Here is a 57,067-nt window from a genome sequence, read left to right on the forward strand (position 1 = left end):
AAACAAACTGGCATAAAACCAATTCATGATAAAGCTCGACACACTGTTGAGTTCTCAAAAGACACCCGCACACCATCGGCTACCGCTAGGCAGCTATCCGGGGCCTGTGCCAACCACTGTACACCTCCCGATCCGAGTGGATCCGGGGGCCCCAGTGAGGCGATCAGCTAACCCTGTTGACCTCAGCCCCGAGGGGCTTCGTTCTGTCCGGTGTCTCGCTGACAAAGAGAAAGTTACGCCAGGGGTTGACAGGACGTCAAATCGGCCCCCCTAAACGGCGCTGACCAGCGCAAACGACCTGATTCCTGTCACTCACCGTCGTTGCCGGCCGGTTGCGGCGCGACGAACGGTCAGCGTCGCCTGTCCACTTCGGCGGCGTTCCCGTCCTCGATGGATGAGCCCTGACCTGCGGCGATGCCCTCAGGAGTGGGACCACCCTGGTCGTCGGAGGGCTCTTCCACGTCGTTCGCGTCCACTTTCGTGTGACCTGGGGAACATTCTGATTCGTCGCTCTGCGCGACCAACGGTGCGGTTCCCGTCGCCAGGCGGCTGAGCATCGCGTTGTACGCCTTCAGCTCCGCATCCCCATCCACCTCTGCCCGACGATCGGCGCTTCTGGCCGACCGTTCGTCCTGGCGCGACCATTGGATGAGCAGGACGACGACAACGAGCAGCAGCGGAATCTCCCCCGATGCCCACGCGAGGCCGCCGCCGAGGCGCTGGTCGTCGAGCGGATTGGGCACCCACGGCAGGCCGAGCGACCGGTAGTACTCCCCGCCGATCACCGAGTTGTAGCTCATCAGCGCCACCCCGAAGAAGGCGTGGAACGGCACGGACGCGAAGACCACGCCCAGCCGCGCGGCGGGTGGCAGCCGGCGGGGCGCCGGGTCGATGCCGACGATCGGCCAGAAGAACAGCGAGCCGACCAGCAGGAAGTGCAGGTTCATGACGACGTGCGCCCAGTGCTCCGGCAGCGCGGCGGCGAACAGCCCCGAGAAGTACAGGAGGTAGTAGCTCCCGACGAACAACGGCAACGTGACGAGCGGGTGGGTCAGCAGGCGCGCAACCGGCGAGTGGACGCCGGCCAGCAGCCACTCCCGTGGTCCCGGCGGACCCGTGCGCCCCGCGGGCGGCAACGCCCGCAGCGCGAGCGTGACCGGCCCACCGAGCACCAGCAGGATCGGCACGAGCATCGACAGGATCATGTGCTCGGCCATGTGCACGCTGAACATGGCGTGCCCGTACGGTCCGATCCCCGAGCTCGTCGCGATGAGCAGCGCGGCGCACCCCGCCAGCCACGCGATCGTCCGGCCGACCGGCCACGCGTCACCTCTCCTGCGCAACCGGAGCACGCCGAGCACGTAGCAGAGCGCCATCGCGAGCGCGGCCGTGCCGAAGATCAGGTCGAACCGCCACCCGAACGCGAGCGCGGCCGGCGTCGGCGGCCCGAAGAGGTCGTAGCCGAGCACCACCTCGAGCCGCGACGGGGCGCCTTCCCCGGTGTCGGGTGTCGCACTGCGCCCCAACGCCACGGCCAGCCCGATGGTGGCGGCCATCAGCACCACCTCGGCCCCGCCCAGCCGTAGCAGTGCGCCGGGTCTCCCCTGCGCCGCGGCGTCGACCGAGCTGCGCCGGTGCGCGGCTCCCATTGCGCCCAGCACGATCAGCGCGGCCGTCTTGAGCAGGATGAGCAGCCCGTACGTCGAGCCGAACAGCGCCGCGATCGGGATGCGCACCAGCGCGTTGACCACACCGGTGACGGCCAGCGCCGTCCAGCACACCAGCGCCAACCGGGAGAAGCGTGGGACCGCCGTGGCCAGGCCGGTGAGCCGGTCGGGTGCCCTGCCTGCGGCGAGCACCAGCACCGCGACGAGTCCGCCGACCCACAGCGATGCCGCAAGCACGTGCAGCACGAGGCTGTTGGTGGCGATGTCGTGCGAGCCGCCCGACGCCGAGTGCCCCGTGAGCGTCACCGGGAGCGGGCCGAGCAGCGCCACCCCGAACAGGACGACGCTCCAGCCCCACGTCAGCACCGTGCGGCAACCCACCACGACCACCAGCGCGATCAGCGCGGTGAAGCCCCACGACGTCGACGCGGACAGGCGGGGCACCAGATCGACGAGCAGCCGCAGATCGAGCACGTCGGAGACGGGGCGGCCCAGCGCATCGGCGACCGTCAACGGGATCAGCAAGGCTGCCGCGACCGTCCAGCCGACGGCGGTCCACGACGCGATCCGCAGCGCCCGGTACCCGGAGACGTCCAGGTACCCGGAGCGTTGGGGTGGCACGAGGAACGCCGCCAGCAGCGTGCCGCCGAGCGTCAGGACCATGAAGGTCTCCGCCGCCGCGCGCACCGCGGGGAGGCCGATCGTCGTCAACGTCCCCGGGTCGGGAAGGCCGAGCGACGCCAGCGGACGGGCACCCGACATCGCGGTGATGCCACCCGCGATCAGCACGGCGATCAGGACGCCGAGCCCGATCAGCATCGGCATCCCGTCGGGTTGGCGGTTCCGCGGAGTCGGTGCGGCTGGCTCGACGGTCGCTTGCGCCATGCCCCTCAGGCTATGCCCGTGTCGTGCGACGCCAGGCGGGCGGCGGCGCGCGGTGGGGGTGCGACACTGCCGGCGTGGTCGACGGCGACGAGGCGGAGCGTGTGCTGCACGCGCTCACCGACCGGTTCGGACGGGGGCCGCTGGAGTGGGCGGCGGCCCCGCTCACGAAGGCCGAGCGGGTGCTCGACCTGTGTTGCGGGACGGGCGCCCTCGCCGATGCGTTGCCCGGCAGCTGGGTCGGCGTCGATGCGGCGGCGGGGCCGCGGCGCCCCCGGATCCGTGGTCTGGCCACCGCGCTCCCGCTGCGGACGAGCTCGGTCGACGGGATCTGCATGCTGCTCGTCCTGCCCCGGCTCGGTGCGGTGGACGCCGTCTTCGCCGAGCTGCGACGGGTGCTGCGACCTGCGGGGACGCTCGTGCTGCTGGTCCCCTCGGCGGCGCCGCGGTCGCTGGCCGAGCTGGGCCTGCTGCGCAAGGTGCACCGCAGCGGCTGGACGAACCGCTCCGCATTGGACGGTGCGGGCTGGCTGCTGACGGCAGCGGACTTCGCGCTGCTCTCCGACGACCGGGAGCTCTTCCGCTATCGGCCGGGGCCGGAGCACGACCCGGTCGCCGACACGATGGCGCTGGCCACGGCCGGGGTGTGGCCGCCATCGCCGGCCGCTGATGTGCCGGTGCTCCTCGCCCGGCGCGCCGGCCAGCCGATCCCGGTGCCTATGCGCAGGATCGTCGCGCGCCGCTGAGCCCGGCTCTGCGGTGGCGACCCATCGGCTCGGGTCAGCCCAGCTCGCGTTCGGCTGCGGCGCCCACGACGAGCGGCGTGTCGTCGGCGATCATCGGCTCGTCCACGAGGTCGGCGACGATGACGGTGATGTTGTCGGGGCCGCCGCCCGCGTTCGCGCTCTCGATCAGCCTCGCCACCGCGCCGGCCCGTTCCGGCTCGTTCGTCAGGATCTCCCGCACGCCGTCGTCGTCGAGCACGGCGGTGAGGCCGTCGGAGCAGATCAGGTAGCGGTCGCCGACCCGGCCTTCGTAGAGGAAGAGGTCGGGCTCGGCCGCCGCGCCGTCCTGGAGCGTGCGGATGAGCCATGACCTGCGCGGATGGTCGACGGCCTCCTCCGCGGAGATCCGGCCCTCGTCGACGAGCGCCTGCACGAGGGTGTGGTCGCGGGTGAGGCGCAGCAGCTCGCCGTCGCGCAGGAGATAGGCGCGCGAATCGCCGATGTGCGACACGCCGATGCGGTCGCCGTCGACGAGGAACGCGACGACGGTGGTGCCGGTGCCGCGCAGCTCGGCGTTGTCGTGCGCGAGGGCGGTGAGGCGGCCTGCGGCGTCGTCGAGCGCGGCGCTCAACGTGCCGAGCAGGTCCACGTCGCGCAGGTTGGCCCCGCGAAGTTGGGAGTCCATGTCGAGCAGCGCCGATATCGCGACGGAGCTGGCCACTTCGCCGTGGGCGTGCCCGCCCATACCGTCGGCGACGGCGAGCAGTCGCGGACTTGTGGCAGCCGAATCCTGGTTCATCGGCCTGCGTCGGCCGGTGTCGGAGCCGGCCGCGGAGCGCAGCGTCGGAGCCATGGCGTCAGACTCTCATGCTGTGAACATGCTTCACAAGCAGGGTTACTGTGAACTAGCGTCACTACGTGGCTGGTGACACGACCGTCAGCACGGGCGAGATCGCCCGGCTCGGCGGTGTGGGCCGGGCCGCGGTGAGCAACTGGCGTCGACGCCACAAGGACTTCCCCACGCCGGTCGCCGGCACAGCGGCGAACCCGCGGTTCGCGCTGGTCGACGTCGAGGCATGGCTCCGTCGTAACGGGAGACCGTACCGGCTGTCCCCCGCGGACCGCGCATGGCAACACCTTCGCCCCGAAGGCGACGACCTCCACGTCGCCAGCAGGCTTGCCGCAGCGGGTGAGTTCCTGCTCGCCGACTACGACCCAGCGCTGCTCGAACGCCTTCCCGGGCGGCCCACCCAGCTGCGGATCGACCGCCCGCTGCGGCAGGCGCTGAGCGAGATGACCGCGTCCATGGGCGCGGGTGCGGCGTTCGAGGAGATCTGCGGGCGACACCGCCGCCGGCAGGATCCGACCGACGAGCTCGCGGCCGCCATGGCCCAGATCGCGATGCCGACGGCCGGCACGTTGCTCGACCCGGCATGCGGCACGGGCGCGCTGCTGCTCGCGGCGGCTCCACGGCTCGCGCTGGGGCAGGCGGGCGACCCGGTCGTCGCCCGGATCGCCGCGACGCGGCTCCTGCTCGCGGGGATCGAGTGTGAGCTGCTCGCGTCCGATGCGCTGCTCGCGCCGGGCTTCCCCGGCGAGCCGGTCGACGCCGTGGTGTGCAACGCGCCTGGTGACAAGGCCCGCGGGCATGCCGCGCTGGCCGGCGATCCGCGTTTCGTCCACGGGCTGCCGCCGCGCAACGAGCCCGAGCTCGCGTGGCTGCAGCACAGCCTCAGCAGGGTCCGTCCCGACGGCATGGTGGTGGTGCGGATGCCACACGCCGCCGCATCGCGACGGTCGGGGCGCCGGATCCGCGCGAGCCTGCTGCGCAGCGGCGCCCTCCGGGCCGTCATTACGGTGCCGGAAGGAGATCTGTGGGTGCTGCGCGCCGCGGCCGACGACACGGGCCCGGCGCGGGCGCTGCTGCTCGGACGGGTGCCGCCGGAGCGGGCCGCCCCGCTCTGGGAGGAGTTCGGCGCGGGCGCGGCGACCCCCCGGGGCGGTGTTGTCGTCCCGGTGGTCGACCTGCTCGACGACGACGTCGACCTCAGCCCCGACCGGCACCTGCCGCGCGCGGACGGGACGGATCCGGGACACGCCTTCGCAACGCTGCTCGGCTCCGGCGCCGAGGACGTCCCCGCGCTCGAGGCGCTGCCGGAGCGGCGGGCGCTGCCCACCGCAACCGTCACGGAGCTGACGAGGGCAGGCGCGCTGCGGCTGCGGCACGCGCCGTCGCGGCTCGCGCTCGGCAGCGGCTCGGTCGCCGTGCTCACCGCGGCCGACCTCGCCGTCGGCACCACTCCGACGGCGCGCACGACGTCGGGCCCCGCGCTGGTCAGGATCCGGCCGGGAGACGTCGTCGCGGCGGCGATGGGCCGGGTCCGTGTGGCGTCGGCGAAAGCCGTGCTCGGGCCGGGTCTGACGGTGTACCGCGTCGACCCCGAGCAGCTCGATCCCGAGTTCCTGGCCGGCGTGCTGCGGGCCGCACCCGCGGTCGGGAACGGCTCGTCGCGCTACGGGCGGGTGCGGGTGCCGCTGATGGAGCTCGCCGAGCAACGCGCGTACGGCGCGGCCTTCCGCGAGCTGCTGGAGACCGCCGACGTCGCGCGCGCCGCGGCGACGCGGGCGGAGCAGCTGCAGCAGCTCGGCGAGGAAGGGCTGGTCACCGGGTGGTTGCGGCCCAGGCCGTGTTGAGGAAGTCAGGGTCGATGCTCTTCGTGATCCAGATCGCCGCTGGCAAGGCGCCGCCACGAGCCGTCGTACTTGACGTACCCGGTCGTGGCGGCAACGCCGCCAGCGGCGATCTGGGCGCGAAGAGCGCGATCAGGACTTTCTCAACACGGCCTGGTTAGGGTCCGAGAGGTGTGGGACACCTCGGGGCGGCTGCTGCGGGTGCTCGAGCTGCTCCAGCAACGCCACGAGTGGAGTGCGACGGAGCTGGCCGAACGCCTGGACGTCTCGACGCGGACGATCCGCCGCGACGTCGATCGGCTCCGCGCGATCGGCTACCCGGTCGAGGCCAAGCTCGGCGTCGACGGCGGCTACCACCTGGAGCCGGGCGCGACGCTCCCGCCGCTGATGTTCGACGCCGACGAGGCCGTCGCGACCGTCCTCGCGTTGCAGGCGTTCAGCTCCTCGCCGATCGGGCCCGCCGACGGCAGCGCGTTGCGTGCGCTCGTGAAGCTGGTGCGCGTGATGCCGCGGCGCCTGCGCGGCCGGATCGACGCGGTGGTGAGCGGGGTGCGCCAGACCGACGTGGGGACGATCCGCGGCCAGGACGCGCCGCTCATGTCGATGGAGGCGCTCGTGGACGTCGCTGCGGCGTGCCGCGACCGGCGGCGGGCCACCGCCGTGAACGCGACCGACGGCGAGCTGCTCATCGACCCGCTGAGCGTCGTCCGGGCGGGGCAGCGCTGGTTCCTGGTGGCGTGGGACGTCGTCGCCGGTGAGTGGCGCACTCTGCGCGTCGATCACCTGACGTCGTTCGAGGCGACCGACCGGCCCGCGATGCCGCGGGAGCCACCGAGCGCCGACCTGGAGAGCTACGTCGTCCAGCACCTCGGACGGCAGATCCAGCAGGTGCGGGCGACGGTCCGGGTCGAGGCGCCGGCGGAGCGGGTGGTGCCGTGGATCGACCCGGCGTTCGGCACGGTGGAGCCGGCCGGTGCGCAGGCATGCGTCGTCCGCTGCGGGGCGGACACCTACGCGGCCATCGCACGCTGGATCCTGCTGCTCGACGCCGAGGTCACCGTCGTCGAGCCGGCCGAGCTCGCCGCGGAGTACGCGACGATCGCCGAGCGGGCGGCCGACATCGCCCGCCGCTACCGGTCCGCCGGCTGAGGGTTTCAGGAGCTGCTGGCCGCGCTCGCGCTGACCGCGGCGGACACCGCGATCGCCACGCTGGTCTGCACGGCCTGCACGGCCTTGCGCACCGCGGCGCCGGCCCACTCGCCGCTGGTGATCTCACGTGCGCGGGCCCGGACCTCCCGCCGCGGGCCGTCGACGATCTTGTGCTCGGCCTTCACGGCGTGCAGGAGCGACACGAGGCAGGCGGTGTGCTCGTCGGGCCGGCCGCCTTTCAGCAGCACGTCGCCGAGGCGGGACCGCAGTGCCTCTCGCGGTGCGGGGTCGATCGCGGGCCAGGCCGTCGCCGGGAACAGCCCGAGCCGCCGTTCGGAGCGGCGATCGAGCACCCCGCGCTCGACGAGCCGCTCCAGCACCGGGACACGGGTCTTCGACGCGAGCCGCTCGACGGCGCGCTGGGCGCGGACCGGACTTCCACCCAGCTTGGCGAGCGCGGCGTCGAGGATGTTGTTGCCGGTCGACGAGGGGTCGGCGACGGTCAGCCGGGCCTTCGCACCCTCGCCGGCGGCGGTGACCCGGCCCGAGAGCGAGAGGTCCAGCAGCAGCGCACCGCCGATCGCCCGGTCCAGCGAGGTTCCGTCGACGATCGACCGTCCGGTCGTGGGATCGAACAGCAACAGGGCGAGGTCCTCAGCAACGCTTGCCATGCGGTTCTCCTTTCACCCTGCCCGCAGCGCGAGCAGAACTGCCGTCTGAAGTTCCGTTGCGGCGGCGTCGAGGTCGAACGTGGGGTCGGCGATCCACTCGGCCACCACCCCGTCGAGCGCACCACCGATCGCCAGCGCCATCACGCGGGAGTCGACGTCGCGGAACCTGCCCGCTTCCTTGCCGAGGTCGATCATGCTCGCGACGGCCTGCCACCGCTGGGTGGCACCTGTGGTGCCCGGTGCGGCCGCCCCTGTGTTCGCCAGCACCTCGACGATGACGCGGACGTGCGTCGGGTGCTCGCCGAGGTGGCGCATCGCCGCCCCGATGTAGGCGACGATCATGCCCTCGGCGTCGGGCGCGGCCTCCACCTGCTGCGACACCGCTGCCACGTAGGCATCCAGCACGTGCGCGAGCGCCGCCTCGATCACCTTGTCCTTGGACGTGAAGTGGTAGAGCACCGCGGCCTTGGAGATCCCAGCCGCCGCCGCGATGGCCGAGAGGGACGTGCCGGCGTGGCCGCGCTCGGACATCAGCCCGATCGTGCAGTCGACGATCTGCCGGCGCCGCGCCTCCTCGGTGAAGGTGAGCCGCCGGTTCTCCGTCATGTCCTGCCTCCGGTCACACGTCGCGCGAGCGGACGCTCCAGAGTGCGAGCGCCCCGGCGAGCATCGTCCACCCGACGAGTGACAGCGCAGCGGGCCCCGCGGCCAGGTACTCGGCGGTGCCGGGGTCGGCGGCGCCCGAGATCCCGTGCAGCGCAGCGGCGGGCAGCAGCACGACCAGCCCACCGATACCGGGGATCCACCCGACGATCGCCGGCAGCACCAGCAGCACGAGCGCCATGACGACGCCGCCGCCGGAGCTGCGGAATGCGAGCGCGCCCGCCATCGCGACCAGCGCGTAGAAGACGGGCCCGAGCGCCGAGCCGAGCGCGAGCCGAACGAGCGGGCCGTCGACCGGGACGCCCGGCACCCCGGACACGAGCAGCGCCAGCTCACCGACGAGCACGCACAGCACGGCCGTCACCACTGCCACACCGAGCGCCACAGCCGCGACGACCGTCGCCTTCGCGATCACGACCCGGCCGCGACGCGGCGTGAGCACGAACGTCGGCTGCACCGTGCCCGTCGAGTACTCGGACCCGGCGAACGACGCTCCGAGCACGATCAGGACGATCGCCGCGACGTCGATGCCGACGAGCGCGGCGCCGATCACGTCGGACGGCGCAACGTCGCCGATGCTGCGGCCCTGCGTGATGGGCAGGCTGACGATGAACAGCAGCGCCATCAGCGTCGATGCCGCGACGGCGACGGCCGTGAGCCACGGCAGGGACCGGATGGTCGAGAACTTGGTGCGTTCCGCGCGGAACGCGGCGACGACGGTCATGACCGTCCTCCAGGTGCTCCGGGTGAGGTGAGGGCGAGGAACGACTCCTCGAGCCCGCTGGCGTGCAGCGAGAGCTCGCGCAACGCGACGCCGCTCTGCAGCGCCAGCCGGCCGATCGCGTCGGGTGTGGTGCCGCGGACGTCGATCGCGTCGGCGTCAGCGCCGTCGGTCACGGACGCGCCGGACCGGCGCAACGCTTCGGCGAGAAGCGGCAGCCCCTCGGGATCGGCCGCGGCGACCCGCACGGCGGCCGCGCGCCCGCGCAGCTCCGCGACGTCGACGGCGTCGATGAGCCGACCGTGCCCGATCACGACGACCCGCTCGGCCGTCTGCTCCATCTCGTTCATGAGGTGACTGGAGACGAAGACCGTACGACCTTCCGCCGCAAGGTCCTTGAGCAGGGACCGGACCCAGCGGATGCCCTCCGGGTCGAGCCCGTTGAGCGGCTCGTCGAGGATGAGGACGGCCGGGTCGCCGAGGAGCGCACCGGCGATCCCGACGCGCTGCCGCATGCCCAGCGAGAACTCCCCCACCCGCCGGTCCGCCGCGTGCGCGACACCGACCTGGTCGAGCACCTCGTCGACCCGCGCCCGCGAGATGCCGGCGGCGTCGGCCATCCAGCGCAGGTGGTTGCGCGCCGAGCGGCCGGGGTGGATGCAGCCCGGGTCGAGCAACGCACCGACCTGCCGGGCGGGCGCGTCGAGGTCGCGGTAGGCGCGCCCGGCGACCGTGACGCTGCCCGACGTGGGGGTGTCGAGGCCGAGCACCATCCGCATCGTCGTCGACTTGCCTGCGCCGTTGGCGCCGAGGAACCCGGTGACGGCGCCCGGCCGGACGTCGAACGACAGGTCGTCGACGGCCAGCACGTCGCCGTACCGCTTCGTGAGACCACGTGCGCTGATCATGCCGCCTCCTCTGACTGAACGAATGGTAGAGTATCTAACCGATCGGTCAGTCCGCAACGTCCCCACCGTTTTGCCAACTTGCAGACCCGTTCGGGTGTGCAGGTCGGCAAAACGGTGGGGAAGTCGAGGCGCCGGGGAAGATGACCATCGGCGTGCAGCGCTGAAGGACCGCCCGCTACGCTCGACCCAGCGGCACCAGCGGCCGCACCGGCCTCCGTAGCTCAGCTGGACAGAGCAAGAGCCTTCTAATCTCTAGGTCGCAGGTTCGAATCCTGCCGGGGGCACCGACTACCAGGTGAAACGCCTGGTCGAAAGATCGCCAGACGAAGATCAAACGACAGAAAGTCGACGGAAAAGCCCCGCAGGCCTCGCTGATCGAGGTCACCCATCCGCCCCACGTCGAGGTCTCGCCGGCGTGCCTGCGGGGCGCAAGATGGTCGCCATGACCCAGCCCGGCGCCACACCCGACGTGCTCGCCGAGATCCTCTGCGTCGACGAGAACGACCTCCGCTACGTCGCCGACGACTGGGACGCCTGGCTAGCCGAACACGACCTCGACCCACGGCTCCCTCGCCAGCCGAGGCGCGCAGGTAGGTAGCGACACCTCCTACTCCGGGACACGCGACAAACACACCTACCCACGGCAGCTCACATTCCCGTGCAACATCATCCGGGCTGTGTGGGCCGCCGATGAGGCGATTGATCAGTAAGGGGCTGGTAGCGCGACGCCGCCGGGTCGGCCAGATGATCGAAGTGGGCGGGCTTGGGGCACGATGAGCAGCGTCGGATTGCCACAGGGTCGAAGGGTCGGTGTGTCGATGCGCCTCAGACCGGGTTTCCGCATCGGGTCCTCGTTCCAGGCACGCTTCGACGACCAGGGAGCTCGACTCGCGACGATCGGTCACCGCGGCGCGGTCTGGGACGTCGCCAACAGGCAGAAGATCGGCTTCTTCCGCCAGCTCAAGCACACCGCGCACGTCGGCCTCTCACCGGACGGCTCCCTCCTCGTCAGCAAGAACACCGCCGGCGATGTCCTCCTGATCTCCGTCCCGACGCTGACCGAACACATGCGCATGCCGGGAGCGCGCTACGGCGAAGGATCAGATATCCACTTCTCGCCTTGCGGCCGCTACATCATCGACGGGTCCTGGAGCGGACACCTCACCGTGCGGGATGTCGACACCGGTGCCGTGGCGTGGGAGGAGTACGTCGAAGACACGAGGATCGGCTCCATTACCCACAGCTGCGACCGACAGACGTGGGCTTATACCCGCAGCGTCCCGGATGACCGACCGATGACCGAGGTCCTCGTGCGGGAGTGGCCGTTCGCGGATAACCAGCCACGGCTCGTGACCCGCACCCGGCTACTCAAAGCCATCGCCATTCACTCGAACGGTCCGCGCGTCGCCGTCGAAGGAACGACGACACCGCTGCAGATCTGGTCCCTGGACCAGCCAGAACCAGACCGCCAGCACGCCGCAGCGCCGAACTCGATACATGCGATGTCGTGGGCGCCCGATGGTGCCCACCTGGCGTTGTCCACCGACTCCGGACTTCGTGTCCTGACGGCAGATCTGGAACTTGCCTTTGAGCAGAAGCTTGAGTACCCCTCCGACGTGGACTGGTCGCCCGATGGCCGACTCATCGCGGCCGGCGACTGGGGCCGCGGCATCGCCCTCGCGTGGCCGCCGACGGTAGGCGCATGAGCGCTGAATCTTCAAACAAGGCAAGGGAGCCGACGTTCGCCGAGCTACTCGATCGGCTCTTCGTGATCTTGCAGCCGGTTGGAGGCAAGCCACGGAGCCTCCGCGAGGTGTCGAGAAGGGGTCTCCTGCGCTGTCGAAGAATCGGTAGAGGACGCCGGTTCTGTGGACGCCTCAGCCATTCGCGCTGCCCGGCTCGTCAACAACCGGCTGCGGTCGGCGTCCACGCTTGTCGGTGCTGACCGGCGGCTGCGCCCAACGCGACGCCGACGCCCGGGAGGTGCCGATGTGCTCGGCGATGGTCTCGAAGTACTCGCCCTGCTCGTTGAGGGCGGTCAGCACGCGATGCAGCGCGTGCCGGGCAGTGGCCGGCTTGAGCAGTCGCGCGATCGCGTAGAGGTCTTCGGTCGGAACGCCCTGCAGGTCGCCCTCCGGTTCATGACTCGGAAGCACCTTCGCCGCCTCTGGTGTCAGCTCCGCCATGGGGTCGGTAGATGATCTGGGCTTGATTCTTGGTTCTGCGGGCCGGTTTCAGCACCGGTCTCGACACGAGGCATCGCCAGACGTCGCTTGGAGTACTAGGCCCTCTGACCTGCGAAGATGCCACCTCACAGGTGGACGACGAGCCCAGCACGGGCCCGTAGCCCTACTACAAGGACCGGCTCCTACCGGCGTCCTTCGGCCGCTGGCCACGTCCTCCCACGCCTTCGGCGCCAGTCGTCCGCGGCCTGTGCAGCTGAGCCGCGAGTGTCGGAAGCCGATCAACGAGCGTCGGCGACACCGAGCGCGCGCATGCCTGAGCTTCCCGCCGGTCTGCGTGTCACGACGTTGACGACTCCGTCGTAGCCCTCGCAGTACCGCCCGATGGGCAGCCGCGGCCTCGTCGTCGCACATCCGCGAGACCAAGGCGAAGGCCTCGGCCAGCGTGCACCCGCGGTCACGTGCGACGAGCGTGGGCAGGGCCAGCGGGAGCCCGTCGCCCCGGGTGTCCTCCCAGGCGAAGGAGCCGAGGTCGTTGACCCATCCCATGAGGTTGTTGCAGGCGTCGATCACCCTGCGCACGGTCGGCCGCCGACGCACGCTGTCGGAGAGGTGGAAATTGTTCGTCGGTTCGACGAACGATTCCATCAGAGTGGCATACGTGGAATGCGGCCGCATTGCGATGTATTCGTCCAGCGAAACGACTGCAGGATCGACCCGGGCCTCCCACAGCTGGGCGACCAATATGCCGCGCATCGCCTCGACGATGCGGTCGACCTGCTCCGGCAGCATCACCGCCCGCAGCTGCCCGACTCCGTCTGCGAGCGCGGCGGCGAACCTGTCCGGCTCCGGATCAGCAGGCGGGATCTCGAGAGCGGCAGCCATCGCGCCGATGATCTCCGCTGTCATCTTGCCTGAGGCGCTGACCTCGGCGAACGTGTCGTCGAACGCGGTCGCCCACGCGAAGAGCGTGCGACGGCCTCGAGCATCCGCGCATCGCCGGCCGGGTACAGCGTGGCTATGCAGATACCGATGCGGGTACGGCGCATCCGTGCGGCCACCGCAGGTTCCTCGGCCAGCCGGATCGGGCCACCCATTCCTCGGCGTAGGCCTCGACCACATCTGCATGACCGTTGCTGCGGAACGGGAAGAGTGATTCGCCGAAGGCGGGCAGAGCGAGCTGCAAAGGCACTGCGTCCATTCCGTCGACGGTAATCGTCGACGAAGGGAGAACCGGCCGGCGCGACCCGCCGATTTGTTTCAGATCCGCCTACGTTCCGCGTCAGGCGACTCGGATCAGCCGGACGGCCACACCGACCGGCCGTTGAGCTTCAGGTCGGTCGGGGCCTCCACGTCACCGGCGAGCGAGACCCACAGCCTCTCTCCGAGCTCGCCGGGACGCAGGTCGATCTCGATCAGGGCTTCGGGCCCGTCCTCGATCTCGACGACGAGCGAGTCCTGCGGGCTCAGCGTCAGTTCGTCGCCATACGGTTCGATCTGCCATATCCGGGATCGCTCGGACACGTTGGTCACACGAACTATCAGCACCTTCCCGATCGTTCCGGATCAACCGACCTGGTCGGACGGTTCGAGGGACCGCTCGGCGATCGGGGAGCAGCTGGGCGGATATCGGGCACCACGTGGCCAGATGCCAGGGAGATCACCTCGATCATGGGCGCAGGAACTGGTGGCTGCCGACCTGGGCCGCCCGCGTCACTCGTCGGTCAGCGCCACCGCAACCGCAACCCGGGTGGCCCGCCGCGACGGCAGCAGCGACGCCAGGATCGTCGCGACACCGGCACCGACGACCGTGATCGCGATGACGTCCCACGGCACGTCCACCACGACGTCGTCGTTGATCACCCGCGCGGCCGACGCACCGAAGGCGGTGCCCAGCACCGTGCCCACCAGGCCCGCGACCACTCCGAACACGAGCGCCTCAGCGCAGAGCATCGTGCGCAGCCCGCCGGCTGACATGCCGAGCGCCCGCAGCGTCGCCGACTCCCGGGTCCGTTCGAGGACCGACAGCGTGAGCGTGTTCGCCACCCCGATCAGCGCGATGATCATCGCCAACGCCTGGAGTGCACCGACCATCGCCGTCGCCTGCCCGAGGTTGGCGGCGACCCGCTCGCGCACGTCATAGGTGGAGACGATGCGGACCGTCGGGTCCTGCGCCGTTGCTCGCTCGACGACCGCGCGCGACTGCTCGGGCGAGGTATCGGACGAGAACCCGACGAGCACCGCCGAGTCGCCCCGGTCGGGGAACAAGGTCTCGAACCATCCGGGGCCGATGACGATCCGCGGCACGGGCTCCCCGGTGATCAGCCTGACCACGGTCAGCACGATCGCCTCGCCGTCGACGGTGAGTCTGATCTTGTCGCCGATCTCCGCCCCGAGCTCGGCGGCGCGCTCCGGTCGCAGGGCGACCTCACCCGGGCCGAGCGGCGCCGTCGAACCGGCCGCGACCGTCGGGGTGAGCGTCCCCTCGATCGTGCTCAGCTGCACCGGGCTGTCACCGATCGTCGCCGACACCTCACGCACCCTGGTCACGCTCTGGACCTCGGGAGCCGAGCGCAACGCTCCGAAGACGCGTGGGGGGATGGTCGAAGCGGCGGTGGAACCGGGCGGGCTGATGACGTAGTCCGCCGGTACGACGCGCGAGACGCCCTCGTCCACCGACGACGTGAGGGAACGTGTGATGACCGAGACGCCCGTGGTCAGCGTGATTCCGATGACGAGTGCCAGCACCGTCGTGGCTGCCCGCACCGGGTTGCGGACCGCGTTGGCCACCGCGAGCCGCCCAGGTGCGCCGAGCAACCGCGTGACGGGGAACCCGACGATCCGCGCGATCGGCCCGACGACCACCGGCCCGAGCAGGACGACGCCGAGGAAGAACAACCCACCACCGAGCCCGACGAGCCCCAACGGGTACATCCGACCGTCGCTGGCAACGGCGACGACCGCGCTCAGCAGCCCGAGCACGCACAGCACGACACCACCGACGACCCGTCGCGATGCGATACGGGCGACCGGGGCCGCGGAGATGCCACGCAGCGCGGCGACCGGCGACACCCGAGTGGCCGCGCGAGCCGGCCCGACCGACGCGGCCACGGTCGCGACGACGCCGGCCAGCAGCGAGACGAGGAGTGTCAGCGGGGTGACGGTCACGACCGATCTCGGCAGTGCCGCGCCGCCAACCTCGATCAGCGGGAGCGTGAAGTACGCGACGGCAACCCCGGTGGCGGTCCCGAGGAGCGACGCGATCACCCCGACCGTCGCCGACTCCGCGAGAACGGCTCTGAACACCTGGCCGCGTGATGCGCCCATGCAGCGGGCGAGCGCCAGCTCGTGGGTGCGCCGGTCGAGCAGGATCTTGAACGTGTTCTGGATGACGAACCCGGCCACCAGCAGCGCCACCAGCGCAAACGTCACGAGGCCGGTGCCGAGCACCGCTGGGTCGAGCCCGCTGCTCGCGGCCTGCGCCTCGGCGTGGTCCCGCCCGGTGCTGACATCGAATGGTCCTGGGCCAAGGGCCGCGCCGACCCGCGCCCGCAAGGACTCCGGATCCGCGCCGCGGACGTGGATTTCACTGAAACCGGACTGCCCAGTTGTCACCGCCGCCGCGGCGACGGTCATCCCGATGCCGCCACGAAGCGCCAACTGCCCCTGGCCGGCGACCCCGGCCAGGCCGGTCACGACGAACTGCCGGGCAGCGCCCGTTTCGAAGTCGAGCACTTCGATCCGGCTGCCGATCGGTCGATCCAGTGCCCGGGACGTCTGCTCGGCGAGCAGGACCTCGCCGTCGGAGGCCGGAGCATGACCGGCAAGGACGTCCGTGCGGGTCGTCACCGAGAAGCCGACCGGCTGCTCCGACGTGGGCCGCCCGTTCGAGCCGAGGACGACGACGTCCCCCATCACCAGCCCTTCGGCCGAGACGACGCCGTCGACCGCGCGGATCCGGTCCAGATCGCCCGACGTCAGCGGCGTCAGCCGGTTGGTCGTCGCGACGACGACGTCGATGCGCGACGCGCCACCCACGACCGTGCGTTCGACGTTGGCCCGCATGGTGTCGCTGATGACCAGCGTGCCCGCGACGAAGGCGGTCCCGATCAGCGTGGCGACGCCGGCGAGCACGAGCCGGCGGCCGTAGGCGCGCATCCCCGCCAGGAAGAGCCTGCGCACCCGCTCACCCCTCCAGCTTCTTCATCGTGTCCATGACCTCGTCGGGCGTCGGTTGCGACTGCTCGTGCACGAGGCTGCCATCGCGGAGGAAGACGACGCGTTCGGCGTACGACGCCGCGAAGGCATCGTGGGTCACCATCACCAGCGTCTGTCCGAACTCGCGAACGCAGATCTGCAAGAATTCGAGCAGATCCGTCCGAGAATTCGAATCGAGATTCCCCGTCGGTTCGTCCGCGAATACGATCGGCGGCCGATTCACCAACGCCCGCGCCACGGCGACCCGCTGCTGCTGTCCTCCCGACATTTCCGACGGCCGGTGGCCCAGCCGGCTGCGCAGCCCCAGCCGGTCGACGACCTGGTCGAACTTCGTGTGGTCGATCTCGTGGTTCGCGATCTCCGCCGGGAGCCGGATGTTCTCCTCGGCGGTCAACGTCGGCATCAGGTTGAAGTTCTGGAAGATGAACCCGACGTGCACTCTGCGCAGGGCCGTCAGCCCGCGGTCGTCCATGTCGGACAGCAGCTGCCCGGCGACCTCCACCGCGCCGTCGGTGACCCGGTCGAGGCCGGCGAGACACTGCAGCAGCGTCGACTTCCCCGACCCCGACGGCCCCATGATCGCGGTGAAGCTGCCCTCATGCAGGTCGAGATCGACGCCACGCAGCGCAGCCACCGCCGATTCCCCGGCTCCGTACATTTTCCGCACATGTTTGGCGCGTACCGCTATCCGTCCCCCCATGGGCTGGCAGCGTAGCGATTCTTCGACCGCCCAATGGCGCGGTCTCACAGCGGACTCTAAGAATTACCGGTCGTTACCTCATCGAAGGTCAGGAACCGGTAGTGCAGCCCTGTCGTCGACTCCCGCCACTGCCCGACGGCGCACGGCGAGCGTCCGATCTCCGGCGCGAACGTGTCACCCTCGAAGGTCTCCCGGATCTCGGTGACCTCGATCCGGTCCGCGAACGCCAGCGCGGCCGCGTAGACCGCCGCGCCGCCGATCACCCACACGTCACCGGACGCCGCGGCGAGCGCGGCAGGCAGATCGGGGAACGTCTCCACGCCCTCCTGCGGTGTGCGGGAGAGCACCAGGTTGCGCCGGCCCGGCAGCGGTCGGAACCGCGGCGGCAACGACTCCCAGGTGCGCCGGCCCATGAGCACGGTCCCGCCGGCCGTCAGCGTGCGGAAGTGCTTCATGTCCTCCGGCAGGTGCCACGGCAGCGTGCCGTCGCGGCCGATGACGCCGTTGGCCGACTGCGCCCAGACGAGCCCGATCACACGGCCACCGGGGCCTTGATGCCCGGGTGCGGGTCGTAGCCGTCGATGGTGAAGTGCTCGTAGGTGTACTCGAAGAGGCTGTCGGCCGGCTTCAGCGACAGGGTCGGGAACTCGCGGGCCTCGCGGGCGAGCTGCGTGTCGACCTGCTCGGCGTGGTTGTCGTAGATGTGGCAGTCGCCCCCCGTCCAGACGAAGTCGCCGACGTCGAGGCCGACCTGTTCCGCGATCATGTGCGTCAGCAGCGCGTAGCTCGCGATGTTGAACGGCACACCGAGGAACAGGTCGGCGCTTCGCTGGTAGAGCTGGCACGACAGCTTGCCGTCGGCGACGTAGAACTGGAAGAACGCGTGGCACGGCGGCAGTGCCATCCGCGGGATGTCGGCGACGTTCCAGGCGGAAACGATGATCCGCCGGGAATCGGGGTTCGCGCGCAGGGTGCGCAGCACCTCGCTGATCTGGTCGACGTGCCCGCCGTCGGGGGTCGGCCACGAGCGCCACTGCACGCCGTAGACCGGGCCGAGGTCGCCGTCGGGCGCCGCCCACTCGTCCCAGATCGAGACGCCGTTCTCCTGCAACCACGTGACGTTCGAATCACCGCGGAGGAACCACAGCAGCTCGAAGGCGATCGAGCGGAAGTGCACCTTCTTCGTCGTGATCAGCGGGAAGCCGTCGGACAGCCGGTAGCGCAGCTGGTGACCGAAGACCGACCGCGTGCCCGTGCCGGTGCGGTCGCCCTTGCGCGCGCCCGTCGCGAGCACGTGGCGGAGCAGGTCTTCGTACTGCGTGTCCGACATGCGACGAGCCTAATCTTCGGACGGGCCCGGCCGGGATCGCCCGATGTCGTGTCACGGCAGCAGCAGGCCCCACCACACTCCCCAGGCCACGAACGCCACAACGCCGGTCAGCAGCAGGGCATGGCGACCGGTCGGACGGTTGCGGGCGAACGTCACCACAGCGGCGACAACAGCTACGACGGCCAGCACCTGCAGGCCCAACCACGGCAGTGTCCGGCCGGCGACCAGCGGCCCCGGGTCGATCGTGCCGTTCGCCGTCGGCGTTCCGCCGGAGACGGCCTGCAGGTAGCTGATGTAGACGGGCGCCCCGAGCGCGGCCACGAACCCCGCGCCGGCGGCGAGGTAGGCGGGCCACGACGTCCGGCCACCACGCAGGCGCCTCCACAGCGACGCCAGCACGAACCCGCCCAGGCCGACCACCGCGACGCCGAGCACGCCGAGCTGCACGGGCGCCGATTCGATCAAGGATGGCGGCCGCATCTCCCTGGTCGCCCCCGACTGCTCGCCCGCGGCCTCGATCGAGGTCGCCGGGGCCCGGCCGGCGGCGGCCTCGTGCACCCAGCCCGTCATGAGCTCGACGTAGCCGGGCGCGAACTCGTCGCCCTTCGCCCAGCCGTCGGCCGACTGCAGCACCTGGTGCTCGGCGCCGGCGACGGTCCGCAGCGTGTAGTGCCGGTTGCCGGCGGCGTCGAGGTTCAGACGGAAGGCCTCGACGTTCTCGACGGGCGCCGTGCTCCGATCCAGCGCACCCCAGATCCCGAGCACCGGGAGCGTCAGCGAGCGCAGCGTCGGCGTGGGGTCGTGGTGCGCCTCCGCGAACAGACCCATGGCATCGAGCAGGCGCCAGAACGTCCGCGAGTAGGCCGTCACCATCGAGCCGCGAATGCCAGCGTGCTCGGCCTTGACCCGCTCGGCCCAGCTGTGCTGGCGCAGTGGTGGCATCCCGTTCGCCCCGATGACCACGAGGAACGCGGTGCGCGGCTCGCGTGAGGCGGCGAGCGGCGCGACCCATCCGCCCTCGCTCAACCCCCAGAGACCGACCTTGGCCGGATCGACCTCCGGACGGGTGCGCAGCACGTCGGCCGCGGCGAGCGCGTCGTCGGCCAGCTGCGAGTACGAGCGTTCGGTGAGCGAGTAGCCGACGGTCCGCTTGTCGTAGGTGAGCGTGGCGATGCCGGCGCGGGCGAATGCCGTGGCCTCGCGTTCGTAGTACTCGCGCGCGCCGGGGCCGGCACCGTGCACGAGCACGACCCCCGGCGCTCCGGCCCGGACCCCCGGTGGCACGTGCAGGGTGGCCGGCAGGTGCTGGCCGTCGTTCGTGGTGACGGTCAGCTCGACCGTCCGGCCCTGCGCCGGCTCAGGCATTGATACGGCCGCAGCTGCGGGCAGCGTCGTCGCTGCGACGGTTGCCAGCGCGAGAGCCAGCATCTTGATCAACATTGTCCCCTCCGAGTGACTGCAGAGTTCTTTGCAGAAATCTTTGCATAGATCTCTGCTAAAGTAACCCTCGTGGCGGAACAGAGGGAACCCCGAGAGCTGACCGACGCCGCGGCGATCCGGGCGTTGCGCCATCCGCTGCGGCAACGGATCCTGCGGCACCTGCACCGCGAGGGCCCCGCAACGGCGACGACGCTCGCGCGCGCACTCGGCGAGAACACCGGCGCCACGAGCTACCACCTGCGCCAGCTGGCCGAGCACGGGTTCGTCCAGGACGACCCCGAGCACGAGGGCGGCGGGCGGGAACGCTGGTGGAAGGCGCCGCGGCAGGACCTCCGCTTCCCGCCGCGCAGCCGGATGAGCGGCGAGATGCGCCACGAGATGGGCCAGATGGAACAGCACAACGCCGCCGAGGACGTGGACGCCCTCGCCCGGTTCGAGGCACAGCGCGAACGGATGGGCAAGTGGGGCGACGCGTTGCTGATCGCCCGCGGTGAACTGACCCTCTCCCCCGACCAGCTGCTCCGGTTCTGGAACGACTACCTGGCCTTGTTCAACCGGTACGTCGCGGAGGGCGAAGAGGATGCCGGCGCGGACGGGCGCTCGGTGCTGGTGCGGTTCATGGCGTTCCCCGACGTCGACGCAGGGTGAGGCCAGACGTCAGGAAAGCCCGCCATGGCCTTCGGCCGCCACAACCTCGCCCGGGGCTGGGCCAGCATGCGTGCGGTACCACGCGAGGGCAGGAAAGCCACTTTCCTGCCCTCACAGGGCCTGAAAGTGGCTTTCCTGCCCTCCCGACACGGGTTCGAACCCGGTTCGAACCCGTACACGAGCCTCCGCCCACCACCTGCCACTGCACGCCCCGGACGCCGGCGAGATGGGTGCGGGACGCACACGTTGCCGGGAAAGCCACGTTCCCGGCACCCTCGAACCGCCCGCCGAGCGGTGTCCGCCCGAGGCCGTCGGGGTCCGGGCACGCCGAGCCGAAGAGTTGGAACGAGCGGCACTCTCGTCCAATAGGTGTGGACGAAAGTGCCGTTCGTTCACCGAACCTGCCCGCCGCCCGCGCACTCAACCTCACGGTTCCATGAGGCGCCGGGTCAGGCGTTCGCCGCCGGCCGCCGCTTCGGCAGCAGCACCGCCGCGGCGATCAGCCACAGCAGGCCGCCGAACCGGCCGATGGGCACGAGGGGCATCAGGCCGTCGACGAGCAGCGTGAGGGTGGCCAGCTCCGACACGGCCGCGATCACCAGACCGACGACCGCAACCCACCGCGGCAGGAGGCCGGCGAGCAGGCCCGGCACGGCGATGCCGGCGACGAGCAGGCCCAGCAGCACGACGTGTCCCGGGCCACCGGTCAGGAACGTCAGGCCCTGCAGCGCGTGCACGACCCCGGCGTCACCTGCGACGTCCGGTCGCGAGAGCACCCAGCCGAGCAGCCCCGAGAGGCACAGGAACGCCGACGCGACGATCCCGCCGACCAGAGCGATCGTGGCACCGGGGTTCCGGATGCCGAGGTTGTGCAGCCGGGCGGACACCGTGGCCGCGTAGATGGCCAGCGGGACGCCGGACGCGAAGGTGAAGAACCCGGTGATCGCGACGGCTGTGGAGTTGTTCCGGAAGTAGCTCTCGACGAGGTCGGCGGCGGCGTACGGCGATGGGAACGTCTCGCCGGCCAGCGTCGTGCTGATGATCAGCCCGGCGAGCAGCAGCGCCGTCGAGACGCCGGCGAGCACAACGAGCGGCGGACCCGCGTCGGCACGGTACGGGCGAGCGGGGCGGGTGACTTCGGTGGTGGTCATGACGTCTCCTGTTTGATGTCGTTTGCGCTGACACCGACGCTAGGGAGACGCCCGCCGAGGCGAATCGGCGAAATCGCCGGTGGCACCACCGGCCGCTCAGCTCAGTTCGGCTAGCAGCCGCAGGCGCGGGCTCCGGCGGGTGCGGTGAGGGCGTCGACGTCGAGCGTTCGCGCGCCGGCGGCCGTCTCGACCGTGAACCCTTCGCGCACCCAGTACTCGTAGCCGCCGATCATCTCCTTCACCGGGTAGCCGAGCTGCGCGAACGCCAGCGCTGCCCGCGTCGCGCCGTTGCATCCCGGCCCCCAGCAGTACGTGACGACCGCCGAGCCGGGCGGCACGAGTGCGGCCGCTCGCTCGGCGATCTGTGCGGTCGGCAGGTGCACTGCGCCGGGGATGCGGCCCTGCGCCCACGCCGCATCGCCGCGGGAGTCGACGAGCACCAGGTCGGTGCCGGCGTGCAGGTCGGCGTGGACGTCGGAGACGTCGGTCTCGAACGTGAGACGGGAGGCGAAGAAGGCGACGGCAGTGGTCAGCGTCATGCGACAACGGTGCCGCTGCCATCCGGCCGCAAACAGTGGCGCGAACGACATCGATCGCTAACATCTCGCCATGCCCCACACGGTCTCGGTCCTGCTCTACCCGGGCATGTCCGTGTTCGAGCTGGGCATCGTCACGGAGGTCTTCGGGCTCCCGCGACCCGAGCTCGACGCGGACTGGTACCGGCTGACCATCTGCTCCGAGCGGCCATCACCCGTCCCCGTGGTGGGCGGCGCGTCGATCGTCGCCGGCGGCGGCCTCGACGAGTTCTCGGCAGCCGAGACCGTGATCGTCCCCGGGGTGCCCGACGTGTGCGGCTCGACGTCGCCCGAGCTGGTCGGCGCGCTGCGTGCGGCCCACGAGCGCGGGTCGCGGATCGTCTCGATCTGCTCCGGGTCGTTCGCGCTCGCCGCGGCCGGGCTGCTCGACGGCCGCCGCGCAACCACGCACTGGCGCTACGCCGACCTGCTCGCCGCGCGGTTCCCCGCCGTCCGGGTCGACCCGCGGGTGCTCTTCTTCGACGACGGCGACGTGCTGACCAGCGCGGGCAGCGCCGCGGGGCTGGACCTCTGCGTGCACATCGTCCGCACCGACCACGGCCCGAAGATCGCCAACGCGGTCGCGCGCCGGCTGGTGATCGCGCCGCACCGCGACGGCGGCCAGGCCCAGTTCATCGAGGCCCCGGTGCCGGCCGACGCGGACGACGACCGGCTCACGAGGACGATGGAGTGGGCGCTCGCGCACCTGACGGAGCCGGTGACCGTCGAGCGGCTGGCCCGGCTCGCGCACATGTCCACCCGCACCTACCTGCGCCGGTTCGCCGCTGCCACCGGCACCAGCCCGATCCGCTGGCTCATCACCCAGCGTGTGCACGCCAGCCTGCCGTTGCTGGAGGGCACGGCCCTGCCCGTCGAGGAGGTGGCCGTTGCGGTCGGCTTCGAGAGCGCCGTGACGTTCCGCCACCACTTCGACCGGACGATGCGCACGTCACCCTCGGCGTACCGGCGCTCCTTCCGGGCCTGAGCACCCCGAATCTCCCCACCGTTTTGTGCATCTGCGCGCTCCGCAGGCGCGCAAGTGCACAAAACGGTGGGGAAGTTCGGGTGGTGGCGGCGCTCTACGGGCGCAGCGCCTGCTTGCCGACCGTTGCGCGCGACTCCAGCTCCGCCAGCACCTTCGGCCCCTCGGCCAGGTCGTGGACGGTGGGCTCGCCGGGCGGGTAGACGCCGGCGGCCTGCAGTTCCTGCAGCTCGGCCATCAGCTCTCCGAAGATGTGCGGCGCGTGCTGGATGAGCACGCCGATGTGCAGGCCGATCAGGTGGATGTGGTGCTTGAAGTTCAGGTCCCAGTTCGTGACGGGGACCGTGCCGCCGGCGACGCCGAACACGACAACGCGCCCCGTGACCCGCTTCGCCGCCGCCAGGCTGGCCGTGAAGGTCTCCCCGCCGACCGATTCGAGCACGAGGTCGACGCCCTGGCCGCCGGTCAGTTCCGCGACCCGGGCGGCGACGTCCTCACTGCGGTAGTCGATGACGTGGTCGGCGCCCAGCGCCCGCACGACGTCGTGCTTGCCGGCGGACGCCGTAGCGATGACGACCGCGCCGTAGTGCTTGGCCATCTGCACCGCCGCCTGACCGACCGCGCCGGCCGCGGCGTGGACCAGCACCGTCTCCCCCGCCGCCAACCGGCCGAGCGGGCGCAGCGCCGCCAACGCCGTCGCCCAGTTCAGGACCAGCCCCAGCGCCTGCTCGTCGCGCCATCCCGCCGGCACCGGTGCGACCCCGGCCGCGGGCAGCACGGCGTACTCCGCGAACGCCGCGTAGCCGGTACCGATCACGTGCTGGCCGAGCCGAACGTCCCCGACGCCCTCGCCGAGCGCCACCACCTCACCCGCCGACTCGAACCCGGCGAGGTAAGGCGCCTGTGGCCCGCCGTGGTACGTCCCGCGGGTCTGCATCACGTCGGCGAAGTTCACGCCGGCGGCCGAGACGCGGATCAGAACCTCTCCAGGCCCGGGCGCGGGCACCGGCACATCGGCCAGCTCCATCGCCGCCGGACCGTCGAGGGTGGGCTGGCGCAGAGCGCGCATCGTGTTGGTCACCAACCGACGAACACCGCGCCCGGGCGATTCATGCCCGAACGTGCATCTTTTCCGGGAGGTCCGCGGCCGCCAGCTCCGCCGGCGTGACAACACGCAGGAACGGGAGGACGAGCGCGGCCGTCACCACCGCGAAGACGCCGAAGGCCACATTCATTCCGAACAGCTCGGCGAGCACGCCGACAACACCCGCGCCGACCGGGAACGCACCCCAGCTGAACAGCCGTGCCGCGCCGCTGTAGCGGCCCATCAGCGACTCGTCGACGATCTGCTGGCTGATCGTCCGCGCCGTCACCGACCACAGCGTGCCGCCCATCCCGCCGAGGATGGCGCCCATCGCGACCAGCGCGAGGTTCGTCGTGACCGCCGGGAGCGCAACCATCGCGAACGTCCCGACGATGTCGGCGAAGAGCACGGCTCGGCGTCCGAACAGCCGGTTGAGCCGGCGCACCGTCAGCGCCCCGACCGCGCCGCCGACGCCGAGCGCGCTGAGCAGCGTGCCGTAGCCGGTGGCGTCGAGGCCCATCACCATGGTCGCGTACAGCGGCATGATCGCGAGCCAGGCACCCCAGCACGAGCACAGCACCGTCAAGGTCAGCGCGAGCAGGCGCAGCAGCCGCTGGTTCCAGAGGAACGCGAGCCCCTCCCGGATCTGTGCGTGCACCGAGGCCGCGGGGACGTCGTCGGCGCGCTCCACCCGGAACCGCCCGACCAGCCAGAGCAGCAGCACCGCACCGACGACGTAGGCGCCGGCGGACGCGCCGAGAGCGATCGCCGAACCCGCGGCCACCAGCAGCCCACCGACGAACGGGCCGCAGAACTCGTTGCAGACGGTCTCGGCGCCGGTGATCCACGCGTTGGCCCGCTCCCGATCGGGCGGAGCGACGACCGAAGGGATCAGTGCCGATGCCGCGGTCAGCGCCAGCACCTCCGCGAGCCCGAGCGCGAGGCCGCCTGCGTACAGCATCGGCAGGGTGACGACCCCGGTCACGCCGGCGGCGAGCAGGCCGAGGACCACGGCGGTCCGCACGGCGTCGGCAACCCAGAGCAGGACCCGCCGGTCGAACCGGTCGACGAGCACACCCACATGCAGCGCCGCGAACAGCCACGGCAGCGTCAACGTCATCGAGACGCCGGAGATCTGCAGCGGCGACGTCGTGAGCGTCGTCGCCATGATCGGCAGTGCCACCTTCGTCACGCCGTCGGCCAGGTTGGTCACGGCGGTGAAGCCGACCAGGACCGTCGTGTTGCGAGCGCTTCCCATCGGGCGTTCCCCCACTAACCGGCTATTGCGTTAGCCGGATAGTAGCGGCCCGCTGCGAGTAAGCTCCAGGACCAATAACCACCAAGTGGACTAGCCGGTGATCACCGTGATCGAGCTGCCTGCGCGTGCCGAGCTGATCAGGTCCTTCGCGAACACGATCGACGTCGAGGAAGGCACCGACGTGCTGGCCGAGCAGGCCACCGCCGCCGCGTGGCTCGCCGGGAAGCACCTGAGCGCCGGCCCGCGGCTGAGCGCGGACGACCACCACGACCTGCTCGCCCTGCGCGGGGGCATCCGCGACGCGCTCGGTGCGGACGGCGCGTCCTCCCCCGACGCCAGAGCGGCCGCAGAGCGGGTGTTGCGCTCCCTCCCCCTGCACGCCGGGATCGACGGCGACGCGCTCGCGTCCGACGGAAGCGCGGCGGCCCGGATCGCCATAGCGTGGGTGGAGCTGCGCATCACCGGCGAGGTCGCGCGCCTCAAGCGCTGCCCCGACGACACCTGCGGCTGGGTGTTCTGGGACGTCTCGCGCAACAACAGCCGTCGCTGGTGCTCGATGCGCGTCTGCGGCAATCGGGCGAAGGCCCGCGCCTACTCGGAGCGACAACGGGAGGCGGTGCCGGGCGGGGTGGGATGAGCGTGCGGTGGCCACGCTGCGCGGGGCCGCGCTGGCTCCGCTGTTCTCGGCTCTGATCTCGAGCACGATCGTCGTCGCCATCGTCGTGATCTCGCAGACCGGAGGGATCCCGGCGCCGATACCGCCCAACCCGGTGCGGCCCGCGCCCGCGCCGGTCGACCTCGAACGGGAGAGCCTCGACCGGTGTGTCGCGGCGGTCGTCGCGGCCGGGATCGCCGATCGCTACCCGCCGGCGGAGCAGTGGACCCCGCTGACCCGCCTGTCGACGGACGGCCGCCGGGTGATCATGGTCGACGCCCCGGTTCCGTTCGTCTGCGTCACGACCGCAACCACCGTCGACGTCTCCGATCCGCGCGGCGCGGTGCCGATGGAATCGGCGTCGTTGCTGCTCAGCACACATGACGGGGTGCTGGCCGCCACCGCGACCGACGGGCGCTCGATCGAGGTGGTCACGGCCGGCGGGCGGCAACCGGGGTTCGCCGCAGCGCGCTACTTCCTCCGGATCGTGCCCGGCCCGATCAACGATCCCGCCGACCTGGTGGCGGCCGTGGGCGGCCAGGACGGCGTGCGGCAACGCGGCTCCCCCACCGCGCTGGCCCTGCCGGCGGTGCACGTCGTCGACCGCGCGACAGCACCGGCCGACACCTCCGCCTACGCCGTCGACCTGGTCCGCAGGTGCTCGGAGGCCGGCGCCGACCCGGCGTTCCTGCCGTGGGACCCGGCGCAGGTGCTGGCGTTCCGCCACGACGGGCAGCCCACGACGCTCGTCGTCGCCCGCGGGAACAACGCGATCGGCGGCTGCGCCGTCTCGCCGGGGCGAGTGGATCCGATCCGCACCTGGCGGACCCCGCTCACACCGACACCCGGGCGGCCGTTCACCTGGCTGTCCGCGCTGCCAGGGCTCCCGCCGGACGTCGCGGCCGGCCCGGTGGACACCGGCGTGGCCGGGCTGACGGTCGCGTTCGAGGGCAAGACCTGGCACGCCGCCGTCGCAGGCGGGACGTTCGCGACGCAGCTGCCGCCGTGGGCGCCGACCGACCCCACACTCCTGGTCGTCACGGCGTTCGACGCCGCCGGCACCGTCCTCTACACGGGACCGGCGGCGTAGGAACCGCCGCCGGCCTGCGCGCGGCGGTCGAAGAGCATGTCGCGGGCCACGCCGAGGGCACGCGCGACCGCACCCTGCAACACCCCGCTCTGCCCCAACGCACTGGCCACGATCGGCGGCCGGAACGGGCCCAGCTCCGCCATCCGCCGCTCGATCGGCTCGCCGAGCACGTCGACGTTGCGCCCGACCCCGCCACCGAGCACCACGAGGTCGGGGTCGAGGATCGCGGTCACGGCCGCGACGACCGACCCGATCCGCCTGCCTTCGGCCTCGACGACGGCCCTGGCCACGTCGTCGCCGGCGGCAGCGGCGTCGAAGACCTCCTTCGCCGAGCCGACCGGGAGCCCGGCCTGCCGCGCGGCCTCGGCGACCCCGGCCGCGGAGGTGAGAGCCTCGGTCTCACCGCGCTCGCGTGTGTTGACGCCGGTGGCTTCGCCGCCGGCGGCGGGGAGGAACGACACCTCGCCCGCCAAGCCGCGCCCGCCGACGTACAGCTGACCGTTGATGACGATGCCCATGCCGACACCGGTGCCGACGGAGACGAGCACGAAGTTGCGCACGCCCTGCCCCGCGCCGCGGGCCTGCTCACCGACGGCGGCGAGGTTGATGTCGTTCTCGATCGTCATCGGGACGCCCAGCGCGGCGCGGAGCTGGTCGACGAGGCCGGGACGGCCCCATCCGGGCAGGTTGGGCGCGAAGTCGAGGCGTCCCGTCGCCGGGTTGAGCACGCCGGGGCTGCCGACCACCGCGTAGGCCAACGCCGACCACTCGAGCCCGGCGTCGCCGGCGACCTCGAGTGCGAGCGAGCGGACGCGGCGCACCAGGTCGGCCGCGGATCGTGCGGTGTTGCGGACGTCGCGGCGCCCGACGAACTCGCCGCGCAGGTCGGCCACGGCGAGCCGGACCCAGTCGCGCCCGATGTCGATGCCGCCGACGAAGCCGGCGCGCGCGTTCAGGTCGTAGATCGCGGTCGTCGGGCCGGGCCGCCCGTGCAGCGACCCGATCTGCTGCACCAGCCCGGCCGCCTCCACGCCGGCGAGCGCCGCCGACACCGTCGGCTTGGACAGCCCGGTGGCTTTCGCAAGATCACCGCGGGACGAGGGGCCGTGCTCGAGGAAGTGGTCGAGCAACAGCCGTTCGTTCATCGAGCGGAGCAGCTGGGGGTTGCCCACCTGACGCTTCATCAGCCCTCCCGTCGGCCCACAGATGAGGCGATCGTGCCTCAGGCTGGACACCGAGGTTGTCAGTAAACTACCTTTCTTATCAACGCTCCAACCAAAACTCCTGAACAAGAGGGTGACCATGCGTCGAGTGGGATTCGCGGCGGCGGCAGGTGTCGCGCTGCTGGTCGCAGCAGGGTGTGGGTCCAGCGGCGGATCCAGTCCCGCAGCTCCGACGGGTGCCGCGCCGAGCGCGACCGGCTCCGACGCGACCATCGCGCTCTTCCTCCCGGAGTCGAAGACCACCCGGTACGAGGCCTTCGACCGCCCGATCTTCGAGGCGCAGGTCAAGAAGAGCTGCCCGGGCTGCACGGTGCTCTACTTCAACGCCGACCAGGACGCCGCCAAGCAGCAGGGCCAGGTCGAGTCGGCGCTCACGCAGGGCGCCGACGTGCTCGTCCTCGACGCCGTCGACGCGTCGGCCGTCGCACCGCTGGTCAACCAGGCCAAGCAGAAGAAGGTGCCGGTCGTCGCCTACGACCGGCTGATCTCCGGCATCGCGTACGAGTACTACGTCTCCTTCAACAACGTGAAGGTCGGCGAGGTGCAGGGCCAGGCGCTGCTCGACGAGCTGACCAAGCGCGGCACGATCGGCAGCGGCCAGGTCGTCATGATCAACGGCGCACCGACCGACCCCAGCGCGGGCGACTACAAGAAGGGCGCGCACAACGCGCTCGACGGCAAGGTCACGATCGGACGCGAGTTCGACACCCCCGACTGGAGCCCCGACAAGGCGCAGCAGCAGATGGAGCAGGCCATCACCGCGCTGGGCAAGGACTCGATCGTCGGTATCTACTCCGCGAACGACGGCATGGCGACCGGCGCGATCGCCGCGCTCAAGCGGGCCGGCTACACCACGTTGCCGCCGGTCACCGGCCAGGACGCCGAGCTCGCCGGCGTGCAGCGCATCGTCACCGGCGAGCAGACGATGACCATCTACCTCAACATCCGCTCGCAGGCGGAGAAGGCGGCCGAGCTCGCCGTCGCGCTGGGCAAGGGTGAGAAGCCGGCCGCGCCGACGACGTACAAGAACGACGTCGCCGACATCCCCGCCTTCCTGCTCGACCCGATCGCGGTCTCGAAGTCGAACATCAAGGACACGATCGTCAAGGACGGGTTCTACACCGTCGACCAGATCTGCACGCCCGAGGTTGCGGCAGCCTGCGCGGAGGCCGGGCTGAAGTGACCTCCCAGAAGCCCACGGCCCGGGCCGAGACGCAGGGGGTGCTTTCGGCCCGGGCCGTGACCAAGCGCTACGGCGCAGTGCAAGCGCTGGCGGGCGCCGACCTCGACGTGCACGCCGGCGAGGTCGTCGCGCTCGTCGGCGACAACGGCGCCGGCAAGTCCACGCTGGTCAAAGCCATCTCCGGGGCCGTCGCAGCCGACTCGGGCACCATCGAGTTCGACGGCAAGCCGGTCCGGATCACCCGCCCGCAGGACGCCCAGGCGCTCGGCATCACGACGGTCTTCCAGGACCTCGCCCTCTGCGAGAACCTCGACGTCGTCGCCAACCTGCACCTCGGCTCGGAGGCCCGGACGGGCGGTGTGCTCGGCGAGATCCGCATGGAACGTGCCGCGCGCGACCTGCTCGCGTCGCTCGACGTCCGGATCCGCGACGTGCGGGCGCCCGTCGCGGCGCTCTCCGGTGGCCAGCGCCAGTCGGTCGCGATCGCACGCGCGCTGCTCGGCAAGCCGCGCATGGTGATCCTCGACGAACCGACGGCCGCGCTGGGCGTCGAGCAGACCGCACAAGTGCTCGCGCTGGTCGGCAGGCTGCGCGAGCGCGGGCTCGCGGTGCTGCTGATCTCGCACAACCTCGCCGACGTCCGCGCGGTGAGCGACCGGGTCGTCGTGCTGCGGCTCGGCCGCAACGCCGGCGACTTCGTCACCGCGCAGACATCACAGGAGACGATCGTGGCTGCCATCACCGGCGCAACAGCGGGGGCGGCGTGATGGCCGGCGCAGGCGCGACCGCCGCCGGCCCGACGGCCGGATCCGACGCAACAGGAGCTTCGATGTTGCGCTCGGTGCTCGACGCGGGCCGCGACCGGCTGCGGCGCGGCGACCTCGGCTCGCTCCCCGTCGCCGTCGGGATAGTCCTGATCGCGATCGTGTTCTCGTCGCTGAACGACCGCTTCCTCTCGGCCGAGAACCTCACCAACCTCGCGCTGCAGATGGCCGCGACCGGCACGATCGCGCTGGGCATCATCCTGGTGCTGCTGCTCGGCGAGATCGACCTCTCCGCGGGGTCGGTCAGCGGGCTCTCCGCGGTCGCCATGACCCTCCTGTACGTCCAGCAGGGCTGGAACGTCGTGCTGGCGGTGCTCGGCGCGCTGATCACCGGCGGGGTGATCGGGCTGATCCACGGCCTGATGCGCACGAAGCTCGCGATGCCGTCGTTCGTCGTGACGCTCGCCGGGCTGATCGGCTGGCAGGGCCTGATGCTCTACCTGCTCGGCGACGACGGCACGATCAACCTCCCGTTCGACCGCGGGGTCGCGCAGCTCTCCGACACGTGGCTGCCGGCGTGGCTGGGCTGGCTGCTCGTCGTGCTGCTGTGGGCGGGGCATCTCGCGTCGACGCTGGTCACGCGGCAGATGCGGGTCGCGGCGCGGCTCGCGGTGCAGGCTCCCGTCTGGATCGTGGTGCGCTCGGCCGCGCTCGGGCTGCTGCTCGCCGTCGCGGTCGTCGTGCTGAACTCCGACCGCGGCGTCCCGCTCACCCTCGTGATCTTCGGCGGGCTGGTGGTCGGGCTCGACCTCGTGCTGCGCCGCACGGTGTGGGGCCGGCGGATGTACGCGGTGGGCGGCAACGCGGAGGCGTCGCGGCGGGCCGGGATCAACGTCACCAGCGTGCGGATCATGGCGTTCGTCGGGGCGTCGATGCTGGCCGCGGTCGGCGGCATCCTCGCGGCGTCGCGGCTGGCCGCGGTCAACCAGAGCTCCGGCGGCAGCGACATCCTGCTGAACGCCATCGCCGCGGCCGTCATCGGCGGCACCAGCCTCTTCGGCGGGCGCGGCCGGGCGTACGCGGCGCTGCTCGGCATCCTCGTGATCCAGTCGATCACCAACGGGATGCTGCTGCTCAACGTGGACTCGTCGGTGCGGTTCATGGTGACGGGCGCGGTGCTCGCCATCGCGGTCGCGATCGACTCGCTCGCGCGACGGGGAGCGGCGGACGGGCTGCGGTGAGCGAACCGTACGTTCTCGCCGTCGACTTCGGCGGCACGAAAGCCGGCCTGGCCGCGATCGACCGCAGCGGTGCCGTGCTGGCCGGCGAGCGGCTGGCGATGCACGCCGAGCGTGGCGCGGAGCAGGCCATCGTCCGGACGATCGACGCCGCACGCGCGCTCGTCACCGATGCAGGGGCCGGTGCGCTGCTGGCCTCGGGCGTCGCCAGCCCCGGGATCGTGCTCCCCGACGGTGTGCTGCTCGCGCCCAACGTGCCGGGTTGGTCGACGGTGCGGCTGCAGGCGCGGTTCGAGGAGGCGCTGGGCGTGCCCGCGGTGTGCGCGACCGACGTCAAGGCGGCAACGCTCGCCGAGGCGCGGTGGGGGCGGCTGCAGGACGTGCAGACGGGGATCCACCTCAACCTCGGCACCGGCATCGCGGTGGGGGTCGTGGTCGACGGGACCGTGCTGACCGGCGCGCACGGCGCCGCCGGTGAGATCGGGTACTACCTGCGCTCCCCCAGCGACCGGGTCGGTCCGCACGAGGGGTTCGCGCCGCTGGAGGAGCACGTCGGTGGGAAGGCGATCGGCGAGCGCGGGCGGGCCGTCGGCGGCGACGGCGACGCGGCCTCGGTGTTCGCGCTCGCCCGCACGGATCCGGCGGCGCGCGCGTTCGTCGACGCGACCGTCGCCGACCTCGCCGTCCACATCGCCAACACCGCGATACTCGTCGACCCGCAGCGGATCACCGTCGGCGGCGGGATGGCGGAGGTCGCCGACGTGCTGCTGCCGGCGATCGCCGACGTTCTCGACCGGGCGGTGCCGTTCCCGCCGCAGCTCGTCACGGCACGGTTCACGCAGGACGGCCCGCTGGTCGGCGCCGCCGCGCTGGCCTGGGACTCACTGCGGTGACGCACACCGAACTTCCCCACCGTTTTGCCAACCTGCACGCCCTTTTGGGTGTGCAAGTAGGCAAAACGGTGGGGAAGTTGGGGACCCCTCCCGAGGGGGATGTGGTCCACTCCGTGAGGGGAGGGGACGCCCGGTCGGGGGGCCGAGACTCCTTCCTATGGGGGGAACGAGGGAAGGCCAGGCCGCCGAGTGGTGGGGGCGGTGGCCGGTATGGACGGCGTACGCGGCGGTCGGGGGGTCGCTCGCGTACGCCGTCGCCGGCACGCACTGGGCGCTCGGCGGGGGCGGGTTCCCGTTCGGTGCGGCTGATCTCGACGCGGCCGACAACGGAGATCTGCTGGCGGGTGTGACCCCGCAGGCCGCCGGGCCGGTGATCACGGCGCTCGGGGTTGCGGGCGCGCTCGCCGGCTGGGCGATGCTGCGGCGGACCCGCATCGCGCGGCCGCTGGTGCTGGCGGTCGGGATCGGGCTGGCGGTGCTGCTGGCCGTCGTCCTCCCGGAGTCGAGAGCGGTCAAGTGGATGCCGCCGCTGGGGCTGCTGGGCTTCTTGCGGCCACCGAGCGGGTCGACCGTGCAGTTCCTCGTGCTCATGCTGCTCGGGTTCGTATGGGCCGGCGCGATGTTGGCCTACTGGCGCGCAACCCGGGGCGCGTGCGCCACTTGCGGACGCTCGGGCAGGCCCGACGACCCGCGCTGGGCGCGGTGGGGGCGGATCGTGACGTACGTGGCGATCGTGGCGCCGTTCGGGTACGCGCTCGTGCGGGTCGGGTGGGCGATGGGAGTCCCGATCGGTGTGCCGCCGGAGTTCCTGGAGCGGATCAACGCGGCGAACCCCGGCAACACGACGATGATCTTGGAGCTCGCGCTCGCCGGCTTCGCCACCGGTGGCGCGCTGCTCACCGTCGGGTTGCTGCGGCCGTGGGGGACGAGGTTCCCGCGGTGGCTGGGCGGGCGGCCGGTGCCCGTCGCGTTCCCGGTGGCGTTCGCCGGCACGGTCGCCGTGAGCCTGACGGCGTTCGGGCTGTCGATGGCGCCCGACGTCGTGCGGTTCTTCGCCGGCGGGATGCACGCCATGGGCTACCGGATGGGGCTGCTGTGGGCGCTGCCGCCGGTCGCCATCCTCGTCTGGGGACTGAGCCTCGGGGCGGCGACGTGGGCCTACCACCGGCGACGTCGGACGGCGTGCAAACGCTGCGGTCAGGGCGATCCGATCCGCTGAGACGAACCGGAACTCGCAACTCACCGGGCTGAAAGTGGCGACTCACCGGGCTGAAAGTGTCGACTCACCGGGCCGGAAGTGGCGACTCACCGGGCCGGAAGTGGCGACTCACCGGGCTGGAAGTGACGACTCACCGGGTGTGGCGACTCGCTGTGGTGAGCGTGCGACACGGTGTGGTCGGGGTGCCGAAGCACGTGCGAGAGGATCTCGGGTGTGGAGCACACCGAGCGGCCTCGGCGCGCGCGGCACCGCCGGGCCGAGGAGCACCCGGACGACGGGACGGACCTCGCGCTCGAAGCGGGGCACGGCCACGGACACGGCCACGGGCCCGCACCGCCGGCCGGCCGCCGGATTCGGATCATCATCGCGTGCCTGCTGGTGCCGGCGGTGCTCGCGACCCTCGCCGGGCTCGTGCTGCTGTTCCCGACCGCCCAGCGGCCGACCGGGGCGGCGGCGTCCCCGCGGGTCGACGGCCACGTCACGACGGCGTCCGAGACCGCCTGCGACGTCGGGCAGGAACCGACCGGCTGCGTCGCGCTGACCATCGCGCTGACCGACGGGCCGCTGCCGGGCCGCGAGATCGTCGTCGTGGTCTCGAAGGTCCGCGGCAACGCGCCCTTCGGCGCCGGCGACGACGTCGTGCTCGTGCAATCCGGCGACGACCCGGCCGATCCGGCGTCGTACGACGTCACCGACTTCCAGCGGGACACCCCGATCCAGCTGCTGGCCGTCCTTTTTGCGATCGCCGTCGTCACGCTCGGGCGCTGGCGGGGCTTCGCGGCGCTGGTGGCGCTCGGGCTCACCGGCGTGGTGCTGATCATGTTCGTGCTCCCCGCGATCCTCGACGGCCGCGACCCGCTCCTCGTCGCGATCGTCGGCTCCTGCGCGATCATGTTCGGGGTCCTCTACCTCACGCACGGGTTCTCGGCCCGAACGTCGACGGCGGTGCTCGGCACGCTGCTCAGCCTCGTGCTGATCGGGGTGCTCGGCGCGGCGTTCGCCGCGGCGGCGCGGCTGACCGGCGACGGCGAGGACACCGCCAGCCTCTCCGCGGCGCTGGGCACCAGCGTCGACGGGCGCGGGCTCGTGCTCGCCGGGCTCGTCATCGGTGCGCTCGGCGCGCTCGACGACGTCACCGTCACCCAGACGAGCGCCGTGTGGGAGCTGCGCAGGGCGAACCCGCAGCTCGGGCCCGCGGCCCTGTTCGGCGCGGCGATGCGGATCGGGCGAGACCACGTGGCGTCGGCGGTCAACACGCTCGTGCTCGCCTACGCCGGCGCGGCCTTGCCGCTGCTGCTGCTCTACTCCGTCGCGGAGCGCGGACTGGGCGAGACGCTCACCGCCCAGGTGATCGCGACGGAGGTGGTGCGGACGCTCGTCGGCAGCATCGGGATCGTCGCCTCGGTGCCGATCACGACCCTGCTGGCGGTTGCGGTTGTGAATCAAGAACGAACTTCGGCCACGTAACCGGGACCCCTCCCCGACCGACCGAATAGGTTGGACACGAGAGAACTGGGGGCGAACGGTGGCGGAGCAGCCGGAACAACCGAAATGGACCTCGCCGAGCGGGGGCGACGGCGAGCCGCAGAACGGGCCGGCGCCGGAGGGCGACCAGCCGCAGCCGGGCATGCCCGCGCCCGGCGTCCCCTCTTCGGCGCCACCTCCGCCGACACCACCTCCGTCGGAACCGCCCCCGTCGACACCGTCTCCGACGACACCGCTTCCATCAACACCGCCTCCGTCGACCCCACCCGAATCGGCACCGCCCCTTGGGCCGTACCCGCAACCGGACCAGCCGCAGTACGGCGCTCCACAGCAGTACGGCGCTCCACAGCAGTACGGGCCACCCCAGCAGTACGGGCCACCCCAGGCGGGCCCCGGTGCGTACGGTGCGACGCCCTACGGCGCCGCGGGTCAGTGGGGTGGACCGCCGGTCGCCCCGAAGCCGGGCGTCATCCCGCTCCGCCCGCTCGGGCTCGGGGAGATCCTCGACGGCGCGATCTCCTACATCCGGAAGAACCCGAAGGCGACGCTCGGCCTCTCGGCGATCGTGGCCGTCGTGATCGAACTCTTGAGGGTCCCGATGACGGCTCTCGCCATCGGCCAGCTGGAGGCGATGGCGAACTCCGGTGCGTCCACGTCCCAGATCGGGATCAACGCCGTCTTCTCCGGTTTGGGGAGCCAGGTCGTCGGGGCGATCATCGCGGCGATCGGCGTCGTGGTGCTCACCGGCCTGCTGATCGTCGTGCTCGGGCACGCGGTGATCGGGCGCACGATGGCGCTCGGCGAGGTGTGGGCGGCCGTCCGCGGTCGGATCCCCGGCCTGCTCGGCATCACGGCCGTGACGACGCTCGCGCTGCTCGGCATCATGGCGGCCGGATTCCTCCCGCTGATCTTCCTGGCGCTCGGGGAGAACGGTCGCGGCGCCTTGCTGCTGCTGATCATCACCCTGCCGCTCTCCTGGGGCCTCATGGTCTACCTGGGGACGTCCTGGGCGCTGGCGACCCCGGCATTCATCCTCGAAGGGATCCCGGCAATGGCCGCGCTGCGGCGGTCCCGGCACCTGGTCGGCGGCTCGTGGTGGCGGACGTTCGGCATCCTGCTCGTCGCCGCCGTCATCGCCTGGTTCATCTCGATCGCCATCGCGGTGCCGTTCGGCATCGTGCAGACCTTGACGACGGGGGCGTTCACCCAGCCCGACGCGTTCGCGGGCCTCTCCATCGAATCGTTGATCATCGGTGCGATCGCGTCGATCATCGCCACCACGGTGACCGCCCCGTTCATGGCGGGTGCGACCGGCCTGCTGTACTTCGACCAGCGCATCCGCAAGGAGGCGTTCGACATCCAGCTGACCCGGGAAGCGGCACGGTGATCGGACTGTGATCGGACTCCCGTTCGAGGTGCCCGTCGACCTCGGTCGCGACGAGGCACGCGAGCTCGCCGAGCGTGAGCTGGCCAAACCCGAGTTCACGGCTGCGCTGCCGCCGCTGCCCGAGCGCATCCTGCGATGGATCGCCGAGTGGATCGGGGACCTGCTGCGCGGCGCGGCGGACATCTCGCCGGGCGGGTACGGCGGGCTGGCGGTCTTCGCCATCCTGATCGTGCTGGCCGTGATCGCGATCCGGCTGCGGGTCGGCCGCGTCGGGCGGAACACGTCGGCGGCGGGCGGGCTCTTCGGCACGACGATCAGGTCGGCCGCCGACCACCGCGCGGCCGCCGACGCGCACGCCGCGGCAGGGGCATGGGCCGACGCCGTGCGCGAGCGCCTGCGTGCGATCGTGCGCGGCCTCGAGGAACGCGACCTGCTCGACGCGCGGGCCGGCCGGACCGCCGACGAGGCCGCCGCGGAGGCCGGGCGGATCCTGCCCGAGTGCGCCGCGGGGCTGCGATCGGCCGCCGTGGTGTTCGACGACGTCTGGTACGGCGGGCGGCAGGCGACCCCGGCGATGGACGCGCAGCTGCGGGCGCTCGACGAGAGCGTCCAGCAGGCCCGACCGGCGGTCGGTGCCCTGCGATGACGACCCCAACGAGCACAACGTCCGTCCATCGCGACCCGGCACGCATCTGGAAAGCCGCACGCACGCCGCTCGTCATCGCGGCGCTGGTGCTCGCGGCCGCGACCCTGATCGCGTTGCTGACCGACCGCACGACCCGCGGCGCGCTCGACCCCGAAGGGGTGAGCCCGGCCGGGAGCCGGGCCGTGGCGACGATCCTGCGCAACGAGGGCGTCACCGTCACCGTGGTGCGCACTTCCGCGGACGTCCGGCTGGCCGGCCGCGGGACCACCGTGCTCGTGCCGTTCCCCGAGCTGCTCTCGCAGGTCCAGCTCGACGCGCTGCGCGGCTCCGCCGACGTCGTGCTGGTCGCGCCCGACGAGCGGGTGCTCGACGCCGTCACGCCCGACGTCGAGCTCACGCAGTCGGCCGGCCCGGTCGACGTCTCGCAGCCGGACTGCACGTTGGCTGCGGCCACCCGCGCCGGCGCCGTCCAGATCGGCGGCCGCCGCTACCGGTCGCTCACCGCGATCGGCTGCTACCCGGCGGAAGGCGGGAACGCGCTGATGCAGGCCGTTGTCGACGGCCGGACGGTCACCGTCATCGGCAGCGCCGACATCCTCACCAACGACGCGCTCGACGAGGAAGGCAACGCGTCGCTGGCGTTGTCACTGCTGGGCGGCAACGAGGAGCTGCGCTGGTTCCTGCCCTCCCCCGAAGGGCCGCCGGCCGGCGACGAGCGCTCGTTCTCGGAGCTGATCCCCGCTGGTTGGGTGTTCGCCGCGGTGCAGCTGATGGTCGCGGCGCTGGTCGTCGTGCTGTGGCGGGCGCGGCGGCTGGGCCCGGTCGTGGAGGAGCCGCTGCCCGTGGTGGTGCGTTCCGCGGAGGCGGTGGAGGGTAGGGCCCGGCTCTACCGGGCGGCCGGGGCCCGCGACCACGCTGCCGAGGTGTTGCGGGAGGCGGCCCGCGCGCGGCTGATCCCGATGCTCGGGCTGCCGGACACGACGGCGACGGGTCCGAGTCCCGCGCTGATCGAGGCTGTCGCGGGTCGGGTGCACCGGCCCGCCGTGCAGGTCGAATGGCTCCTGTACGGTCCGGCGCCTGCGGACGATGCCGGCTTGATCGAACTGGCTAACCTGCTCGACATGTGCGAATCGGAGGTCCGTCAGTCATGAGCCAGGACGTCGTGTCGGTCGACAAGAGCGGTGTGGACGCCGGGCAGGCCAGGGAGGCCCTGCACGCGCTGCGCCGCGAGGTCGCCAAGGCCGTCGTCGGCCAGGACGCCGCGGTCACCGGTCTGGTCGTCGCGCTGCTCTGCCGCCGCCACGCGCTGCTCGAAGGTGTGCCGGGGGTGGCGAAGACGCTGCTGGTGCGCGCGTTGGCGCGCAGCCTCTCGCTCGACAGCAAGCGCGTGCAGTTCACCCCCGACCTGATGCCCGGCGACATCACCGGTTCGCTCGTCTACGACGCGAAGAGCTCCGAGTTCTCCTTCAGGGAGGGCCCGGTGTTCACGAACCTGCTGATCGCCGACGAGATCAACCGCACGCCGCCGAAGACGCAGGCGTCGCTGCTGGAGGCGATGGAGGAGCGGCAGGTCTCAGCCGACGGCGTGAGCCGCCCGCTGCCCGACCCGTTCGTCGTGATCGCGACGCAGAACCCGATCGAGTACGAGGGCACCTACCCGCTCCCCGAGGCGCAGCTCGACCGCTTCCAGCTCAAGATCACGATGGCGCTGCCGGGACGGGAGCAGGAGATCGACATCCTCTCGCGGCACGCGGCGGGCTTCGATCCCGGCGACCTCGCCGCTGCGGGCGTAGAGGCGGTCGCGGGACCGGCCGAGCTGCGCGCCGCACGCCAGGCCGTCGGGCAGGTCACCGTGCACCCCGCGGTGATCGGCTACGCCGTGGACGTCTGCCGGGCGACCCGCTCGGCGCCGGCCGTCTCGATCGGGGTGTCGCCGCGCGGGGCGACCTCGCTGCTCGCGGCGAGCCGGGCCTGGGCGTGGCTCTCCGGGCGCGACTACACCACCCCGGACGACGTCAAGGCGCTCGCGCCGGCGGCGCTCCGGCACCGGTTGCGGCTGCGGCCCGAGGCCGAGCTCGACGGGGTCAGCGCCGACGGCGTGGTCAACGGGGTGCTGGCCGGCGTGCCCGTCCCCCGCTGACGGGACGGGCCCGTGGCGATCACCGGACGCACGGCGCTGCTCGCCGTGCTCGGCGCACTCGTGGTCGGCTTCGCGCTGCCGAACTGGTGGGGCGTGCTGGCCGTCGCGGTCGTGCTGCTCCTCGCTGTGGCGGTCGACGTCGCCCTCGCCGCGAGCGTGCGCGGGTTGACCATGCGACGCGAGGGCGACACCTCGGTGCGGCTCGGCGGCACGGCGACGGTCGACCTGGTCGTCACCAACCCGGGCAGCCGGACGCTGCGCGGGGTGCTGCGCGACGCGTGGCCGCCGAGCGCGGGCGCGGTGCCGAGCCGGCATCCGTTGCTGGTGCCGCCGGGTGAGCGCCGCCGGCTCACGGTGGAGCTGACGCCGGTGCGGCGCGGCGACCGGCGGGCCGCACGGGTCACCGTCCGCTCCCTCGGCCCGCTCGGGCTGGCCGCCCGGCAGGGTCGTCACGACGTGCCGTGGACGGTTAGGGCGCTGCCGCCGTTCACGTCGCGCAAGCACCTGCCGTCCCGGCTCGCCCGGCTGCGTGACCTCGACGGGCGCACCGCGACGATGATCCGCGGTCAGGGCACCGAGTTCGACTCGCTGCGCGAGTACGTGATCGGCGACGACGTGCGCTCGATCGACTGGCGCGCGACCGCGCGGGCCGCCGACGTCATGGTCAGGACGTGGCGCCCCGAGCGCGACCGGCACCTGCTGCTGGTGCTCGACACCGGCCGGACGTCGGCGGGCCGGATCGGCGACGCGCCAAAGCTCGACACCGCGATGGACGCCGCGCTGCTGGTCGGGGCGCTCGCCGCGCGGGCCGGCGACCGCGTCGACATGATCGCCTACGACCGTGCGGTGCGCGCGAGCGTGACCGGGGTCAGCGTGAGCGAGCTGCTCCCGTCGCTGGTCAACGCGATGGCGCCGCTGGAGCCGGAGCTGGTCGAGACCGACGTGCACGGCATGGTGTCGGCCGTGCTGAACCGGGCCTCGCGTCGTTCGCTGGTGGTGCTGTTCACCGGGCTGGAGCCCGCGGCCGTCGAGGAAGGGCTACTGCCCGGGCTGCCGTCGCTGATCACCCGGCACCGCCTGCTCGTCGCGTCGGTCGCCGACCCCCGCGTGACGGAGATGGCGGCGGGGCGCGACAACTCCGTCGCTGTGTACGAGGCAGCGGCCGCGGAACGGGCCAGCGCCGAACGGCGGTCGGTCGCGAAGCTCCTCAGCCGCCGCGACGTGACGGTCGTGGACGCGCCGCCGGCGGAGCTGGCGCCCGCCGTCGCCGACGCCTACATCGCGCTCAAGGCGGCGGGCCTGCTGTAGAGCCCGCACGCGAGGGCAGGAAAGCCACTTTCCGGCCCTCACAGGGCAGGAAAGTGGCTTTCCTGCCCTCCCCCGGGCGGTCAGCCCGCGGTGGGGAGGTGGTCGCCCGCTTCCGCGGCCGAGACGTCGCCCGACTCACCCGCGCGGGCTGCCCGGCGGCCGAGCGTGAAGACGTACACGAACAGCGCGGCCTCCACGAGCACGCCGATCCCGATCCGGGCCCACGTCGGGAGCGATGACGGCGTCACGAACGCCTCGACGATCCCGGAGATCAGCAGCAGCACCGCCACACCGAGCGCCATGCCGACGGTCGCCCGGCCGGCTTCCGCCACGGCCCGCGATCGGGGCAGCGGGCCGGGGTCGACGAGCGCCCAGCCGAGGCGCAGCCCCGCGCCGGCCGCGATGAACACGGCGGTGAGCTCAGGCAGGCCGTGCGGGGTGATCAGGCCGAAGAAAAGGTCGAGCCGGTCGGCCGACGCCATGATCCCGGCGGTGACGCCGAGGTTGAGCAGGTTCGACCACAGCACCCAGATCACCGGCACGATCACGATGCCCGAGACCAGGCACATCGCGGCGATCAGCGCGTTGTTCGTCCAGACCTGCGCGGCGAACGAGCCTGCGGGAGCGGACGTGTAGTACTCGGCGAACTCGACATCGACGAGCCTGCGGATCTCCTCCGGCGTAGCGATGCTCGCCTGCACGTCGGGGTTCGCGGCCACCCACGCCCCGATCACCCACGCCAACCCGAGGAAGACCACAGCGACCGTGCCCCACCAGCGCCTGCTCAGGTAGAGCGCGGCCGGGAAGCCGACCACGAAGAAGCGTGCGGCGTCGCGCCACGCAGGGGTGTGCGAGCCCGTCACGGCCGCCCGTGCGCGGGCCACCAGCGTCGACAGCCGCGCGACCAGCGCGGGGTCGGGCGAGGACGAGCGGATCGCCGAGAGGTGCGTCGCGGTGCGCTGGTAGAGCGTCACCAGCTCGTCGGCCTCCTGCCCCGAGCGAACCTTCTTGCGGAGCAGCGCCTCGAGCCGCTGCCATTCCGCGCGGTGGGCGGCGGCGTAGGCATCGACGTCCATGTACCGGCACAATAGTCGGGGTGAGTGACCTGATCACAGGTGACGCGGTTGTCGTCGAGCTGCGCATCGCGGAGTTCGCCAGTCGCGCGGTGGCGTTCGCGATCGACGTCGCCGTGATGGTCGTCTTCTACCTCCTGATGCTGTGGATCGCCGCGGCGAGCGGCGTGCTGTCGGTCGATCCCGCGCTCGCGGCGACCATAAGCATCGTGGCGCTCGTGACGGTGTTCGTGATCTACCCCGTGACCATCGAGACGCTCACCCGCGGGCGCTCGCTCGGCAAGATGGCGATGGGGTTGCGGGTGGTGCGCGAGGACGGCGGGCCGATCCGGTTCCGGCAGGCGCTCGCGCGCGGCCTCGCCGGGTTCGTCGTCGACTTCGGCATCTTCAGCTTCTTCACCGGCGCGATCGGGCTAATCACGTCGCTGATCTCACCGCGGGGCCGTCGTGTCGGCGACATGCTCGCCGGCACGGTCGTGGTCCGCGAGCGGGCGCCCGTGCAGGCCGCGTACGACATCATGATGCCGCCGCCGCTCGCCGGCTGGGCGTCGACGCTGGAGCTCTCGCAGCTCCCGGCCTCGCTGGCGCTCTCGGCCCGGCAGTTCCTGCTCCGCACGTCGCAGCTCGACCCGCAGGTCAGGGCGGCGCTCGGGGCCGACCTCGCCGGTCAGGTCGCCGCGCACGTCAGCCCGCCCCCGCCGCCGGGAACCCCGCCGGAGCCGTTCCTCGCTGCCGTGCTGGCGGCGCGCACCCAGCGCGAGCACGCACGGCTCGTGCGCGGGCAGGCGCCGACCCCGCCACCGACGTCCGTCCCCGCGTACCCGACACAGGTGCCCCAGCCACCCCTGCCACCCACGCCGCCGCCGGCCGCGCCATCACCGCCCACGGACGGCTTCGCCCTCCCCCGCTGACCGTCGACAACGACGTTATTGCTGTTGTGAGCGCTCACGAACGACCACAACGTCGTTGTCGACGGGGTGGTGCGCCCGCGCCCAGGCCGTCAGGTCGGACCAGCCGGTCACTGTCTCCGTTCCCCCGCTGGTGCTGAGGTGGAAGGTGGCGTCGCCCGCCGGCTCGACGACGACGTCCGACGGCTCGCCGCGCACCCGCCGCCAGCCCTCCCTGGCGAACGCGCGGGTGATCAGGGCGGCGGCCGGTTCGGTGGCGAGCACCTCCACCGTCGAAGAGCGGTCGGCCTCCAGTGCGAACGTCCCGGTGACCGCGTTGAACGCGAGCCCGGTGGTGTCGAAGACGGCGGCGACGGCGCCGTCGGCCACCAGGCTCTCCGGCGTCCCCGTATGCAGCACGCCGCCGCGGTCGACGAGCCACAGGTGGTCGGCGAGCCGCAGCGCCAGCTCGAGGTCGTGCGTGGAGACGACGACGCACATCCCCTGCTCCCGCGCCAGCCGCCGCAGCAGGCCGAGCAGCCCCACCCGCGCGGAGACGTCGAGGAACGCGCTGGGTTCGTCCAGCAGCAGCACCGACGGCTCCTGCGCCAGCGCGCGTGCGACGAGCACCCGCTGCCGCTCGCCGTCGGAGAGCTCGCCGACCCGGCGCGCGGCGAGGTGCTCGGCGCCCACCGATTCGATCGCGCCCTCGACGACGGCGACGTCGCGCGCGTGCAGCACGCCGGTGGCCCCGGTGTGCGGGTGGCGGCCCAGTGACACGAGCTCGCGCGCGGTCAGCAGGCCGGCGTCGACCCGCTCGGTGAGCACGACGGCCAGCCGCAGCGCACGCTCGGCGGGGGCGAGGGCCAGCAGGTCGGCGCCGTCGAGTGCGACAGCCCCGGCGAGCGGTGGCTGCAGGCCGGCGACCGTGCGGAGCAACGTCGACTTGCCGGCGCCGTTCGGGCCGATCAGCGCCGTCAGGTCGCCGCGACGGGCCCGCGCGACGAGACCCTTCAGCACGGCTCGCTCGCCGCGACGGCCCGCGCGGTAGCCGACGGCGAGATCGTCGAGCAGCAGCCCGTTCACACGACCGCTCCGGCGGCGAGCCGCCTGCTGCGCAGCAGCACCACGATCACCACCGGCGCGCCGGCGAGCGACGTCACCACGTTCAGCGGGATCACCGTCTCCGAGCCGGGCGGGTGGCTGACGATCGAGCAGGCCAGCGCGGTGATCGCCCCGACGAGCGCGGTGGCGGGCAGCAGCACGCGGTGGTCCGACGTGCCGATCGCCAGCCGCGCGAGGTGCGGGATCGCGATGCCGATGAACGCGATGGGCCCGCAGAAGGCGGTGACGGTGCCGGCCAGCAGCCCCGCGGAGACCGAAGCGCCGATCCGGACCCGGCCGACGTCGACGCCCATGCTGCGGGCGTAGCCGTCGCCGAGCAGCAGCGCGTTGAGCGACTTCACGAGCAGCACCGAGAGCCCCAGCCCCAGCGCGATCGCGGTGGCGAAGACCGGGAGGTCGTCGCGGGTGGTCGCGTCGACGCTGCCGAGGCCCCACACGAAGAACTGCTGCGCGATCCGCGGGTCGGTCCACACCAGCACCAGACTGATCATCGCCGACGTCACGGCGCCGATCATCACGCCGACGATCAGCAGCGTCACCGCCGAGCGGGCCCAGCGCGCGAGCGTCAGCACGAGGGCCATCACGGCGGTCGCGCCGATCGCCGCCGCGGCGACGGCACCGAGCCGCCCGGCGCCGACCAGCCCCGAGCCGAACGTCGCCCCGAACGCGGCCGCGGTGGTCGTCGCGAGGAAGACGGCCATGCCGAGGCTCGCACCGGAGCTGACGCCGAGGACGTACGGGTCGGCGAGCGGGTTGCGGAAGAGCGTCTGCATGAGCAGGCCCGCGACGCCCAGCGCGGCCCCGACCAGCGCGGCGGTGATCGCCCTCGACAGGCGGACGCTGCCGATGACCACCGTCCAGCGCGGGTCGGACGGCTCGGCGCCGACGAGCACGAGTGCGGTGTCGACGAGCGGGACGCTGACCGGCCCGAGCGCCACCGCGAGCACGAACGCGATCGCACCGACGACCGCGAGGGCTGGCAGCAACCAGACTCGGCTCACCCGCTCGCCTGCTGGTAGTAGACGAACTGGTGGCCCGGCATCAGCTCAGGGTGCAGCACGGCGACGATGTCGGCGAGGATCTCGTCGGGGTGGGTGACACCGCGCTCGAAGACGTCGTTCCCGCCGGTCGGGCCCTTGAGCTTGTCGCGGGTCCAGATCGTGCCGGTGCGCACGGCCGTCAGGTCGGCGTAGCGCGGATCGGCCGCGACGGCCGCCGCGCGGGTCGGGAGCGGGCCGTCGGTCAGCCACGTCGGCGCGCTGCCGTCGGTCGCGAACACCGTCTCGAAGTCCTTCGGCACCGAGCCGACGATCGGGTTGTCGCGCTCCGACCACGTCGCGCCGGCGTCCCGGAAGAGGACGCCGGCCGTGCCGCCGCCGGTGGGGACGGACCACGTGCCCTGGAAGAGCGAGCCGATCAGCACCGGCGCCGGTGGCACCGCGGCCGCCTTCGCGGCGGTCCCGGTGTAGCGCTGCTCGATGCCGTCGAAGACGCGGGCGGCGTCGACCTCGTGCCCGGTCAGCGCGCCCATGATCTTGATCCACTCGGCCTGGCCGAGCGGGCTCGCCTCGAGGTACTCGGCCCAGCCGATGACCGGGATGCCGGCACCCCGCAGGGCGGGGAACGCCGGGTTGTCGGCGCCCTGGCTGAGCAGGACGTCCGGCTCGGCCGTGACCACCGCTTCGGTGTTGATCTGCGCGTCGGGCGCGAACGCGGCGACGCCACCCGCGGCGATCTTCGCGCGAACCTCGGCGCCGGAGACGAAGTCGGGAGCCGCGACCCCGGTGAGCACGTCGAGCGCGCCGATCTCGACGATCATCGGCAGCTGCGTCGTCGACTCGGAGTAGAGGCTGCGCACGGGCGTCTCGACGACCGGCGCCGCGGCCAGCTGCGACGGCAGCTGCGGCTTCGGGGCACCACACTTGAGCAGCACGTACGACTCGGGCGCCGCGCCGGGGAACGGCTGGCGAACCGTGAGCACCTGGTAGCTGCGCTCGTAGGTGAGCGTGACGTTGCGGGCGTGCGCGAGCTCCGCCTTGACCGGGAAGTAGTCGGTGGCGGGGTCGAACGCCGTGATGCAGCCGGGGCGATCGGGCGCCGGCGCGGTCGCGGGCGGTGCGGCGCAGGCGCCGAATACGAGCAGGGCAGCGACCGCGAGCGCAGCGGAGACGTGCTTCATGTCCGTCCTTTGAACAGCTGTTCAGATGAGTGATTCTCACACGGACCCCGATCCGGGATCTTCTCCCGAAACGCCACGCGACCCGGTGGCCCTCTGCAACGCTTCGACCACAGGTTCTGGAGGTGCGCACGATGGCTGTCGGGCTCCCCACGCTTGCTGCGGCCTTGCTGGCGGCGGCCACGCTCGCGCCGGCGGGCAGCGCGCCCCTCGACTGCTCGCAGGTCGGGCAGCCCGCCACCGAACAGCTCCGGTCCGGCGAGGCCGTCGTGCTCGTCGTGCGGTGCGCACCCGCGCCGGCCCGATCCGTCTCTCCCAAGCCGTTCTACGTCGACCCGACCACCCCCGCCGCCCAGCAGGTGCGCGAGTGGGAGAGCGACGGCCGCGCCGGCGACGCCGCCCAGCTGCGCAAGCTCGCCGACCAGCCACAACCGCTCTGGGTGACCGCCGACGCCGGCTCGGTGGAGGCCGAGGTCGCCGAGTACGTCGGGCGGGCGGAGCAGGCGGGCGCGCGGCCGCTGCTCGTCGGCTACAACATCCCCGACCGCGACTGCGGCAGCTACTCCGGCGGCGGGGCCGGCGACGCCGAGAGCTACCGGCAGTGGGCGGCCGCGTTCGCGGCGGGGCTGAAGGGCTCGGGACTGAAGAGCAGGGACGCGCTCGTCGTGCTGGAGCCGGACGCCATCCCGCACCAGCTCTCCGGCTGCGCCGGCGGCGGCGAGGAGCGGTACGCGCTGCTCTCCGACGCCACCGACGCGCTCACCGCCGCCGGCGCCGACGTCTACATCGACGCCGGTCATCCCGGCTTCACGGGCGACCCCGTCGCGACCGCGGACGCGCTCGAACGGGCCGGCGTCCGGCGCGCCGCCGGGTTCAGCCTGAACGTCTCCAACTTCATCTCCACCCAGGAGAACATCGAGTACGGCACCGCGATCTCGAAGCGGCTGGGCGGCGCGCACTTCGTCATCGACACCAGCCGCAACGGCGCCGCCGACCCACCGGAGTCGACCGGCGGCGCCCCGGAGTGGTGCAACCCACCCGGCCGACTGCTCGGCGTCCCACCAACCACCGAGACCGGGAACCCGCTGGTCGACGCCCTGCTCTGGGTCAAGCGCCCCGGCGAGTCGGACGGCGCGTGCCGCGACTCCGACCCGCCGGCCGGCGGCTGGTTCCCCGAGTACGCCCTCGACCTCACCCGCGGCTGAGCCCCCACCAACAGCGAGTCCCCCGCCCCACCCGGCGAGTCCCCCGTCCCGGTCGGCGAGTCCCACGTCCCGGTCGGCGAGTCCCACGTCCCGGTCGGCGAGTCCCACGTTTCAGTCGGCGAGTCCCACGTTTCAGTCGCGCCGTGCACGCGCGAGTCCGGCTGCGCCGACGTGAGACTCACGCACCGCAACGCGGCACTCGCCCGCTGGAACGCGGGACACGCCCGCCGAAACGCGGGACTCGCGCGCTGGAACGTGGGACACGCGCGCTGGAACGTGGGACTCGCGCGCCGAGACGTGGGACTCGCGGCTACGGGCGGACGGCGCGGGCTGCGGCGACGAGGTTGCGGAGGGCGGCGGTCACCTCCCGCTCGCCGCGGGTCTTGAGCCCGCAGTCGGGGTTGGCCCACAGGCGGTCGGGTGTGACCCACGTGCCGGCCGCGCTGAGCAGCCGCTCGATCTCGGCGGTGCTGGGCACCTGGGGCGAGTGGACGTCGTAGACGCCGGGGCCGATTCCTCGCGTCACACCGGTGCCCAGCTGCTCCAGCTCGGCCATGCTCGACCGGGCCGCCTCCACCGTGGTGACGTCGGCGTCGAGGGCGTCGATGGCAGGCACCACGACCTCGAACTCCGAGTAGCACAGGTGGGTGTGCACCTGGGTGGAGTCGGCCACCCCACCCGTGACGAGCCGGAACGCGTCGACCGACCACTCCAGGTAGGCCGGCTGCGCCGCCGCGCGCAGCGGGAGCAGCTCACGCAGCGCCGGCTCGTCGACCTGGATCACCCGCAGCCCCGCGGCCTCGAGGTCACGCACCTCGTCGCGCAGCGCGAGCCCGACCTGACGTGCCGTCTCGCCGAGCGGCTGGTCGGCGCGCACGAACGACCAGGCGAGGATGGTGACGGGCCCGGTCAGCATCGCCTTGACCGGCTTCGACGTGAGCGACTGCGCGTAGGAGCTCCACCCGACGGTGATCGGCGCCGGCCGGGACACGTCGGCGTAGAGCACCGGCGGCCGGACGCACCGCGTGCCGTACGACTGCACCCAGCCGTTCTGCGTGATGGCGAACCCGGCGAGGTTCTCCGCGAAGTACTGCACCATGTCGTTGCGCTCGGGCTCACCGTGCACGAGGACGTCGAGGCCGATCTCCTCCTGCAGCCGGATCACGCGCTCGATCTCGGCCCGCATCCTCGACTCGTACGCGGCGTCGTCGAGCGTGCCGGACCGGTGCGCCGCGCGGTCCTTGCGGATCTGCGCGGTCTGCGGGAACGAGCCGATCGTCGTGGTCGGGACGGGCCCGAGCGCGAGGTGGCTGCGTTGTGCAGCGGTACGGGCGTCGGCGCTGCCGCGGCGGTAGTGGTCGGCGCCGAGCGTGTCGAGGCGGGCCCGCACGTGCTCGTCACGTTCGTCGGCCCGGTCGACCGCTCGCAGTGCCTTCGCCGCAGCGAACTCGCTCGCAACGGCGTCACGGCCCTCGTGCAGCGCCCTGCCGAGCAGCACCACCTCCTCGACCTTCTGCGCGGCGAACGCCAGCCGGTCCTTGACGACGCCGAGCGCGGGTTCGCCCTCGACGTCGTACGGCACGTGCAGCAGCGAGCACGACGTCGCGATCTCCACCCGCCCGGCGGTGCCGAGCAGCGTCGCCGCGGTGCCGAGCGCGACGTCGAGATCGGTGCGCCAGACGTTGCGGCCGTCGACCACCCCGGCCAGCACGGTCTTCTCGCGCAGAGCGGGCAGCGCCGCGGCCGCCGACAGATCGGACGCGCCGGCGACCAGGTCGAGCGAGATCGCCTCGACCGGGCTCTCGGCGAGCACCTGCAACGCGGGCCCCAGGTCGCCGTAGTAGGCCGCGACCAGGATCTTGGGCCGCGCCGCAACCGCGCCGAGCGCCCGGTAGGCCGTGCCGAGCGCGGCGAGCTCGCGCCCCGAGCGGTCGGCGACGAACGCCGGCTCGTCGAGCTGCACCCAGGACGCGCCGGCCGCGGCCAGCTCGCCCAGGAGCTCGGCGTAGACCTCGACGAGCCGGTCGAGCAGGTCGAGCGGGTCCACCCCGTGCCCCTTGGCCATCAGCAGGAAGCTGACCGGGCCCAGCAGCACCGGGCGCGTCTCGACGCCGGCCGCGCGGGCCTCCCGGTACTCGTCGACGGGCTTGCGGTCGGCGAGCCGCAGCGCCGTGTCCGGGCCCAGCTCGGGCACGAGGTAGTGGTAGTTGGTGTCGAAGAACTTGGTCAGCTCCAGCGGCGCGACGCCGTCGGTGCCGCGGGCCATCGCGAACAGGGTGTCGATGTCGGAGCGCCCGAGTTCGGCGAACCGCGCCGGCACGGCGCCGACCGTTCGTGCCATGTCGAGCACGTGGTCGTAATAGGAGAACGTGTTGCTCGACACGGAGCCGAGCCCCGCGTCGCGCAGCCCGGTCCAGGTGCTGCGGCGCAGCTCGGCCGCGGCGGCCCGCAGGCCGTCCTCGCCGAGGGTGCCGGCCCAGTACCGCTCGACGGCGCGCTTGAGCTCCCGGTCGGGCCCGATGCGCGGGTAGCCGAGGACGGTCGATCCGATCTGTTGAGTCACTGCTCTCTCCTCGCGAGCGTGCGGGACGACCCACCGGAACGCGGGCAGCACGAGGAGACCGAGTGGTCCACTCGGCCCTCCCACGAGGCCGACGGATCTGCGCGCACCGGAAGGTGCACGCACCGGCGGCAGGTATTCGGACTCGCGGGCACCGCCGGACCTTCGTCCGGCGACCTACCGGCCGTCGCTTCCCAGGTCCTGCGACCCAGTGCTCGTTGACGGCTGTCGTTCCCGCTCACCGCTGCGGGGCAGTCCCGGACTCTCACCGGGTTCCCTCTTGCCTCGGATCTGCACCACCATCTCGTGCATAGCCGAACCACCAGCAGACCGGACTATAGATGAGTTGCAGCCCGATCCGCGGAATCGTGATCAAGGAGGTCGGCGAATGCCGCCGCGGCGGCGTCGACCCGTGCCGGGCGCGAGGTGACGAGACTGTCGAGGAGCAGACCGTCGACGGTGTCGAGGATGAGGTCGGCGAGGGGCTCCACGCGTGGCTGGGGGATGGCGAGTTCGGCCAGTCCGGTGCGCAGCATGATCAGCCACGGTTCGCGGGATTGTTCATGGGCGGAGCGCCAGCCGTCCGACTCGTGCACCGACAGGACGCACATCTGCAGGTACAGACGCATCGCGCCGTGCGCGACGGGGTCGTTCACGACCCGCCAGGCGTAGCGCACGAGATCACCGACGGTCCGCACGGGCGGATCTGCCTCGTCGATGGACTCGGCCAGACGGCGGTTGGCCAGGGCGACCACCTCGGCGATCAACGTCTCCTTGTTGGCGAAGTGGTAGATCAGCATGCGGTCGCTGGTGCCCAGCGCCGCAGCGAGCGGGCGCAGCGACAGCCCGATCAGCCCGTGCTCGAGCACGTAGGCCAGTGCACCTTCGGTGAGCGCGGCGCGGCGGTCCACCCGCGGACTGTAGCAACTGCTTCACATTGGATGTAGCGACTGCTACGTTTTCGGAGGTCGAGAGGAGTGACCGTGACGACGTCGCGCTCTACCCGGTTCGATCTGCGTGTCCTGCTTCGTGGGGATGCGGTGTTCGAGTGCGTCTTGGCAGCGGGGTGTCTGTGGCTGGCCATCGGGCTGCCCGCCGCCGGCGCCTGGGCATCGCCGCCCTGGCTGGGCCGTCCCGCCCTGCTCGTGGTGGCGGTGGTACTGCTGGCCGCCGCCGGCGCGCTGTGGTGGCTGTCGAGCCGGAACGATCCCGCCGCAGCACGGGTGGTCGCCGTGGCCAATGCGGTGACGGCAACCCTGATCGCCGTCTGGGCCGTTCTCGGCGGCGGCGCCGGCGGATCCCTCCGCGTCAGCCTGGCGGTGGTCGCTGTCCTGCTCGCCGGGCTCGCCGCAGCGCAATGGCACCGCTCACACCTGCACCGATCCGCTACCTGACCCAGCGCAGCGAAGGTTGAGGACAATGCTGCGGTCCCACGCGTGACGGGAGGAGCAGAGATGGATCACACGGTCGACTGCAACGGGATCACGGTGCACTACGAGGACCACGGCACGGGGGCGCCGATCGTCCTGCTGCACGGCGGGCTGGTGACCGCCCGGATGATGTGGGGACCGCACATCGAGATGTTCGCGGCGGCGCACCGCGTGCTCGCGCCGGACACGCGCGGGCACGGCCGCACCGACAACCCGGCCGGCAGCCTGCGTTACGAGCAGTTCGCCGACGACACCGCGGCGTTCATCGCGGCGCTCGGCCTGGAGCGGCCCGTCGTCGTCGGGTACAGCGACGGTGCGCAGACCGCGCTCGAGCTGGCGCTGCGGCATCCCGACGCGGCAGGCGCGGTGGCGCTCGGCGGGATCGTCGTCGAACAGGACGCCGACTACGCGGCGATGCTGGAGAGCCTCGGCATGGCGGTGCCCGGCCAGGTCGACGTCGACCGGCTCCGGGGGACCGTCGGCGACTTCGCCGACGCCGTGATCGAGCTGCACGGGGACCGCTGGCGGGCGCTGCTGGAGGAGACGAGCGTGCTCTGGCACAACGTCCCGGAGTACTCCGACGAGACCCTCGCCACGGTCTCCCTGCCGACGCTCGTGCTCACCGGCGACGCCGACACCGCGGCGTTCGCCCAGGCGCACCGGATCGTCCAGGCGGTGCCCGGCGCCGAGCTGGCCGTCCTGCCGGGCGCCGACCACGGCGGCGCGATCACCCGGCCGCTCTTCACGCACGTCGTTCTCGACTTCGTGGAGCGGGTCGCGCCGACGAAGGTCGCCGAGGACTGACGTGGCACGGCTCTCGGTCGCGTTGCGGCTCCCGCCGGACGTCTCGGCGGTGCTCGCGGCGCTGCCCCGGCCCCCGACGCCGCGGGTGTCGTGGTCGGCGCCCGAGCAGTGGATCGTGAAGCTACGCCCGCTCGGCCACGTGCCGGACGATCTGGTGGAACCGCTGGTCGACGCGCTGCACGACGAGCTCGACGGGCTGCCGGCGACCCGCTGCGAGCTCGGGCCCGCGACCCGCAGGTTGGGCGGGCAGTGGCTCGGCGCTCCGGTGGTAGGGCTCGACGACCTCGCCGCGACCGTCTTCGACGCGACGGTCGGGCTCGTCCCGGTGACCCACCCGCAGCCGTTCCAGGCCGACGTCGTGCTCGCGCGCGGCCGCGTCCCCGCCGACCTGGCCGGGGAGCCGGTCGCGGCGAGCTGGGTGGCCGGTGCGGTGTTCCTGGTCGCGGACCGATCGGCGCCCGGCCGGCCCCGGCTCGACGACGTCGCTGAGTTCGCGCTGACGGAAAGCCGGTTGCCCCGTTCGTAGACTGGAGCCATGAGTTCCGTGCAGCGGCGATTTTGCCGCCCCCGGCCGCGCAGCGGTCGCGGGCGCCTGCACTGCTGAGCTCCCGCGCCGAGCCGGTCGGGGGGTGATTCCCCTCCCCTGCTCTCCGTGAGGAACTCCGATGACCACCCTGCTCTCGCCCGGCGAGCTCGCCGCGGCGCTCGAACTGCGCGACCTCTCCGATCCCGCGTGCGGCCCGCACGCCATGCAGATCCTGCTCGACGACGCCGTGGCGGCGCTCGCCGCGCTCTGGGACTGCGCGGTCGACCTGCGCCGGCCGCGGGCCGTCGTCAGCGTCGAGGACAACTACGACCGGCTCGGCTACAGCCCGGCCGCTGCCACCAGGGACGGGCGGTACTCCCGCTACATCAGCGAGACCGTCATGCTGCGCAGCCACACCTCCGCGGCGATCCCACCCGCGCTGCGCGAGCTGGCCCGCCGCGCCGATGCCGCGCCGGACGTGCTGCTGGTGCGGCCGGGACTCGTGCACCGGCGCGACGTCATCGACCGGTTGCACGTCGGCTCGCCGCACCAGCTCGAGCTCTGGCGGATCGTGCGTGGCGGCGTCGGCGGCGGAGTCGGCGCCGACGACCTGCGCGCGATGGCGGGGGCGCTCGTCGAGGCGTTGCTGCCCAGCACGGTGTGGCGGATGGTGCCCGCCGAGCACCCGTACACGGTGCACGGCAGCCAGATCGACGTCGACCGCGACGGACGGTGGGTCGAGCTGGCCGAATGCGGTCTCGTCGCGCCGGGTGTGCTGGCCACCGCCGGCCTGGATCCCGCTCGGTGGAGCGGGCTCGCGCTCGGGATGGGCCTCGACCGGGCGCTCATGCTGCGCAAGCACATCCCGGACATCCGGTTGCTGCGATCCGCCGATCCGCGGGTTGCCGCGCAGATGCGCGACCTGACGCCATGGCAGCCGGTCTCGATGATGCCGCCGGTGCGCCGAGACCTCTCGATCGTCACAGCTACACCGGATGAGGAGCTGCTCGGCGACCTGGCCCGCACGGCCCTCGGCGGCGCAGCGGACGTGCTGGAATCGCTGACGGTGCTGACCAGGACCGCGCACGCCGACCTGCCGCCGCACGTCCAGGAACGGCTCGGCAGCCGCCCCGGCCTCACGAACGTGCTGCTCAGGATGGTGCTGCGGCCGATCGACCACACCCTCACCGACACGGAGGCGAACCAGCTGCGCGACCAGGTGCACGCGGTGCTCGACGCGGCATAACCCGGCGCCTTCGGGACCACCCGGCCGCCGGGGGGAGGGCAGGAAAGCCACTTTCAGGCCCTGTGAGGGCAGGAAAGTGGCTTTCCTGCCCTCGCGTGCGGACTGGACGGCCGTCATTCAGTTGAGCGAGACCTTCCCGCCCACGAGCTCCAGCCTGCGGGTGCGGATGCGCTCCACCATCGAGGAGAGGAAGACGCTGACCGAGGTGGATGCCCCCATCTGCGGTTCGTCGGCCGACGCGACGGCCCAGCGGTAGGAGAACTCGACCTCCGGGTGGGCGTCCAGCGCGAACGTGCACTCGACCCAGTCCGACTCGTCGTCCCGGATCACGGAGAAGCGGTGCAACTCGCCCTTCTCCCAGGTCTGGAAGAACTCGAACAGCGATCCAACAGCGTCGCCGACGAACTCCTGCGTGTACACGTCACGTGAATACAACCGACGCCCCTGTCAGCAGACACATGGATTCCTGAAGTAGGCCGTATACCCACAATGTGGGCGTCCGAAGAGCGGGGATCACGGCCGGTGTCGTAGACGACCTCCACCTCGTCGGACTTGCACAGTATCCGGTTGAAACCACTAGGAGCGCATGCCGCCGCGAGCGCATCTATGATCACCCGATCCGCCGGCACGATGCCATGGCCGTCGATGATGTGAACCCTGCCGAACCCATCGACGACGCCTGCTTGCGTTCGCAGGTCGTGCTGCCCGACACGCATCGGAACGACGTGACCGAGGGCCGAGGTGTAGAAGGCAAGCACTGTCCAATCAAGCGGATTGGTGTTTCTCGGTGGAGGCCGAGCTGAAGCCGATCCTGTGAAGGCAAACCCAAGGCTTCCGCTCAGCGCAAACGCGACCACGATCGCGAGTACCTTTCGGGATAACGTCCAGGTCATTACTTCTCACTTCCATTCCGGACTGCGCAGGCAATCGAGTCGCTGGTTGACGATCAACGATGGTTGCAGCGCAAGCCGGTGGACGGTCTCGCCTTTCGCTCAAACGTTCGCGATCACAAACGCGTCAGCGCGTTGGGTGCGCGGTGAGCCCGACTCACCCACGCGCTGAGCCCGACTCGCGCACGGGGTGAGCCCGACTCGCGCCCTCCCGACCCCAACCGATCCGGCCTCGCCGGGGTCGTCTCTGGTGAACGACGGATCCCAGTGGAGGTAGGCCATGCCCACGACGCAACGCCGGACCCGGTTCGACCTCATGAAGGCGCTCTTCGTGCTGATGGTCGGGATCGCGGTCTTCGCCGCCGCGGTCGGCGTCGCGGTGCTGCTCCTCGGCGTGGACGCCGTGCCGCAGTGGATGCGGACGACGGCGCTCGCGTTGGGGGCGGCGGTGGTGATCGCGGCAGTGCGCGGGTCGATCGAACGGTGGCTCGACGGCCGCAGCATCAGGTTGGCGCAGCGCTACCTCGAAGCGGGTGACCTGCTCCGGGCCGGGGTGCAGGTGCAGCTGCTGATCGAGAGCAACGAGAAGCTCGTCGGCGCGTACGACCCGCTCACGCTGCGCTGGACGATGACGCTCGCGCAGATCCGGATGAAGCAGGGGCTCCTCCTGCAGAGCGCGGCGTTGATGGAGAAGGTGGTCGACGGCCAGCTCTCCACGCTCGGCGCGGGCCACCCCGACACCCAGCGGACGTACAGGCTGCTGCAGCGGCTCGTCGAGCCGGGTGGGCTCGACGAGCCGGTGGAGATCTGGTGGCGCCGGCGCTGAGGAGCCCGAACTTCCCCACCGTTTTGCCTACTTGCACACCCTGGAAGGCGTGCAGGTTGGCAAAACGGTGGGGAACTTTCGCGTCAGGCCATGGCGCCGCGGGCGTCGAGGTGGCCGGCGAGCGCCTCGGCCGACTGGCGCAGCAGCGGTGCGATGCGTTCGACGGCCGCCCAGCTCACGCGTGATTCCGGGCCCGACACCGAGATCGCCGTCATGGACGGGCCGCCGGGCACGGCGACGGCGATGCAGCGCACGCCCAGCTCCTGCTCCGCGTCGTCGACGGCGTACCCCTGCTGCCGGATCCGCTCCAGCTCGGCCGCGAGCCGGGCCGGTTCGGTGATGGTGTGCGGGGTCTGCGCCGCCATGCCCGTGCGTCGCAGCAGCGCCAGCACGTCGTCCGGCGGCAGCTGCGCGAGCAGCGCCTTGCCCACCCCCGTGCAGTGCACCGGGACCCGGCGCCCCACCTCGGTGAACATCCGCATGGAGTGCCGCGAGGGCACCTGCGCGACGTAGACGACGGCGTCGCCGTCGAGCATCGCCATGTTGGCCGTCTCGCCGACCTGGTCGACCAGCAGCGCGAGTTGGGGCCGGGCCCACTCCCCCAGCATGCGCGACGCCGCGTCGCCGAGCCCGATCAGCCGCGGGCCGAGCGCGTAGCGCCGCGACGGCAGCTGCCGCACGTATCCGGACGCGACGAGCGTCCGCACGATCCGGTGGATCGTCGGCATCGGCAGGCCGGAGCGGGCGGCGAGCTCCGAGAGCGCGACGTCGCCACCGGCCTCGGCCATGTGTTCGAGCAACGCGAACGCCCGGTCGAGCGACTGGACTCCGCCGCTCCGATCAGGACCGGCCTCGGTCATCGGACTCCCCTGCAACGCGTTACGGACCGTCCAGGGTATCCGCCGGCGGTCACGTGCCGGTCCAGGTCGGGCGTTGCTTCGCCGCGAACGAGCGAACCGCCGCCGCGAAGTCGGCGCTCGCGTAGACCGCCGAGACGATGTCGTCGCCCTCGGGCAGCTGCGCCCTGCGCAGCCGGGCCACCGACTGCTTCGCCGCCCACATGCTGAGCGGCGCGTTCGCCGCGAGCTCCGCGACGGTGTCGGCGACGGCGGTGTCGAGCCCCGCGGCGTCCTCGACGAGCTGCGTGACGAACCCGGCCGCGTGGGCCGAGCCCGCGTCCAGCAGCTTGGCCCGCAGCAGCATGTCCAGCGTCCGCGCCGGCCCGATGTGCCCGACGAGCAGCGCGTGCGTGTCCATCGAGAGGCAGTTGCCCAGCGTGCGCGCGATCGGCACCCCGAACCGGGACGCCGCGGTGGCGATCCGCAGGTCGCAGACCGCGGCGAGGGCGAGCCCGCCGCCGATGCAGTACCCGTCGACGGCCGCGACGGTCGGCACCCGCGTGTCCTCCAGCCGGTGCAGGACGCGCGTGATGCGCTTCTCGT

At 72.1% G+C, this 57,067-nt stretch carries 55 protein-coding genes, 1 tRNA gene and 1 riboswitch (1 of these 57 cut by a window edge); of the genes, 28 read left to right on the forward strand and 28 right to left on the reverse strand.

Going from position 1 to position 57,067, the window contains the following annotated elements; all coding sequences use genetic code 11:
• Positions 1–350: 350 nt before the first annotated feature.
• Positions 351–2,552, reverse strand: a complete 2,202-nt coding sequence (locus LL648_RS30185) for a cytochrome c oxidase assembly protein (protein WP_232666171.1) — start codon at positions 2,550–2,552, stop codon at positions 351–353.
• 23 nt (positions 2,553–2,575) lie between these two features.
• Between LL648_RS30185 and LL648_RS30190 the strand changes: the two genes are divergently transcribed.
• Complete coding sequence (locus LL648_RS30190) at positions 2,576–3,295, forward strand: class I SAM-dependent methyltransferase (RefSeq protein WP_232666172.1); 720 nt, start codon at positions 2,576–2,578, stop codon at positions 3,293–3,295.
• Positions 3,296–3,329: 34 nt separating this feature from the next.
• On the opposite strand, the gene LL648_RS30195 is transcribed toward LL648_RS30190, so the two are convergent.
• Positions 3,330–4,127, reverse strand: a complete 798-nt coding sequence (locus LL648_RS30195) for a PP2C family protein-serine/threonine phosphatase (RefSeq protein WP_232666173.1) — start codon at positions 4,125–4,127, stop codon at positions 3,330–3,332.
• A gap of 65 nt (positions 4,128–4,192) precedes the next feature.
• Here LL648_RS30195 and LL648_RS30200 point away from each other — a divergent pair, with 65 nt between their 5' ends.
• Positions 4,193–5,968, forward strand: coding sequence for an N-6 DNA methylase (locus tag LL648_RS30200; RefSeq protein ID WP_232666174.1), 1,776 nt, complete (start codon positions 4,193–4,195; stop codon positions 5,966–5,968).
• Between the two features lie 168 nt (positions 5,969–6,136).
• Positions 6,137–7,114, forward strand: a complete 978-nt coding sequence (locus LL648_RS30205) for a helix-turn-helix transcriptional regulator (RefSeq protein WP_232666175.1) — start codon at positions 6,137–6,139, stop codon at positions 7,112–7,114.
• Between the two features lie 5 nt (positions 7,115–7,119).
• On the opposite strand, the gene LL648_RS30210 is transcribed toward LL648_RS30205, so the two are convergent.
• The 4 genes from LL648_RS30210 to LL648_RS30225 are packed head-to-tail and all read right to left on the reverse strand — an operon-like array spanning position 7,120 to position 10,077.
• Complete coding sequence (locus LL648_RS30210; RefSeq protein WP_232666176.1) at positions 7,120–7,785, reverse strand: GOLPH3/VPS74 family protein; 666 nt, start codon at positions 7,783–7,785, stop codon at positions 7,120–7,122.
• A 12-nt stretch (positions 7,786–7,797) separates the two neighbouring features.
• Complete coding sequence (locus tag LL648_RS30215) at positions 7,798–8,391, reverse strand: TetR/AcrR family transcriptional regulator (RefSeq protein ID WP_232666177.1); 594 nt, start codon at positions 8,389–8,391, stop codon at positions 7,798–7,800.
• A 13-nt stretch (positions 8,392–8,404) separates the two neighbouring features.
• Positions 8,405–9,172 (reverse strand): hypothetical protein, encoded by a 768-nt coding sequence (locus LL648_RS30220; protein WP_232666178.1) that lies wholly within the window; start codon positions 9,170–9,172, stop codon positions 8,405–8,407.
• Positions 9,169–10,077 (reverse strand): ABC transporter ATP-binding protein, encoded by a 909-nt coding sequence (locus tag LL648_RS30225; RefSeq protein WP_232666179.1) that lies wholly within the window; start codon positions 10,075–10,077, stop codon positions 9,169–9,171. Before LL648_RS30225 ends, LL648_RS30220 begins: the two co-directional genes overlap by 4 nt.
• A gap of 210 nt (positions 10,078–10,287) precedes the next feature.
• Between LL648_RS30225 and LL648_RS30230 the strand changes: the two genes are divergently transcribed.
• The 3 genes from LL648_RS30230 (at position 10,288) to LL648_RS30240 (ending at position 11,783) form a co-directional block, all read left to right on the forward strand.
• Positions 10,288–10,361: transfer RNA gene (locus tag LL648_RS30230), tRNA-Arg, on the forward strand.
• 158 nt (positions 10,362–10,519) lie between these two features.
• The gene (locus tag LL648_RS30235) at positions 10,520–10,675 is read left to right on the forward strand and encodes a hypothetical protein (protein WP_232666180.1); all 156 of its coding nucleotides are present in this window, start codon (positions 10,520–10,522) and stop codon (positions 10,673–10,675) included.
• Positions 10,676–10,895: 220 nt separating this feature from the next.
• Positions 10,896–11,783: a WD40 repeat domain-containing protein gene (locus tag LL648_RS30240; protein WP_232666181.1), complete on the forward strand. Its 888-nt coding sequence runs from the start codon at positions 10,896–10,898 to the stop codon at positions 11,781–11,783.
• A gap of 171 nt (positions 11,784–11,954) precedes the next feature.
• On the opposite strand, the gene LL648_RS30245 is transcribed toward LL648_RS30240, so the two are convergent.
• The 8 genes from LL648_RS30245 to LL648_RS30275 form a co-directional block, all read right to left on the reverse strand.
• Positions 11,955–12,263: a hypothetical protein gene (locus LL648_RS30245; protein WP_232666182.1), complete on the reverse strand. Its 309-nt coding sequence runs from the start codon at positions 12,261–12,263 to the stop codon at positions 11,955–11,957.
• A 48-nt stretch (positions 12,264–12,311) separates the two neighbouring features.
• Positions 12,312–13,388 (reverse strand): terpene synthase family protein, encoded by a 1,077-nt coding sequence (locus LL648_RS45840; RefSeq protein ID WP_374112128.1) that lies wholly within the window; start codon positions 13,386–13,388, stop codon positions 12,312–12,314.
• 168 nt (positions 13,389–13,556) lie between these two features.
• The gene (locus LL648_RS30250) at positions 13,557–13,784 is read right to left on the reverse strand and encodes a hypothetical protein (RefSeq protein ID WP_232666183.1); all 228 of its coding nucleotides are present in this window, start codon (positions 13,782–13,784) and stop codon (positions 13,557–13,559) included.
• A gap of 189 nt (positions 13,785–13,973) precedes the next feature.
• Positions 13,974–16,442, reverse strand: coding sequence for an ABC transporter permease (locus LL648_RS30255; protein ID WP_232666184.1), 2,469 nt, complete (start codon positions 16,440–16,442; stop codon positions 13,974–13,976).
• 4 nt (positions 16,443–16,446) lie between these two features.
• Positions 16,447–17,226 carry an ABC transporter ATP-binding protein gene (locus LL648_RS30260; RefSeq protein ID WP_308190418.1) on the reverse strand — a complete coding sequence of 260 codons (780 nt, stop codon included), beginning with the start codon at positions 17,224–17,226 and terminating at the stop codon, positions 16,447–16,449.
• A gap of 8 nt (positions 17,227–17,234) precedes the next feature.
• Positions 17,235–17,714, reverse strand: a complete 480-nt coding sequence (locus LL648_RS30265) for a dihydrofolate reductase (protein WP_232666185.1) — start codon at positions 17,712–17,714, stop codon at positions 17,235–17,237.
• Positions 17,711–18,508, reverse strand: a complete 798-nt coding sequence (locus LL648_RS30270; protein ID WP_232666186.1) for a thymidylate synthase — start codon at positions 18,506–18,508, stop codon at positions 17,711–17,713. The genes LL648_RS30265 and LL648_RS30270 overlap by 4 nt, the downstream gene beginning before the upstream one ends.
• 51 nt (positions 18,509–18,559) lie before the next feature.
• Positions 18,560–19,948, reverse strand: a complete 1,389-nt coding sequence (locus tag LL648_RS30275; protein ID WP_232666187.1) for an alpha/beta hydrolase family protein — start codon at positions 19,946–19,948, stop codon at positions 18,560–18,562.
• Positions 19,949–20,017: 69 nt separating this feature from the next.
• Here LL648_RS30275 and LL648_RS30280 point away from each other — a divergent pair, with 69 nt between their 5' ends.
• Positions 20,018–20,596, forward strand: a complete 579-nt coding sequence (locus LL648_RS30280; protein WP_232666188.1) for an ArsR/SmtB family transcription factor — start codon at positions 20,018–20,020, stop codon at positions 20,594–20,596.
• Between the two features lie 449 nt (positions 20,597–21,045).
• On the opposite strand, the gene LL648_RS30285 is transcribed toward LL648_RS30280, so the two are convergent.
• Positions 21,046–21,747 carry a DUF4386 domain-containing protein gene (locus LL648_RS30285; protein WP_232666189.1) on the reverse strand — a complete coding sequence of 234 codons (702 nt, stop codon included), beginning with the start codon at positions 21,745–21,747 and terminating at the stop codon, positions 21,046–21,048.
• Positions 21,748–21,857: 110 nt separating this feature from the next.
• A complete protein-coding gene (locus LL648_RS30290) occupies positions 21,858–22,286 on the reverse strand; it encodes a rhodanese-like domain-containing protein (RefSeq protein WP_232666190.1) in 429 nt (142 codons plus the stop codon).
• Positions 22,287–22,356: 70 nt separating this feature from the next.
• Here LL648_RS30290 and LL648_RS30295 point away from each other — a divergent pair, with 70 nt between their 5' ends.
• Positions 22,357–23,307: a helix-turn-helix domain-containing protein gene (locus tag LL648_RS30295; RefSeq protein ID WP_232666191.1), complete on the forward strand. Its 951-nt coding sequence runs from the start codon at positions 22,357–22,359 to the stop codon at positions 23,305–23,307.
• 94 nt (positions 23,308–23,401) lie between these two features.
• Here LL648_RS30295 and LL648_RS30300 read toward each other — a convergent pair whose 3' ends face one another.
• Both LL648_RS30300 and LL648_RS30305 read right to left on the reverse strand, forming a co-directional pair.
• Entirely contained in the window at positions 23,402–24,385 is a 984-nt protein-coding gene (locus tag LL648_RS30300) for an NADPH:quinone oxidoreductase family protein (RefSeq protein WP_232666192.1), read from the reverse strand.
• Between the two features lie 28 nt (positions 24,386–24,413).
• Entirely contained in the window at positions 24,414–25,646 is a 1,233-nt protein-coding gene (locus LL648_RS30305; RefSeq protein WP_232666193.1) for an MFS transporter, read from the reverse strand.
• 97 nt (positions 25,647–25,743) lie between these two features.
• On the opposite strand from LL648_RS30305, the gene LL648_RS30310 reads away from it, so the two are divergent.
• Together LL648_RS30310 and LL648_RS30315 are read left to right on the forward strand one after the other, a co-directional pair.
• Positions 25,744–26,283, forward strand: a complete 540-nt coding sequence (locus LL648_RS30310; RefSeq protein ID WP_232666194.1) for a CGNR zinc finger domain-containing protein — start codon at positions 25,744–25,746, stop codon at positions 26,281–26,283.
• Positions 26,284–26,290: 7 nt separating this feature from the next.
• Positions 26,291–27,391: a hypothetical protein gene (locus tag LL648_RS30315; RefSeq protein WP_232666195.1), complete on the forward strand. Its 1,101-nt coding sequence runs from the start codon at positions 26,291–26,293 to the stop codon at positions 27,389–27,391.
• On the opposite strand, the gene LL648_RS30320 is transcribed toward LL648_RS30315, so the two are convergent.
• Positions 27,370–28,575, reverse strand: a complete 1,206-nt coding sequence (locus LL648_RS30320) for an ROK family transcriptional regulator (RefSeq protein ID WP_232666196.1) — start codon at positions 28,573–28,575, stop codon at positions 27,370–27,372. The genes LL648_RS30315 and LL648_RS30320 overlap by 22 nt on opposite strands.
• 118 nt (positions 28,576–28,693) lie before the next feature.
• Here LL648_RS30320 and LL648_RS30325 point away from each other — a divergent pair, with 118 nt between their 5' ends.
• The 11 genes from LL648_RS30325 (at position 28,694) to LL648_RS30375 (ending at position 40,877) form a co-directional block, all read left to right on the forward strand.
• On the forward strand, positions 28,694–29,797 hold the full coding sequence (locus tag LL648_RS30325; protein ID WP_232666197.1) for a sugar ABC transporter substrate-binding protein: 1,104 nt from the start codon (positions 28,694–28,696) through the stop codon (positions 29,795–29,797).
• Positions 29,794–30,564, forward strand: coding sequence for an ATP-binding cassette domain-containing protein (locus LL648_RS30330; protein WP_232666198.1), 771 nt, complete (start codon positions 29,794–29,796; stop codon positions 30,562–30,564). The genes LL648_RS30325 and LL648_RS30330 overlap by 4 nt, the downstream gene beginning before the upstream one ends.
• A 62-nt stretch (positions 30,565–30,626) precedes the next feature.
• Complete coding sequence (locus tag LL648_RS30335) at positions 30,627–31,802, forward strand: sugar ABC transporter permease (RefSeq protein WP_232666199.1); 1,176 nt, start codon at positions 30,627–30,629, stop codon at positions 31,800–31,802.
• Positions 31,799–32,692 (forward strand): ROK family protein, encoded by an 894-nt coding sequence (locus tag LL648_RS30340; RefSeq protein WP_232666200.1) that lies wholly within the window; start codon positions 31,799–31,801, stop codon positions 32,690–32,692. The genes LL648_RS30335 and LL648_RS30340 overlap by 4 nt, the downstream gene beginning before the upstream one ends.
• Positions 32,693–32,849: 157 nt before the next feature.
• On the forward strand, positions 32,850–33,911 hold the full coding sequence (locus LL648_RS30345) for a hypothetical protein (protein ID WP_232666201.1): 1,062 nt from the start codon (positions 32,850–32,852) through the stop codon (positions 33,909–33,911).
• Positions 33,912–34,124: 213 nt separating this feature from the next.
• Positions 34,125–35,378, forward strand: a complete 1,254-nt coding sequence (locus LL648_RS45450; protein WP_232666202.1) for a YibE/F family protein — start codon at positions 34,125–34,127, stop codon at positions 35,376–35,378.
• 58 nt (positions 35,379–35,436) lie between these two features.
• Positions 35,437–36,783, forward strand: coding sequence for a hypothetical protein (locus LL648_RS30355; protein WP_232666203.1), 1,347 nt, complete (start codon positions 35,437–35,439; stop codon positions 36,781–36,783).
• A 7-nt stretch (positions 36,784–36,790) separates the two neighbouring features.
• The gene (locus tag LL648_RS45455; RefSeq protein WP_232666204.1) at positions 36,791–37,429 is read left to right on the forward strand and encodes a DUF4129 domain-containing protein; all 639 of its coding nucleotides are present in this window, start codon (positions 36,791–36,793) and stop codon (positions 37,427–37,429) included.
• Positions 37,426–38,580 carry a DUF4350 domain-containing protein gene (locus LL648_RS30365; protein ID WP_232666205.1) on the forward strand — a complete coding sequence of 385 codons (1,155 nt, stop codon included), beginning with the start codon at positions 37,426–37,428 and terminating at the stop codon, positions 38,578–38,580. The genes LL648_RS45455 and LL648_RS30365 overlap by 4 nt, the downstream gene beginning before the upstream one ends.
• On the forward strand, positions 38,577–39,569 hold the full coding sequence (locus LL648_RS30370) for an AAA family ATPase (RefSeq protein ID WP_232666206.1): 993 nt from the start codon (positions 38,577–38,579) through the stop codon (positions 39,567–39,569). The genes LL648_RS30365 and LL648_RS30370 overlap by 4 nt, the downstream gene beginning before the upstream one ends.
• 12 nt (positions 39,570–39,581) lie before the next feature.
• Positions 39,582–40,877 (forward strand): DUF58 domain-containing protein, encoded by a 1,296-nt coding sequence (locus LL648_RS30375; RefSeq protein ID WP_232666207.1) that lies wholly within the window; start codon positions 39,582–39,584, stop codon positions 40,875–40,877.
• 80 nt (positions 40,878–40,957) lie between these two features.
• On the opposite strand, the gene LL648_RS30380 is transcribed toward LL648_RS30375, so the two are convergent.
• Positions 40,958–41,953, reverse strand: coding sequence for a stage II sporulation protein M (locus LL648_RS30380; RefSeq protein ID WP_232666208.1), 996 nt, complete (start codon positions 41,951–41,953; stop codon positions 40,958–40,960).
• Positions 41,954–41,973: 20 nt separating this feature from the next.
• On the opposite strand from LL648_RS30380, the gene LL648_RS30385 reads away from it, so the two are divergent.
• Entirely contained in the window at positions 41,974–42,861 is an 888-nt protein-coding gene (locus LL648_RS30385; protein ID WP_232666209.1) for an RDD family protein, read from the forward strand.
• Positions 42,862–42,876: 15 nt separating this feature from the next.
• Here LL648_RS30385 and LL648_RS30390 read toward each other — a convergent pair whose 3' ends face one another.
• From LL648_RS30390 to LL648_RS30400, 3 genes are read right to left on the reverse strand one after another with little or no spacing between them, the layout of a single operon-like run.
• Positions 42,877–43,923 (reverse strand): ABC transporter ATP-binding protein, encoded by a 1,047-nt coding sequence (locus LL648_RS30390; RefSeq protein WP_232666210.1) that lies wholly within the window; start codon positions 43,921–43,923, stop codon positions 42,877–42,879.
• Positions 43,920–44,963, reverse strand: coding sequence for a FecCD family ABC transporter permease (locus LL648_RS30395; RefSeq protein WP_232666211.1), 1,044 nt, complete (start codon positions 44,961–44,963; stop codon positions 43,920–43,922). Before LL648_RS30395 ends, LL648_RS30390 begins: the two co-directional genes overlap by 4 nt.
• Positions 44,960–46,141: an ABC transporter substrate-binding protein gene (locus LL648_RS30400; RefSeq protein WP_232666212.1), complete on the reverse strand. Its 1,182-nt coding sequence runs from the start codon at positions 46,139–46,141 to the stop codon at positions 44,960–44,962. Before LL648_RS30400 ends, LL648_RS30395 begins: the two co-directional genes overlap by 4 nt.
• A 131-nt stretch (positions 46,142–46,272) precedes the next feature.
• Between LL648_RS30400 and LL648_RS30405 the strand changes: the two genes are divergently transcribed.
• Positions 46,273–47,343: a glycoside hydrolase family 6 protein gene (locus tag LL648_RS30405; protein WP_232666213.1), complete on the forward strand. Its 1,071-nt coding sequence runs from the start codon at positions 46,273–46,275 to the stop codon at positions 47,341–47,343.
• A 310-nt stretch (positions 47,344–47,653) separates the two neighbouring features.
• Here the strand turns inward: LL648_RS30405 and metE are convergent, their stop codons facing one another.
• Positions 47,654–49,906: a 5-methyltetrahydropteroyltriglutamate--homocysteine S-methyltransferase gene (gene metE, locus LL648_RS30410; protein WP_232666214.1), complete on the reverse strand. Its 2,253-nt coding sequence runs from the start codon at positions 49,904–49,906 to the stop codon at positions 47,654–47,656.
• Between the two features lie 110 nt (positions 49,907–50,016).
• A riboswitch (cobalamin riboswitch) is annotated at positions 50,017–50,242 on the reverse strand.
• The gene (locus LL648_RS30415) at positions 50,239–50,814 is read right to left on the reverse strand and encodes a TetR/AcrR family transcriptional regulator (RefSeq protein ID WP_232666215.1); all 576 of its coding nucleotides are present in this window, start codon (positions 50,812–50,814) and stop codon (positions 50,239–50,241) included. It overlaps the preceding riboswitch by 4 nt.
• A gap of 72 nt (positions 50,815–50,886) precedes the next feature.
• Here LL648_RS30415 and LL648_RS30420 point away from each other — a divergent pair, with 72 nt between their 5' ends.
• From LL648_RS30420 to srmL, 4 genes are all read left to right on the forward strand, one after another.
• Complete coding sequence (locus tag LL648_RS30420) at positions 50,887–51,297, forward strand: hypothetical protein (protein ID WP_232666216.1); 411 nt, start codon at positions 50,887–50,889, stop codon at positions 51,295–51,297.
• 60 nt (positions 51,298–51,357) lie between these two features.
• Positions 51,358–52,137, forward strand: coding sequence for an alpha/beta fold hydrolase (locus LL648_RS30425; protein ID WP_232666217.1), 780 nt, complete (start codon positions 51,358–51,360; stop codon positions 52,135–52,137).
• A 1-nt stretch (position 52,138) separates the two neighbouring features.
• Positions 52,139–52,663, forward strand: a complete 525-nt coding sequence (locus LL648_RS30430; protein ID WP_232666218.1) for a 2'-5' RNA ligase family protein — start codon at positions 52,139–52,141, stop codon at positions 52,661–52,663.
• Between the two features lie 139 nt (positions 52,664–52,802).
• The gene (gene srmL, locus LL648_RS30435; protein ID WP_232666219.1) at positions 52,803–53,909 is read left to right on the forward strand and encodes a PheS-related mystery ligase SrmL; all 1,107 of its coding nucleotides are present in this window, start codon (positions 52,803–52,805) and stop codon (positions 53,907–53,909) included.
• 117 nt (positions 53,910–54,026) lie between these two features.
• Here the strand turns inward: srmL and LL648_RS30440 are convergent, their stop codons facing one another.
• Positions 54,027–54,329, reverse strand: a complete 303-nt coding sequence (locus LL648_RS30440; RefSeq protein ID WP_232666220.1) for a hypothetical protein — start codon at positions 54,327–54,329, stop codon at positions 54,027–54,029.
• A gap of 750 nt (positions 54,330–55,079) precedes the next feature.
• Here LL648_RS30440 and LL648_RS30445 point away from each other — a divergent pair.
• Positions 55,080–55,625, forward strand: coding sequence for a hypothetical protein (locus tag LL648_RS30445; protein WP_232666221.1), 546 nt, complete (start codon positions 55,080–55,082; stop codon positions 55,623–55,625).
• Between the two features lie 83 nt (positions 55,626–55,708).
• Here LL648_RS30445 and LL648_RS30450 read toward each other — a convergent pair whose 3' ends face one another.
• Together LL648_RS30450 and LL648_RS30455 are read right to left on the reverse strand one after the other, a co-directional pair.
• Positions 55,709–56,485, reverse strand: coding sequence for an IclR family transcriptional regulator (locus tag LL648_RS30450; protein WP_232666222.1), 777 nt, complete (start codon positions 56,483–56,485; stop codon positions 55,709–55,711).
• Between the two features lie 49 nt (positions 56,486–56,534).
• A protein-coding gene (locus LL648_RS30455) for an enoyl-CoA hydratase/isomerase family protein (protein ID WP_232666223.1) crosses the window boundary here: on the reverse strand, positions 56,535–57,067 show its 3' portion. Its footprint extends 238 nt past the window's final position; 533 of the gene's 771 nt are visible here — the last part of the coding sequence; its start codon lies beyond the right edge, outside the window; it ends in the stop codon at positions 56,535–56,537.

Origin of the sequence: Pseudonocardia sp. TRM90224 (assembly GCF_021245725.1) — a bacterium.
In the GTDB taxonomy this organism is placed as follows: Bacteria; Actinomycetota; Actinomycetes; order Mycobacteriales; family Pseudonocardiaceae; genus Pseudonocardia.

Coding starts and splice junctions, on each gene's coding strand:
- LL648_RS30185 (WP_232666171.1), bottom strand. CDS start 2,552: ATGGCGCAAGCGACCGTCGAGCCAGCCGCACCGACTCCGCGGAACCGC.
- LL648_RS30195 (WP_232666173.1), bottom strand. CDS start 4,127: ATGGCTCCGACGCTGCGCTCCGCGGCCGGCTCCGACACCGGCCGACGC.
- LL648_RS30210 (WP_232666176.1), bottom strand. CDS start 7,785: ATGGCAAGCGTTGCTGAGGACCTCGCCCTGTTGCTGTTCGATCCCACG.
- LL648_RS30215 (WP_232666177.1), bottom strand. CDS start 8,391: ATGACGGAGAACCGGCGGCTCACCTTCACCGAGGAGGCGCGGCGCCGG.
- LL648_RS30220 (WP_232666178.1), bottom strand. CDS start 9,172: ATGACCGTCGTCGCCGCGTTCCGCGCGGAACGCACCAAGTTCTCGACC.
- LL648_RS30225 (WP_232666179.1), bottom strand. CDS start 10,077: ATGATCAGCGCACGTGGTCTCACGAAGCGGTACGGCGACGTGCTGGCC.
- LL648_RS30235 (WP_232666180.1), top strand. CDS start 10,520: ATGACCCAGCCCGGCGCCACACCCGACGTGCTCGCCGAGATCCTCTGC.
- LL648_RS30240 (WP_232666181.1), top strand. CDS start 10,896: ATGCGCCTCAGACCGGGTTTCCGCATCGGGTCCTCGTTCCAGGCACGC.
- LL648_RS30245 (WP_232666182.1), bottom strand. CDS start 12,263: ATGGCGGAGCTGACACCAGAGGCGGCGAAGGTGCTTCCGAGTCATGAA.
- LL648_RS45840 (WP_374112128.1), bottom strand. CDS start 13,388: ATGCAGATGTGGTCGAGGCCTACGCCGAGGAATGGGTGGCCCGATCCG.
- LL648_RS30270 (WP_232666186.1), bottom strand. CDS start 18,508: ATGTCGGACACGCAGTACGAAGACCTGCTCCGCCACGTGCTCGCGACG.
- LL648_RS30275 (WP_232666187.1), bottom strand. CDS start 19,948: ATGTTGATCAAGATGCTGGCTCTCGCGCTGGCAACCGTCGCAGCGACG.
- LL648_RS30285 (WP_232666189.1), bottom strand. CDS start 21,747: ATGACCACCACCGAAGTCACCCGCCCCGCTCGCCCGTACCGTGCCGAC.
- LL648_RS30290 (WP_232666190.1), bottom strand. CDS start 22,286: ATGACGCTGACCACTGCCGTCGCCTTCTTCGCCTCCCGTCTCACGTTC.
- LL648_RS30295 (WP_232666191.1), top strand. CDS start 22,357: ATGCCCCACACGGTCTCGGTCCTGCTCTACCCGGGCATGTCCGTGTTC.
- LL648_RS30305 (WP_232666193.1), bottom strand. CDS start 25,646: ATGGGAAGCGCTCGCAACACGACGGTCCTGGTCGGCTTCACCGCCGTG.
- LL648_RS30320 (WP_232666196.1), bottom strand. CDS start 28,575: ATGAAGCGTCAGGTGGGCAACCCCCAGCTGCTCCGCTCGATGAACGAA.
- LL648_RS30325 (WP_232666197.1), top strand. CDS start 28,694: ATGCGTCGAGTGGGATTCGCGGCGGCGGCAGGTGTCGCGCTGCTGGTC.
- LL648_RS30335 (WP_232666199.1), top strand. CDS start 30,627: ATGTTGCGCTCGGTGCTCGACGCGGGCCGCGACCGGCTGCGGCGCGGC.
- LL648_RS30345 (WP_232666201.1), top strand. CDS start 32,850: ATGGGGGGAACGAGGGAAGGCCAGGCCGCCGAGTGGTGGGGGCGGTGG.
- LL648_RS30365 (WP_232666205.1), top strand. CDS start 37,426: ATGACGACCCCAACGAGCACAACGTCCGTCCATCGCGACCCGGCACGC.
- LL648_RS30370 (WP_232666206.1), top strand. CDS start 38,577: ATGAGCCAGGACGTCGTGTCGGTCGACAAGAGCGGTGTGGACGCCGGG.
- LL648_RS30380 (WP_232666208.1), bottom strand. CDS start 41,953: ATGGACGTCGATGCCTACGCCGCCGCCCACCGCGCGGAATGGCAGCGG.
- LL648_RS30400 (WP_232666212.1), bottom strand. CDS start 46,141: ATGAAGCACGTCTCCGCTGCGCTCGCGGTCGCTGCCCTGCTCGTATTC.
- LL648_RS30405 (WP_232666213.1), top strand. CDS start 46,273: ATGGCTGTCGGGCTCCCCACGCTTGCTGCGGCCTTGCTGGCGGCGGCC.
- LL648_RS30425 (WP_232666217.1), top strand. CDS start 51,358: ATGGATCACACGGTCGACTGCAACGGGATCACGGTGCACTACGAGGAC.
- srmL (WP_232666219.1), top strand. CDS start 52,803: ATGACCACCCTGCTCTCGCCCGGCGAGCTCGCCGCGGCGCTCGAACTG.
- LL648_RS30445 (WP_232666221.1), top strand. CDS start 55,080: ATGCCCACGACGCAACGCCGGACCCGGTTCGACCTCATGAAGGCGCTC.
- LL648_RS30450 (WP_232666222.1), bottom strand. CDS start 56,485: ATGACCGAGGCCGGTCCTGATCGGAGCGGCGGAGTCCAGTCGCTCGAC.